Raw genomic sequence first — 56,725 nt, forward strand, 5'->3', positions numbered from 1 at the left:
ATCACGGCGGCGGCGTACTCGAAGGTCTGCAGCAGGCCGGGCACCGTCGAGGTCTGGTACTGCCTGGCAGACAACGCTTCCGCCTCGAAGTTGATGTAATTCGCGTACACCTCCGACACCGCGCCTTCGTAAGGTCGCGACATGCCGGGTTTCAACGCATCGGTGAGCAGACTGAGTGCTTCCTCGCGCATTTTGTCGTCGACCTGATACAGGTCGAGCATGGCGCCGAGAGTGCGACGTTGTGGGCGCGCCTGCGCCATTTCGATCCGGTACAGCGTGGTGACGTTGATTCCGGTTCGCGCGCTGACGTCTTCCTTGCTCAGCTGGGCACTTTCGCGCAACTCGCGCAACATGGCTGCGAGCCTGCGGAGCCGGACGGTCAGGGTCGTGCGCTTGCCTGCCATGAAACGCATTATTGCGCTGCAAGGCCGCTATGTCACGCGTTCGGCGAAGACGGAGGCATAGGGCATGCCATGGTGTTCGGCGAGTCCGCGAGGCACGCCGGAAGACCGTGCGGCGCTGCGCATGTGACTCCCGGTTCTGTCAGGGCGGCTTTACTGCAGGAGTGATAACGCAATCTTGCGTTTCGCCTTCTGAGCGAGCATGATCCAGTTAGCCTGGTTGCGAACAATCCAAACAGATGACCGGGATAACCGAATCGAGAGCCAATCATGTTGGTAGACAAATCTTGGGTGTCGGGTGAATTCGGGGCCGTGCGATGAGCGCGCCGGTGATGGGCATACTGCCCACCGCTCCGCAATTGTTGTGCGCATTTCAGGGGCGGCGATTTCAAGATCGCGAATTGTTGCGGTCAGCGCACGCACTCGCTGAACTGCACGAACGGCGGGGGCAGGTGCGTGATACGGCATTGATCGCCGAGATCGATTGCCGTCGAAGTGAACTCGTCGACGATATCAACGACTGGTGTGTCCAGGAGATCCCGTTGCATCGCAACGGCGCCTCGCTGCACACCGAAAGTCTCGGTGCGGTCGTCGACCGGATGGCGCGTAGCTGGGTGGATGCCAATCAGGCGATCGACATCGACGGCGCGCGAAGCGACAACACCCACAAGCACTGGTACCACCTCGCCGAGCTTGTGGATGGTTACACAGATCTGGTCACCGATGTGGCCGGCGGGCGGCGGCGGCTGCCCGAGCAGTAAGGGCTACGCCGGCTCCGGTGACAGTCTCGCCTCGAAGGCGATGCGGTCGCCACGGTAGAGCGAGCGCACCCGTTCGATGGGTGCGCCGTCGGCGTCGACACTGCGCCGGTGCAGCAGCAACATCGGTAGTGCGGTGGTGCATTCGAGTAGACCCGCCTCTCTCGGGGCGGCGAGTACGGTTTCGATGCGTTCGCGCGCACCGGCGAGTTCGACGCCGGTGGCGCGGATCGCGGCGTACAGCGAAGTGGTGGGGTCATAGCTGCCGCGCAGGGCGGCGAAGCGGTGCAGTGGCAGGTAGGTGCTCTCCAGCCCGACACGTTCACCGTCGGCGAGCAGTACCCGCTCGAGGTGCATCACCTCGGTGCCCGGCTCCACCTCGAGGTCGGTGGCCGTCGCCGCGTCCGCGGCGACGTCTTCCCAGGCCACCAGGATGCGGCCGGGGGTGCGGCCGAGGCTGATCGCGCCTTCGGTATAGGAGCGCAGCGACAGTGGCTGCGTGAGTTTGGGGCGGGAGATCACCGTGCCGCGGCCTTGACGGCGAATCCTGCCTTCCACCAGCAGTTCTCGCAGTGCCTGTCGCACGGTCTCGCGGGCGACGCCGAAGCGGGTGGCGAGGTCGCGTTCGGAGGGCACCGGGTCGCCCTCGGTGAGATCGGCCAGCAGCAGATCGATTTCGGTGCGAACCAGGAACACCTTCGGAACTCGGGTCGTCTGCGGCGAATCCATGCTGCCCACCCTACCCGGATTGGTCTATACCAAAAATTAACTTGCCGTTCTCGCGGCCCACACCTATCGGTCTAGACCATTTGCCACTATCGGTGGCATGCGATTGGTCATCATCGGTGGAGGGATCCTCGGCACCGCCCACGCCTGGGCGGCGACAGCCCGTGGACACGAGGTCGTGCACCTCGAACGCGAACGCGAAGCCCGCGGCGCGACGGTCCGCAACTTCGGCCTGGTGTGGGTCTCGGGCCGGTCGGCGAACGAGCTGGAACTGACGCTGCGTTCGCGCGAGCTGTGGGAGGAGATCGGCGGCCGGGTGGCTGGCGTCGGCTTCCGGCCCGCTGGTTCGATCACGCTGGTGCGTACCCCCGCCGAACTCGCTGTCGCCGAGGCCGCGGCTGCCGGCGACTCCGCCGATGCCCGCGGGTTCACCCTGCTCGACCCCGACCAGGTACGCGCGATCAACCCGGCGGTGCGCGGCAAATACCTTGCGGGCCTGCATTGCTCGACCGATGCCGCCGTGGAGTCGCGGCAAGCACTGCCCGCGCTGCGCGCCCACATGGCCGCCTCCGATCGCTACACCTTTCACGAGGGCACCGAGGCTCGTGCGGTCCTCGACACCGGTTCCGGCGCGGTGGTCGTCGACGATCACGGTCGCCGCCACGAGGCCGACCTCGTCATCCACTGCCCGGGCGCCGCCCACTCCGGGCTCACCCGTGAGCTGGCGGGCGAACTGCCGGTGCGCCGCGTGCGGCTGCAGATGATGCAGACCGCCCCGCTGGGCGAACCGCTCACCACCGCGATCGCCGACGGCGACAGCTTCCGGTACTACCCGGGTTTCGCGGGTCCGCAGGTGGATTCGCTGGCCGCCGAGCAATCGCAGACCGCGACCGCCGCCGAGCACAAGATGCAGCTGCTGTGCGTGCAGCGCCTGCACGGTGGCCTGACCATCGGCGACACCCACGAATACGTCGAGCCGTTCGCCTTCGACGTCGACGAAGCACCCTATGACCACCTCACCGAGGTGACCGAGGAATTGCTCGGCCGCAAGCTGCCGCCGATCGTGCGGCGCTGGGCGGGCGTCTACAGCCAGAGCGTCGACCCCGGAGTCGTCGTCACCCGGGTGCGGGCCGATACCAACGTTTGGGTCGTCACCGGCCCCGGCGGTCGCGGTATGACGCTCGGCCCCGCCATCGGCGAACAGACCGCCGACCAGATCGGACTGTGAGGAACAACTGTGTCGAACAACAAGATTCAGCTCGCCGCCCTCGACATGGCAGGCACCACCGTCGCCGACGGCGGACTGGTGTTGCGCGCCTTCGAGAGTGCCGCCACCACCGCCGGGATCGAGCCCGAGGGCCCGCGCCGGCAACAGGCTCGCCGCTACGTGGTCGACACCATGGGCCAGTCCAAGATCGAGGTGTTCCGCGCGCTGCTCGACGGCGACGAGGCCGCCGCCCACCACGCCAACAGCGCCTTCGAAACCGCCTACGAAGCACTGGTCGACGAGGCCGATATCGCGCCGATTCCCGGTGCGGTGGAAGCGATCACCGCACTGCGTGACGCCGGTGTCCGGGTCGCGCTGACCACCGGATTCAGCCGGAGCACGCAGGACAAACTCCTCGCCGCGCTGGGCTGGGCCGACCTGGTCGATCTCACCCTCGCGCCGTCCGACGCCGGACGCGGCCGCCCCTACCCCGACATGGTGCTGGCTGCCGCGCTGCGCCTCGGCGTCGACGCCGTCGACCGGATCGCCGTGCTCGGTGACACCACCAGCGATATCGCCACCGGCCTGGCCGCCGGCGCGGGCATCGTCGCGGGCACCCTGACCGGCGCGCACACCGCCGAGCAGCTGCGCGCCGCCGGCGCCACCCACGTCGTGGCGTCGGTCGCCGACTTCCCGGCGCTGGTGCTCGCGCACTGAGAGCTGGTGCGCTGCCGAACCTGCCGCCGCGGTATTCGCCGCGGCGTCGCCCTCCGATCCACCCGCCCCTGCGATTCCCCCGACATCTGAAACGAAAGTTGCTGTCATCGTGCGTACTTCCCTCACCGCGCGCCGCCTGTCCAAGGCCGCGCTGCTGCTGGCCGGCGTCACCGCCGTCGCGTTCACCGGCGCCTGCGGTGGCACCGGTACCGAATCCGCGGACGGCAAGACCGTCACCGTGTACTCCGCCGACGGTGTCGGTGGCTGGTACAAGAACCAATTCGAGGCGTTCACCAAGGAGACCGGCATCGCGGTCAACCTGGTCGAGGCGGGCTCCGGCGAGGTCGTGAACCGGGTCGACAAGGAGCAGTCCAACCCGCAGGCCGACGTCGTCGTCACGCTGCCGCCGTTCATCCAGAAGGCCAAGCAGTCAGGTCTGCTGCAGCCCAGCGGCATCGACACCGCCGCTGTTCCCGCCGCGGCCAAGGACGCCGACGGCAGCTATGTAACCCTCGCCAACAACTTCCTGTGCTTCATCGCCAACCCCGCGGTCGACGCCTCGGCGCTCACCTGGGAAGACCTACTGAAGCCGGAGTACAAGGGCAAGCTGCAGTACTCCACTCCCGGCCAGGCCGGTGACGGCACCGCGGTACTGGTGCTGCTGCAGCAGCTGCGTGGCAAGCAGGCCGCCCTCGACTACCTGGCCGCGTTGCAGGCCAACAACGTCGGCCCGTCGTCCTCGACCGGCAAGCTGCAAGCCAAGGTCGACAAGGGTGAGCTGCTCATCGCCAACGGCGACGTGCAGATGAACCTGACCACGGTGAAGGAGAAGGGCTCCAAGTTCAACGTCTTCTTCCCGGCCGCCGCAGGCAAGCGTTCCACCGTGGCCGTCCCGTACATGATGGGTCTGGCCAAGGGCGCGCCGCACAAGGACGACGCCACCAAGCTGATGAGCTTCCTGATGGCCCCGGCCGCGCAGGCGAAACTGGGCCCCGAGGCGTTCGCCGTGTCGCCCCGCACCGATGTGCCCGCCCCGGCCGACGGTGGTCCGGCCGCCGCCATGACGGGTGTCGAGGTGGTCCCGGTCGACTGGAACAAGGTGCTGACCGAGCTGGACGCCGATGTCGCGGCGTACCAGAAGGCAACCGGCAGCTGACTGCGGCTGTGACACAAGGGAGTTGACGATGTCCGACGGTGACCTCCAGATGAGATCCGCCATTTCCGTGGCGGCCACCACCGAACCCGCGATCGTGTTCGACCGGGTCGGGGTCAGCTACGGCCGCGGCCGCAAGGCCGCCGTCGCGCTGGCCGATTTCACCCTGCGCGTCGCCGTCGGTGAGACCGTCGCGCTCCTGGGCCCGAGTGGTTCGGGCAAGTCGACCGCGCTCAAGGCCCTGGCCGGTTTCGTCCGGCCCACCTCGGGCGCGGTCCGCCTGGCGGGCCGCGACGTCACCGATCTCTCGCCCGCCAAGCGGGGGATCGGTGTTGTCGTGCAGTCCTACGCATTGTTCCCGCACATGACCGTGCACAGCAATGTCGCGTTCGGCCTGAAATCGCATCGGGTGCCGCGGGCGGAGATCGCCGCACGGGTCGCCGAGGCGCTCGACATGGTCGGCATGGGCAGCTACGCGCAGCGGCTCCCGCGTGAGTTGTCCGGTGGCCAGCAGCAGCGGGTGGCGATCGCCCGTGCGCTGGCCATCAAGCCCAGCGTCCTGTTGCTGGACGAGCCGCTCGCCGCGCTCGACGCGCAATTGCGTCATTCGATGCTCGGCGAGTTGCAGGCGCTGCGAAAAGCGCTGCCCGACACCGCGATGCTGTACGTGACCCATGATCAGGCCGAGGCGCTGGCACTGGCGGATCGGATCGCGGTGATGCGCGATTCCCGCCTCGTCGACATCGACACGGCCGAAAACCTGTGGCAGCGCCCGCCCACCGACTTCACCGCGGGGTTCCTCGGCGGCGCGAACCTGGTGCCCTGCATCGTCAACCACGTCACCGGCACCGCGGCCCTGGTCACCGCGGGCACCAACACCTTGCGCGCCCAGGCGCCGCAACCCGGCGTGGGACTGGCGGAGTGGGCGCCCGACGACGACGCGCTGCTGTGTATCCGCCCGCACACGATCACCGTCGGCAAACCGGGCGAGCGGGACGCTCTGCGTGCCACCGTGTCGACCTCGGTATGGCGTGGTGCCACGACCAGGGTAGAGCTGTCGGTCGACGGGCTACCCGGCACGCTCGCGGCTGACGTGTCGGGGCACTTCACGACCGAGGCCGGTGCCGTTGTCGGGGTGAAGCTTCCGGACCCGGCGGGTGTGCTCATCCCTCGCGCGATCGGCGAGACATCCACTACGGCAGGAAGTTCCGTGTCCGCAGAGGGTCAGTCATGACAGCGATCGTGCGCGAACCGGGCATCAGCGAGGTGCTGTCGTGAGCGCTGTCGTTCTCGATCGGCCCGACGCGTCGCCGCCGTCGAAAGATCGCGCGCCTCGCCGGTCGTGGTTGCCGATCCTGTGGACCTTGCCGCCCGTGCTCGTGGTGCTCGGGATCGCGGGGTATCCGATTCTGCGGGTGCTCACCGAGTCCACCCAGACGCCGACCGGGCGCGGCACCGAGGTGTGGACGTCGGTACTCGGCTCCGAAGCATTTCGGGAAGCGTTGTGGCGCACCGTTTCCATCGCCGTGTGTGCCACGGCGGGGTGTCTGGTGCTCGGCACGTTTCTGGCGATCGTGCTGGCCTTCGTGCCGTTCCCCGGATCCGGTCTGGTCGGCAGGCTCATCGACACGATCCTGACGTTGCCCTCGTTCCTGATCACCCTCGCCTTCACCTTCCTCTACGGGACGGCGGGCGCGGTGAATGCCCTGATCGCCGAATTGACCGGCGCCACCACACCGGTCATCGACTTTCTGACGACCCCGCTCGGCGTGATCCTGGCCGAGATCACCTACTTCACCCCGTTCGTGGTGCGACCCGTGCTGGCCGCGTTCGCGCAGCTGCCCCGGGAACAGCTCGATGTGGCAGCGAGTCTCGGCGCTTCACCGTGGCGGGTGCTGCGGCAGGTGGTGCTGCCCGAGGCGTGGCCCGCGCTCGCGGCGGGCGGGTCGCTGGTGCTGCTGCTCACGCTCAACGAGTTCGGCATCGTGTTGTTCACCGGCGCCAAGGGCGTCATCACGCTGCCCGCGCTGATCTACACCCGGGGCATCGTCACCTTCGACCTGCCCGGTGCGGCGGTGCTGGCCTCGGTGCAGGTGCTGCTCTCGCTGGGCCTCTACCTCGTCTACCGGTTCGTGTTCGCCCGGTTCATCGCCCGCCCGAAGGAGCAATGATCGTGCTCGTCTGGACCCCTCGCGGAAAAGCGCTGGTACTCGGCGTGTTCGGGCTGGTGGTTACGGTGGTCTTCGTCGCCCCGATCGCCACCGTGGTCGCCGCCGCCCTGGCAGGCAGCTGGACCGGCCCACTGCCGTCGGACCTCGGCTTCACCAATATCGGCAACGCACTCAGCGGTGAGCAGGCGGCCAGCCTCTCGGTGAGCCTGCAAACCGCCCTGCTCGCCGGCGCGATCTCCCTCGTCCTCGGCACGTGGGCGGCCCTGGCCTCCCGCGAGGCGCCCACCTGGTTGCGCCGTCTCACCGACGCCGTCTTCCACCTCCCGGTCGCCGTCCCGTCGGTAGCGGTCGGTCTCGGCGTCCTCATCGCCTTCAACGAACGCCCGTTGCTCCTCGGCGGTACCAAGTGGATCGTCATCGTCGCCCATGCGGTCCTGGTTCTGGCCTACGCCTTCAGCGCGGTCTCCGCCGCGCTCGATCGGCTCGACCCCGCCTACCGGCAGGCCGCGCAATCCCTTGGCGCGGGTCCTGTTCGCGTCCTCTGCCAGATCACCCTGCCGCTGCTGTTACCGGCTCTCGGTGCGGCAGCGGGCCTGGCGGTCGCCCTCTCCATGGGCGAGCTCGGCGCCACCATCATGGTCTACCCCGCCACCTGGAAGACGTTGCCCGTCAGCATCTTCGCGCAGACCGACCGCGGCGAAGTCTTCGACGCCGCGGCCGGAACCACGGTCCTGGTCGTGGTCACGCTGGTGGTGCTGGTGGTGCTCGGCCGCATACGCGGACGCGCCGCGCTGCGCTGAGCCGGCCTACACCAGCGCCGATGCGCCGACCGCGGTCAGGCCGCCGTCGACGCGCAGGTCGTGGCCGTTGACGAAGGCGGCGTCGGCCGAGGCCAAGAAGGCGACGGCGGCGGCGACGTCTGTCGCGGTGCCGACGCGACCCGCGGGGGACAGGGCCGCGACCCCCTGCCGAGCGGCTTCGGAGAGCTCCGCGCGGAAGGCCGGGGTGTCGATGTAGCCGGGGCTGACCGCGTTCACCCGGATTCGCCGTGGCGCCAATTCCGCTGCGAGAGCGCGGGTCAGGTTGTGGACAGCGGCTTTGCTCGCGGAGTAGAGGGCAGAGCCCGGCACACCGAGGTGCAGGCCGAAGGAGGCATTGATGACGATCGAAGCGTGGTCGGGGAGTAGCGGCAGGATCTTCTGGATGGTGAAGAAGGCGCCCTTGAGGTTGCTGCCGATCACCTGATCGAAGAGCTCGCCGGTGACCTGCTCGATCGTCTGGAACGAGCCGATGCCCGCGTTGGCGAACAGCAGATCGAGGTGTCCGAAGCGGTCTGCCACCGCCGCGGCGAGGTTGTCGAGATCATCGAGATCGGTGGCATCACCGGCGATTCCGTGCGCCTGCCCACCGAGCTGGGCGACAGACGCGTCGAGCCGCTTCTTGTCCCGGCCGGTCACCACGACCCGAGCCCCCTCCGCGATCAGGCGATGCGCGGTAGCCAACCCCATCCCACTACTACCGCCCGTGATCAGCGCGGTCTTGCCATCGAATCGAGAACCGTTGTGCGTCATGAATTCAGCCTGGCGGGTGACAGCCCGAGCAGGCAGTGCGCGGTTATCAGGGGTGTGTCACCACCAGGATCGACGGTACCGCGGGACGGTCGGCAACTGTCGCGCCGATCCGGCTCCCCGCATGCGATGGGTCGCTACGCGGATTCGGAGAGACGCAGTCGGGGGAGGGCAGCCAGGCGGTCGGCGGTGTCGGTATTCGGTTTCGGGTTGTAGAGCACCAGTGACCAGTGGGGATGGTCGGCGACGGTGAGCGTGGTGGCGTCGAAGTAGAGATCCCCGGCTTCCGGGTGGTGCAGGGCGTTCACGGCTTGCAGCGGCGCGCCGACATCGTGTCGCTCCCAGAGTTCGGCGAACTCCGGCGCGGCAGCGGCGAGTTCGCCTGCTACGCGCTGGAATTCGTCGTCCTGTGGGACGAGGGCCGCGTCCGCGCGATAGGCGGCGACCACGCCCGGTGCGGCATCGGCCCACAGGTCGGGCAGCCCGCGATATCGCGGGCTCGTGAAGAAAGTGACCAGGCAATTGTGCGGCTCGCCGTCGTCACACCCGAACACCCGACCCGCAAGCACGTTGAACGCCAAGATGTTCCAGTACCGATCCCGCACCACCGCGGGTCCACGCACCCACCCATCGATGAGCGCCCGAATCTCCGCGGTCACCTCCACCGCGGACCCTCGCGCCACCGGCGGATTGAGCCCGGCCAGCACATACAGATGCGTTCGCTCCGGCGCACTCAACCGCAACACCCCCGCGACCGCGTCGAGCACCTCCCCGGACACCGTGATGTCACGCCCCTGCTCCAACCAGGTGTACCAAGACACCCCGACCCCGGCCAGCATCGCGACTTCTTCGCGCCGTAGGCCGGGGGTTCGCCGTCGCCCCGCTACCGGCAGACCCACCTCGCCCGGTCCGATCCGCTCCCGCCGCGATCGCAGGAAGTCACGGAGCTGTTCGTGTCGCCGGGTTGATGCCGCACTGACCATGAATCCACGGTAACAACGGGGCGAGTGGGGTGCTGCTCGATCGCGGTGCGTGGCCTACGCCTGAATGACCTCGATGCCCACCAGGGCGTTGAGCGAGTCGCAGCTGGCCCACGACTGGTTCTGTCCGTACTGCGCGGGGCCGTACTTCCAGTAGACGAACGGGACCGGCCACGCGACACAGGTGAGTTTCACCTGGTGCCAGGTCGGCAGTTCGCAATTGGCCATTCCGCCCGTGTTGAAGATGTTGTACACGTGACAGTTGGCCTGCCACACCGGAACGTCGGCCTGGGCCACACCGCCACCGACGATGACGGCGGAAGCGGTGGCGGCGGCAACGAGGGCGCCGGCGGCGAGTCTCTTCACAGAAAGCATTTCGAACCTCCTGAATTGATGTTGTCTGAGAAATCGCCAGGTGATCGAAAACGTTACTCGGATGATTTCCGTGCGGGCTGATCTTCCTGCGCTTCGACTTGTCGCGGTGAGTTGCTGATGATGAGCCGAGCCGCGGCTATTCGGCGGCGCGACTGGTGAAGTCGAAGGATCCGCCGTCGATGCCCCAGGAGATGATCCGTTCGGGGTGAATTCGGATGATCGCGCGTTCCTGGTGTTCGAACGGTGGCTGCTCGTCGTCGAGCGTTTCGGCGGTGCCGCGTACCTCGATGCCGCGAATCACGTACGGCTCCCAGGAAACCTGTTGGTCGATGACGAACGAGACCCGGCTGCCCGCTTCGATATTGCGGTATTTCCGGCTGCCGCGCATCCGCATGCCCCCGATGTCGATCGTGTGGTCGGGATTCACTCGATAAGCGGTCGGGTTGTTCTGCACAATACCGTCGGGCGAGACCGTGGCCAGCCGGCCGATCCCTGCCTCCGCGAGGAACTGCTGTTCATTGCTGGTGAAACTCATGACGGATTCTCCTCGGTGAATTCGAGATCAGAACAGGATCAGCGCGGCGCACAGTCCGGCGATGGCGACGAACTGGAGGGTGACGCGGTACTTCAGGATGCTGTCCCACTTGTCCTGCAGCGCACGGGCATCGGCCGGAATGACGCCGCTCTGGGCGGCGGCGGTCTGCCTGGCATTGATCGGCTTGGCGATGCGGACGTAGAGGGCGAGCCAGGTGAGCAGCGCGGCCACCGCGATCCCCGCCGCGACCGCGGCGCCGATCTGTCCGGCCAGCAGCGCGATGAGCAGGGTGAGTACTGCGGTGATCACGCCGCCCGCACCGACCACCGGCATGCGCCGGTCGCCGTAGTAGTGGCCCCACCCCGCGCTGATGGTGACGGTCGCGTCGTCGAGCTTGCGGTACACCGACCGCATGATCACGGCCGCGCAGACATCGGTGCCGTAGACGACGGCATTGGCGAGCACGGCGGCGGTGGCGATGATCTGGCCGGTGACGATGAGCATTTCGGGTTTCCTTCCTCAATATCTAGCATCGCTAGATGATGGAGCAAAGGTAACAGTTGCTCGCTAGCTTGTCTAGCGCTGCTAGATTTCGCCGCTGTACGTCCTTGCCGCGCGGTGTCGGCAGGCGGGCTTAGGCTGAGCGGGTGTCGGTGCTCCCTCTGATCTTCACCGCGGGCTGGGCCAGCGGTATCAACGCGTACGCGGTGGTGTTTCTGCTGGGGCTGTTCGGTCGGATCGGGTGGGCGGGCGATGTGCCGCCGGGGCTGCAACGCACCGATGTGCTCGTCGCCGCCGGGGTGCTGTTCCTGATCGAGGCGGTCGCGGACAAGATCCCGTACCTCGACTCGTTCTGGGACGCGGTGCACACGGTGGTGCGGCCCGCGTCGGGCGCGGTCGTCTCGGCGCTGATCGCGGGGCAGGACGATTCGCTGCCCACGATGTTCGCCGCGGCGGTGGGTGGGACAACCGCCCTGCTCAGCCATATCGTCAAAGCAGGTACCCGGATGGCGATCAACACCTCGCCGGAACCGGTCACCAATATCGCGGTGAGCACTGCCGAGGACCTCACGGTCGGTGGCGTCCTCACCCTCGCGGTGTTCTTCCCGGTGCTGGCCGCCGTGATCGCCGCGGCCCTGTTGGCCATCGGTTTGTGGGTGGTCTACCTGTGTGCCAGCCGAATCAGCCGTTACCGCCGACGAAGGCGGGAACGCCGGGCCGCCCGGACCACCGGCGTCGACCCAGCGCTCGAATAGGCCCTTCTCACCGCACCTGCGGGGCCACCTTCGTGCCCAGCAGTTCGATGCTGTGCAGCACCTGCTCGGGCGGCAACGTCCCCACGCTGGTGTGCAGCATGAAGCGGTCGAGGCCGAGGGTGTCGCGGACCTCGGCGATCTTGCCGACCACGTAGTCGGGGGTGCCGACGAACAGGGAACCGCTCTGCGAGCGCAGCGCGTCGAACTGTTCGCGCGTCATCGGTCCCCAGCCACGCTCTCGGCCGATGACCGACATCGCCCCGGCGTAGGGCTCGTAGAAATCGGCGACGGCGCGTGCGTCGGTGTCGGCCACATAGCCGTGCGCGTGCACTGCCACCGGTTGCTTCTCGTGACCGCCTTCGGCGAGCGCCCGGTGATACAGCTCCACCAGCGGCTTGAACCGCGCGGGCTGACCGCCGATGATCGCGAGGGCGAGCGGCAGGCCGAGCAGCCCGGCGCGGATCACCGATTCGGGACTGCCGCCGACCGCGATCCACACCGGCAGCGGTCGATCATCGGTGCGCGGATACACGGTGGCGTCGTGCAGCGGCGCCCGGAATCGGCCCGTCCACGTGACCGGTCCTTCCTCGCGCACCCGCAGCAGCAGTGCCAGCTTCTCTTCGAACAGCGCGTCGTAATCGGACAGGTCGTAGCCGAACAGCGGGAACGACTCCGTGAACGACCCGCGCCCCGCCATCAACTCCGCGCGCCCGTTCGACAGCCCGTCGAGTGTCGCGAAGTCTTGGTATACGCGCACCGGGTCGTCGGAGCTGAGCACCGTTACCGCGCTGGTCAACTGGATGCGCTCGGTTCGCGCGGCCGCGGCGGCCAGGACGACGGCGGGGGAGGATGCGGCGAAATCCCGGCGATGATGTTCACCCACGCCGTACACATCGAGCCCGGCGGCCTCGGTCGCGACGGCCTCGTCGACCACCTGGCGCAGCCGCTCGGCGGCGGTCGGCGCGGGACGGTCGCCGGTCGGGTACAGCTCGGCGAAGGTGGTGAGCCCCAGTTCCATGTGAACCTCTCTTCGGGATGTGGTCCTCGTCTAAACGGACCGCAGTCCGATAACATTCCCAACTTATGGAAGTATGCAGATTATCTATGACAAAACTATAGTGAGCGGTATGACCGCCCTGGCGACGACGCGCACCGAACCCGACCTGTCCTTCCTGCTCGACCGCACCAGTCATGTCCTGCGCACGCAGATGGCGGCGGCGCTGGCCGACATCGGGCTGACGGCTCGCATGCACTGCGTGCTGGTCCACGCGCTGGAGGCCGAGCGCACCCAGGCTCAGCTCGCCGAGCTCGGCGACATGGACAAGACGACCATGGTCGTCACCGTCGACGCGCTGGAGAAGGCGGGGCTGGCCGAACGGAAGCCGTCGAGCACCGACCGTCGCGCTCGCATCATCTCGGTGACTCCGGCCGGTGCGGAGATCGCCGCGCGCAGTACCGAGATCGTCGATGGTGTCCATCAGAGGGCGCTCGGTTCACTGCCGAAGGCGGAGCGCGAATCCCTGCTGAGCGCACTGAATCATCTGGTGGAAGGGCATCTGTCGACTGTGGTGGAAGCCGCGCCCGCGCGTCGCGCGAGGCAATAGTCCGTTATAGATTGTCTATTACAAAACTATCTAGTACGGTCACTCTTGTTCGCTTCCAGCAGGAGATGACCCATGACCAAGTCCCAGCGCACCGCCCTCGCGGTGCTGTCGGCCGCGATGCTGATGACCATCCTCGACGGCAGTATCGTGACCGTCGCCATGCCGGCGATCCAGGAGGACCTCGGCTTCTCGCCGGCCGGTCTGAGCTGGACCGTGAACGCCTACCTGATCGCTTTCGGCGGTCTCCTCCTGCTGGCGGGACGCCTCGGCGACCTGATCGGCCGCAAGACGATGTTCGTCACCGGCACCGTCGTCTTCACCGTGGCCTCGGTGCTGGCGGGTGTGGCATCCACCCCCGCCGTGCTGGTCGGGGCCCGATTCCTGCAGGGCGTCGGTAGCGCGATCGCCGCCTCGGTGGTCCTCGGCATCCTGGTGACGATCTTCACCGAGCCCCGCCAACGGGCTACGGCCATCGGAGTTTTCAGTTTCACGGGCGCCGCGGGCGCCTCGATCGGACAGGTCCTCGGCGGCGTCCTCACCGACGCGCTGAACTGGCACTGGATCTTCCTGATCAACGTGCCGATCGGCGCGCTGACCGTGCTGGTGGCGATGCGGGCGCTGCCCGCCGACCGCGGCCTCGGCTGGTCCGCCGGCGCCGACGTGCTGGGTGCGGCCCTGGTCACCGTCGGTCTGATGCTCGGCATCTACACCGTCGTCGAAGTCGAACGCTACGGATGGGTCTCGGCGCACACTCTCGGCCTCGGCACGCTCGCCGCCGCACTGCTCGCAGCCTTCGTCCTCCGTCAGGCCACCGCCGCGAACCCGCTGCTGCCGTTGCGAATCTTTCGCTCCCGCACGGTCTCCGGCGCCAATGTGGTCCAGATGCTCACTCTCGCGGCCATGTTCGCCTTCCAGATCATCGTCGCGCTCTACCTGCAGAAGGTGCTGGGCTACAACGCCTTGCAGACCGGCCTGGCCATGCTGCCCGCCGCCGTCGCCATCGGCGGAGTGTCGCTGTTCGCCTCGGCCCGCCTGATCACCCGCTTCGGTGAGCGGGCCGTGCTCATCGCCGGTCTGTCCCTGTTGCTGGCCGGGATGTCGTGGCTGACGCGGCTTCCGGTCGACGCCGGCTATCTCACCGACGTGCTGCCGGTGATGGTGGCCGTCTCCGGTGGCGGGCTGGTGCTGCCCGCGCTCACCGCGCTGGGCATGTCGGGCGCCGACGCCGACGACGCCGGCCTGGCCTCGGGGCTGTTCAACACCACCCAGCAGGTCGGCATGGCGATCGGCGTCGCGGTGTTGTCCACCCTCGCCGCCGCACGGACCGGCACCGAACTGGCGGCCGGAGCGTCCGACGCTGCCGCGCTGACCAGCGGTTACCGGCTGGCGTTCACGGTCGCGGCCGGCCTGCTCGCCGCGGCCATGATCGTCAGCGTTCTGGTGCTGCGCAAGCGGCACACGTCCGAGGAGGCAACGGCCGCGCAAGCGGTCCCGGCCTTCTGACGCGGCGAATCGCGGTAACCACCCCCGCGATTCACCCCCCGGGTGGATGTCCGCCCGGGGGGTTCGGTGGTGTCCTCGAAGGATGCTGACCGATCGCACGACGTTGACCCAATTCCTCATCGAAGAGCGCAGGCGCCATCCCGGTTCCAGCGGTGAGCTCAATTCCCTGATCCTCGACGTCGCGCTGGCCTGCAAGGCGATCTCCAAGCGCATCGCTTCCGGTGCGCTCACCGGCGTCCTCGGCGGCGCCGGCGTGGTGAATGTGCAGGGTGAGCAGCAGCAGAAGCTCGACGTGGTCGCCAACGACCTGTTCCTGCGCGCCAACGAATGGGGCGGCCAGCTGGCGGGAATGGTGTCGGAGGAGCTCGACGACCCGTATACGATCCCGCCCGATTATCCGCGCGGCAAATACCTGCTGGCGTTCGATCCGCTCGACGGCTCGTCCAATATCGACGTGAATGTCGCTGTGGGCAGTATCTTTTCGATTCTGCGCGCCCCGAATCCCGGCATCGACGCGACGACGGCGGACTTCTTGCAGCCCGGCACCGAGCAGGTCGCCGCGGGCTACGCGATCTACGGCCCCGCGACCCAGCTCGTGCTCACCGTCGGCACCGGCGTGCACGCCTTCACCCTCGATCCCGAGCTGGGCGAGTTCTTCCTGACCGGGCAGAACCTGCGGCTGTCGGAGTCCACCTCGGAGTACGCGGTGAACAGTTCCAACCGCCGATTCTGGGAACCGGCCGTGCGCCGCTACATCGACGAATGCCTGGCGGGCGCGACGGGTCCGCGCGAGAAGGACTTCAACATGCGCTGGGTGGCGTCGCTGGTGGTCGAAACCCACCGCATCCTGACCCGGGGCGGGGTGTTCCTGTATCCGCGCGACTCGAAGGACCCGGCCAAGGAGGGCAGGCTGCGGCTGCTCTACGAGGCCAACCCCATCGCCTTCTTGATCGAACAGGCCGGCGGCCTCGCCTCGACCGGTCGCGAGCGCATCCTCGACGTCGCCCCCACCGAACTGCACCAGCGGATCGCGTTCATTTTCGGTTCCCGCGACGAGGTAGCGCGCATCGTGAGGTACCACGCCGACGCGGCCGAGGAGCCCGACGGCCAGTGGAGTCCGCTGTTCGGTCTCCGCGGTCTCTACCGTTCCACCACCTGAGGAGGAGATTCATGTCCGCCAAGCACCCTGTCGTCGCCATCACCGGGTCATCCGGTGCCGGAACAACGTCGGTGATGCGCACGTTCGATTCGATCTTCCGCAGGGAAGGCATCGACGCCGCGTACGTCGAGGGCGACAGCTTCCACAAGTACGACCGGGCCGGCATGAAGCAGGAGCTGGCGCGAGCGCTGTCGGACGGTGACCACACCTTCAGCCATTTCGGTGCCGAGGCCAACCTGTTCGAAGACCTCGAGAAGCTGTTCCGTGGCTACGGCGAGACCGGTACGGGCCGGGTGCGAAAGTACCTGCACGACAAGGAGGAAGCCGCGCCCTACGACCAGGAACCCGGCACCTTCACACCGTGGGAGGACCTGCGCCCCGGCACCGACCTGCTGTTCTACGAGGGTCTGCACGGGGCGGTCGCCAACGAACAGGTCGACGTGGCACAGTACGCGGACCTGCTCATCGGGGTGGTACCGGTGATCAACCTCGAGTGGACCCAGAAGCTGCACCGCGACAAGGACAAGCGCGGCTACTCCACCGAGGCGGTGACCGAGACGATCCTGCGCCGCATGCACGACTACGTGAATTTCATGTGCCCGCAGTTCTCCCGCACCCATGTGAACTTCCAGCGGGTTCCGGTGGTCGATACGTCGAATCCCTTTGTCGCCCGCACTATTCCGACACCGGATGAGTCGATGCTGGTGATCCGGTTCGCCGACCCGCACGGCATCGACTTCCCGTATCTGCTGTCGATGCTGCACGACTCGTTCATGTCCCGCCCGAACACGATCGTGTGTCCGGGAGGGAAGATGGACCTGGCGATGCAGCTGATCTTCACGCCGATGCTGTTGCGGCTCATGGAACGTCGCGGCCGCACGCGCTGAGCTCGATTCGACGACCACCTCACCCGAGGTGGTCGTCGAACCATGTCACCAGCTCCGGGTCGTCGAGCCCGTCGGCGACCAGCACTGCCGCCGAGAGGTCGTCGGTGCGCGTGTAGGCGTTCTGGGCGGCCACGCACCGCAGTCCCGCGGCCACCGCCGATCGCACGCCGTTGGACGAGTCCTCCACGGCCACCGCTTGATCGGGGGACAATCCGGTCTGGATCAGGACATCCAGATACACCGCGGGGCTCGGCTTCAGGACGGGCACTTCGGTTCCGGTGGTCACGGTGTCGAACGGCTCACCGAAAGCGTGCTTCAGCAAGGGTTCGACCCACGCGCGGGTACCGGTGGTCGCCACGTGCAACCGGACGCCGTGCGAGCGGAGCCGTTCGATCAGTTCCCGCGCGCCCGGTCGGGCACGGATGTGCCCGTCGGCTGCCATCTGCCGCATGATGCGGGTCTTGGTGCGGTGCACCCGATGCGCGAGCGCCCGCGCCTGCTCGACGGGCCTGCCCTGCTGTTCGAACCAGAACGCCAGCCGTTGCGCGCCCCCGGCCACCTTCAGCAGCTTCCCGTATTCCTCGACCTCCCAGCGATCAGGAAGACCCGTCTCGGCGAAGGCCGCGTTGAAAGCCACCCGGTGGCCGTCGCGCTCGCTGTCGACCAGGGTGCCGTCGACGTCGAAGATCACTGCCCGCAGTCGAGTCACGGCGCACCGTCGAGGTATTCGCGAATCCGGTCGAGTACGGCGCGCACGGTGAATCCGTGACGGGCCATGACCTCGTCGCCGGGGCCGCTGTGCCCGAACTCGTCGATACCGATCGCCAGGTCGACCAGCCCGGTCCAGCCCGCCGTACTTCCCGCCTCGATGCTGATGGTGTGCGCCGCGGCGCCGGGGGTGAAGCGCGTCCGATCCATCACCGACACCACCCGCACAGCGAACCCTTCCGCCCGTAGCTGCTCGGCGGCAGCGACCGCCAGTGCGACCTCCGAACCGGTAGCGACGATGTCGATGCTGGGATTCGCTGCTGTGGATGACCTGTCGGCCACCGCGTCGGCTGTCGAGGGCGCACAATCGGCACCCGGAATGCATGGCCGGGCAACGCTCTCCGCGGGTTCCAGCTGGGGCAGTGACTGGCGGGACAGGATCAGCGCGGTCGGTCCGTCGACCCGGCTCAGCGCGAGTTCCCAAGCCAGGGCGGTCTCCGCGTCGTCGGCCGGTCGCAACACCTGCAGCCCCGGAATCAGCCGGAGCGACTCGACATGCTCGACGGGTTGATGTGTCGGCCCGTCCTCGCCGACCGCGATGGAATCGTGGGTGAGCACGTAGATCACCGGCTGCCCCATCAACGCCGACAGCCGCAGGGCGGGACGCAGATAGTCGGCGAACACCAGGAACGTACTGCCGAAGACCCGGAACCCGCCGTGCAAGCTCATCCCGTTCAGGATCGCCGCCATGCCGAACTCGCGAATGCCGAAAGCGACTGCGCCGGAACTGAAGTCGTCGCGATGCACCACTTCGCCACACACCGTGCCGGTCGACCCGGACAGATCGGCCGACCCGCCCACCAATTCCGGCATCACCGACAGCGCGGCGTGTAGACACGCCTGCGAGGACTGGCGGGTGGCGCGCGGTGCCTGCGCGGCGACGGCCTCCAGCGCGTCCGGCAAACTCGCGGGCAGCAGTCGCGCACGGGCGCGCCGGAACTCGGCGGCGCGCACCGGGTCGACGGCGTCGAACGCCGCGAACTCCTCGAGCCAGGTCGCATGCTCCGCACCACCGAGCGCGGCCAGCACCGCGCATGTCGCCTCGACCTGCTCGGGCACGGTGAACGGTGGAAGAGCCCATCCCACCAGCTCTTTGGCCTGTGCGAGTCGTTGGGCACCCAGCGGCGACCCGTGCGCCTTCGGCGTTCCGGCCACGTCGGGCGCACCGTGACCGATCACCGTGCGTACCGCGAGAAAGCTCGGCCGGGGATCACCCTTCGCCCGGGTCAGCGCGGCGTCGATCGCCTCGATATCGGTCCCGTCCGGCACTACTTCGGTATGCCACCCATAGGCCGCGAACCGCGCCACCTGATCGTCACCGCACGAGCGCCCGACCGCGCCGTCGATGGTGATCTCGTTGTCGTCCCAGAGCACGATCAACCCGCCGAGCCCCAAATGCCCTGCGAACGAGGACACTTCGTGACTGACACCTTCCATCAGACAGCCGTCGCCGACGATCGCGTAGGTGCGATGACCGGTGATCTCCGGATACCGGGCGGCGGTCATCCGCTCGGCGAGGGCCATTCCCACCGCCATCGCCAGCCCCTGACCCAACGGGCCGGTGGTGCACTCCACGCCGGGCGTCTCCCCGAACTCGGGATGCCCCGGCGTCCGCGACCCGAGTTGCCGGAAGCGCCGCAGTTCCTCGACGGGCAGGTCGTAGCCGAACAGGTGCAACAGCCCGTACAGCAGGGCCGACCCGTGCCCGGCCGAGAGCACGAACCGGTCCCGATCGGCCCACTCGGGATCGGCCGGGTCATGGCGCAGGTGCCGACTCCACAGCGTCCACGCCATCGGCGCCGCCCCCATCGGCATGCCGGGGTGACCCGACTGCGCGGCCTCCACCATGTCGGCCGCGAGCAAGCGCAGGGTGTCGACGGCGAGCTGGTCGGTCTCCACCGACGGCGCGAATGTCGTCGGCGCGATATCGGTCATCAGGCTGCCTCTCCCGCAACGGTGGCGGCATCGCGAAGCCGCTTGACCGCGGCCGCTTTGCCTTCGGGACAGCCGTACATCCACGATCCCGAGATGAACACGTCGGCGCCGGCCGCGGCCGCCCCGCCGATCGTGTCGCCGGTGATCCCGTCGTCCACTTCGAGCTCGACGGAGTGCCCGGACTCGTCGATCATCCGGCGCAACCGCGCGATCTTCGATTCGACGGCCGGAATGTAGGCCTGCCCACCGAAACCCGGATTCACGGTCATGGCCAGGACCAGATCGGTCTCGGCCAGCACGTGCGCGACGACCTCGGCGGGCGTGTGTGGATTCAGCGCGACACCGCTGCGCGCGCCCAGTTCGCGGATCCTGGCGAGCGTTCGATGCAGATGCGTACAGGCTTCGGCGTGCACGATGATCAGCTCACAACCCGCGTCGACGTACGTGCCGAGCAGTCCATCGGGATTCACCACCATGAGGTGCGCCTCGAACCCCACGGTGCTGTGCGAACGCGCCGACGCGATGACATCGGGACCGAAGGTGAGGTTGGGGACGAACACGCCGTCCATCACGTCCCATTGGATCCGGTCGACGCCCGCCGCGCACAGATCGCGCACTTCTTCACCGAGGCAGGCGAAATCGGCGGGCAAGACCGACGGCACTATGAGCGGCCGACGAATTGAGGACTCCGGCATGGCGCGGCCTTTCTGATCGGGTCCGTTCATCGGACCGCACCGGCGTATCCGCCGCACTCCCCCTCGGGGGTGGCGGCCCGGGTGAGATCTCGTCAATGCCCGTAGCCGCGCTGCCGCTCGCCGTAGGGTGGAGTCATGCCGGAGTTACCTCCGACCCCGTTGAAGCTGGTGCTCGTCGACGATCACGAAATGGTGCTGCACGGGCTCGACGCCATGCTCGGACACTTCCCCGACGACGTGGTGATCGTCGGCCAGTCCACCACCGACACCGCCGCGCTGCGGATGGTCGCCGAACATCGGCCCGATATCGTCCTGTGCGATGTTCGCATCGGCAAGGCCAGTGGCTTGGATCTGTGCCGTCAGATCACCCTGCAATATCCCGAGACCAAGGTCGTGTTGCTGACCGTCTACGACGACGAGCACTACCTGTACCAGGCGCTGCGCGTCGGGGCGTCGGGCTACATTCTCAAGCGGGTCGACGGGCGCGAACTCGTCGCCCAGCTGTGCCGCGTCCGCGAAGGCGAGACGGTGGTCGACGCGGCACTGGCCGGTCGGGTGGCGCTGGCCGCGGCGCGGCTCAGCGCGGGCCAGTTCTGGTCCGGCGCGCACCTCGGACTGACCCAGCGTGAGTCGGAAGTGCTGGGGCTGTTGGTCTCCGGCCACTCCAATCGCGCGGTCGCGAGCAAGCTGGTGGTCAGCGAGGACACCGTGAAGACCCATATTCGCGGGCTGTATCGCAAGCTGGGGGTGTCCGATCGCAGCGGGGCGATCGCGGTCGCGTTGCGGGAGGGGCTGTTCCGGTGAGCTTCGCGAGCGGCGCGGTGCCGACAGCGGCGGAGCTGGCGCCACTGCTCGGCGCCGAAGGCGTGCTGCTCTACGCCGTCGACGGCCAGGATCTGAGCATCGTCGATCTGTGGCCTTCGCATCCCTCGGCGGGTTCGTTGCGGTTGCAGGTCGGATTCGGGGTGACCGGGCTGGTGGCCCGCACTCGTACGCCGGTGCTGCTCGACAACGACTCGCCACGTAATGCCCTGCACCGCAGGCTCTTACGACTGGAGCCGCAGCAGACGGTCGCGCGGATGTGTCTGCCGCTGCCGGGGCTGGAAGGCGATGTGGTCGGCGTGCTCGCCGTGCATCGCCGCGCCCGTGATCCGTTCGGGCAGCACGACCTCGACCTCGCACAGCAGTACGCGGGCGTGCTCGGCCTGTGGTTGCACGCGCAGCGGCTGTTCCGCACCGTCAACCGGCAGCGCACCGAGCGCGACCGCCTGGTCGAACAGGCGATCACCGCCCAGGAGGCCGAACGCAGGCGCATCGCCTTCGATCTCCACGACGGCGTCACCACCGCCCTGGCCTCGATGTCGTTCCACCTGTCCGCCGCCGACCTCACCGTCTCCGAACTCGCCGCCCACGTCGACGTCACCGACGAGGCCAGCTTGCGTGACCTCGCCAGGGCCCGCGCCGAACTCGTTAGCGCCCGCGAGCTGGCCGATTTCGCCTACAACGCGACCAGGGCGGCGATCTCGGGCCTGCACAGCCTCGTCCTCGACGACCTCGGCCTGGTCGCCGCGATCGAATCGCTGGTGCGCACGGTGAGCGGCGAAGGGCCGCCGACGATCGAATTCCTCGTCGATCACGCCGCCGCCATCGACGACATCCCCGACCATGCCGCCGCCACCCTGTACCGGATCGCCCAGGAGGCGCTGGCGAACGCGGTGAAACACGCTGATGCGCAACGGATCGTGCTCTCCCTGCGCCGGGTCGGTGACTCGGCCATCTTCGGATGTTCCGACGACGGTGCGGGTTTCGACCCGGCGGCGCAGCGTGCCCATCGCGCCGCCGACGCCGACGGCGAACAACATTTCGGCCTGAGCTCGATCGCGGAACGCTGTGCCCTGATCGAAGCCTCGCTGCGCGTGGAATCGATGCGGGGACGCGGAACCACCGTGCTGGTGGAACTACCGCTGAAATAGCGGCGGGCACCGGCCAACGAACGCAGCAGCGGTGCCCGAGGGGTAGCGCCGCTGCTGCGTGTTGCCGCCGCGCTCAGGACGGCTGCCGAGCGGACCCGCCTACGCGGCGCGCTCGGCGGCAGCAGAGGCGTTGCGGCAGTTCTGGAGCAGAACACGGTGTGCTGCGGGAACTTCGGAGTTCGTTCCACCCCAAGTGTGCAGGGCCGCGCTCACGAGCGCGCGCCCGAAGGAGAATGTCACAGGCCACGGCCGCTCGTCGACGGCGGCGAGTTCGCTCAGAAAGGCGCACGCCCGCGAGGTGGGATGCCCACCGGACAGGAACGCGATGCCCGCCACCTCGGCGGGCACCAGCTCACGCAGCACGGCGAAGGTCGCGGCCGCGACGTCGGCGGGCGGGACAGCCGCGGCGTCCAGACCGGGGGTGACGAAGTTGGGCTTGAGCACGATGCCGGTGAGATCCACCGCGGCGTCGACGAGTTCGGTGAACACCGCGCTCAGAGCCAGGCGTGTCGCCCTCGCCGAGGCCGCGAGGTCATGGTCGCCGGTGCACAGCACCTCGGGCTCGACGATGGGGACGATGCCGTGCTGCTGACACAGCGCGGCGTAGCGGGCCAGCGCGTGCCCGTTGGCGCCGGCGGAGTAGGGGGTGATGGTGTGCACGTCGAACACCGCCCGCCACTTGGCGAACGCGGCCCCTCGATCGGCATAGGAGGCCAGCCGTGCGCCGAGCCCGTCGAGCCCCTCGGTGATCAGCGCACCGCCCTGGCCGGGGAGCGCGGTGGTGCCGGTGTCGACCTTGATTCCGGGCAGGACGCCGAGTTCGCGCGCCGCGATCGGGAACGGGCGCCCGTCGGCGAGATCCTGGCCGAAGGTCTCGTCGCAGAGAATGATTCCGCTGATCCATTCCGGCAGACCGTCGGCGGTGAGCAGCAGTTCGCGGTAGTCGCGCCGGGCCGTCGCGCTCGCGGGAACCCCTTCCTGTTCCAGGCGCGATGACATGGTCTTGATCGACTCGTCGGCGGCGAGAATGCCGCGGCCGCCGCTGGTGAGCTGCTGGGCGATGTCGGCGAGGGCGGTGGCGGGGAGTGTCGTCATGACGACCAGCATGCGAGCATCCCGTCGCCGCCGTCCTCACCCCTTCGGGCGAACCCGGGTGTGAAATGCGGCCGCGCCCACCTGTTCCGGATCGCACAGGTGCGCCACGAACATTCGGGTCGCCGCGGTCGGTTCCTGGGTCGCGCAGACGTGCCACGGCCGGTCGAGAGGTGTTCCCGGCACGCTGTAGGAGACCAGTTCCCCCGAGGCGAGTTGCTCGCGCGCGGCCTCCTCGTGCACGAGCGTGACGCCGAGCCCTTCGCGTGCGGCGGCTACGGCGGCGCCCGAGGTACCGAGGGTGAGCAGTGGTGGCGCGGCCTGCAACCGGCTCAGCAACGACAGCGTGGTGTCGCGGGTGCCGGAGCCGATCCCGGTGAGCAGCCAGGGCGTGGTGAGCGGATCGTCGACCAGTCCGGGCCGCCCGACCAGCAGCAGCCGGTTGGCCCGCTGGGCGGCGGTGACCAGCCCGGAGCCCCGCGGCGGTCGACCGGCCAGGGCGATATCGAAGACGTGATCGGCGGCGCGGGCGAACAGCTCGCCACGGGTCAGCACCGACAGCGACAGTTCCACGTGCGGATGGGCTCGAGCGAAGGTGGCCATCAGCGCCGGAAGCACGTACTCGCTGGCCGTCGCGACCGCGCCGATGCGCACCCGTCCGCGATCGGCGTCGTGCACCGCCCCGGCCGCCTCCGCGAGCAGTCCCAGCAGCTTGCGCACGTAGCCGGCGAAGATCTCACCCGATTCGGTCGCCACGATGCCCCGGCCGGACTTGCCGAAAAGTGTTGTGCCCAGTGCGTCTTCGAGCGCGGCGATCGCGGCTGACACCGCGGGCGGCGTCACATGCAACGTCTGCGCGGCGGCGCGCACACTCCCGGTGTCGTACACGGCGAGAAAGGTGCGCAGCCGACCCCAGGTAGCGGCCGCGGGCAGGTCGGGGCTGGCGAACATCGTTCAATGATGCCTTAACAGTGCACAGGAAACATTCCATTGTCGCTGAACTGTCGCGCCCACACACTGAAAGTGCTTCATAGGCGTGACCCGAAAGGAACGGCGATGACGACGATCGACAACGACGGCGCGGCGACCAAAGAGCGTTGGGATCCGGGTGTACAGAGCTATGCCGGAATGGGTTACTGGAACCCCGATTACATCCCCAAGGATACCGACGTGCTCGCCGTCTTCCGGGTCACTCCCCAGGACGGCGTCGACCCGATCGAGGCCGCGGCCGCCGTCGCGGGCGAATCGTCCACCGCCACCTGGACTGTCGTGTGGACCGACCGGCTCACCGCCAACAGCCACTACCAAGCCAAGGCGTACCAGGTCGACGAGGTTCCGGGCAGGCCAGGCGAGTACTTCGCCTACATCGCCTACGACATCGATCTCTTCGAGGAAGGTTCCATCGCGAACCTGACCTCCTCGATCATCGGCAACGTCTTCGGTTTCAAGCCGCTCAAGGCGCTGCGCCTGGAGGACATGCGCATCCCCGTCGCCTACACCAAGACGTTCCAGGGCCCCGCCCACGGCATCGTCATGGAACGGGAGATGCTCAACAAGTACGGCCGCCCGCTGCTCGGCGCCACCATCAAGCCCAAGCTCGGCCTGTCGGCCCGCAACTACGGGCGCGTGGTCTACGAGGCCTGTCGCGGCGGCCTCGACTTCACCAAGGACGACGAGAACATCAACTCCCAGCCCTTCATGCGCTGGCGCGACCGCTTCCTCTACGCGATGGAGGGGGTGAACCGGGCGATGGCCGAAACCGGCGAGATCAAGGGCCATTACCTCAATGTCACCGCGGGCACGATGGAGGAGATGTACCGGCGGGCGAACTTCGCCAAGGAGCTCGGCAGCGTGGTGGTGATGATCGACCTCACCATCGGCTACACCGCTATCCAGTCGATGGCGCACTGGGCCCGCGAGAACGGACTGCTGCTGCATCTGCACCGGGCCGGGCATTCCACCTACACGCGGCAGAAGACGCACGGCGTGAGCTTCCGGGTGATCGCGAAGTGGTCGCGGCTGATGGGTGTCGACCACGTGCATGCGGGCACCGTCGTCGGCAAGCTCGAGGGTGACCCGGCCACCACCCGTGGCTTCTACGACACGTTGCGCGACAACAATGTTCCCCGCAATCTCGGCAACGGCATCTTCTTCGATCAGGACTGGATCTCGATGCCCGGCGTCATGCCGGTGGCCTCCGGTGGCATCCACGCCGGCCAGATGCACCAGCTCCTAGACCTTTTCGGCGACGACGTGATCCTGCAGTTCGGCGGCGGCACCATCGGCCACCCGTACGGCATCGCCGCGGGCGCCGAGGCCAACCGGGTGGCGCTCGAGGCAATGGTCAAGGCGCGCAACGAAGGTCGCGATCTGCTGTTCGAAGGACCCGACGTGCTGCGCAGGGCGGCCAAGCTCTGCACCCCGCTGCAGGCGGCTCTGGACACCTGGGGCGACATCACCTTCGACTACACCAGCACCGACGCCCCCGATGTGGTGGCGACTCCGGTGCCCTCGATCTGACCAGGAGCACCCGATGAAACTGCGTTACGGAACCTTCTCCTACCTGCCCGACCTCACCGATGACGAGATCGCGGCCCAGGTGAAGTTCGCCCTCGATCACGGCTGGCCGGTCTCGCTGGAGTACACCGACGACCCGCACCCACGCAACGTCTACTGGGAGATGTGGGGGCTGCCGATGTTCGACCTGGCCGAACCCGACGGCGTGCTCGCCCAGCTCGCGGATTGCCGGGCCACCTTCCCACAGCACTACATCCGGCTGCTGGCCTACGACGCGGCGCTGGGCAGGCAGTCCACCGCGATGTCGTTCCTCGTCCAGCGACCCGCGCACGAGCCCGGCTTCCTGCTCGAACGCGTCGAGGGTCCCGACCGTACCCAGCGGTACTCGGTGAAGTCCTACGCCACCGCCCGTCCGACCGGCGATCGGTACGCGGGCGAGTGAACTGATGGACACACCAAAGGGATTCGGGTTCCACCGCCCGTCGGCAGGCGGCACGGCGCAGACCACGGCAGTCGAGGAGCAGACGCCCGAGCCCGCGATTCTGGGTGACGACGAGGTGCTCGATCTCTCGGCCGACGAGGCCGCGGCCAGGGTGAGCGACACCCTGGCCGCGCTCGACGCCGAGCTGGTCGGCTTGGCCTCGGTCAAGCGCCGGGTCCGCGAGATCGCCTCGCTGCTCCAGGTCGACCGGGCGCGGCGCCGGTTCGGGCTCACCACCACGCGACCCACGTTGCACATGAGCTTCACCGGCGGTCCCGGCACCGGCAAGACCACGGTCGCGCTGCGGATGGCGGCGATCCTGCACGCGCTCGACTACATCAGGGCCCCGCGCGTGCACACCGTCACCCGCGACGACCTGGTCGGCCAGTTCATCGGCCACACCGCGCCCAAGACCAAGGAGGCGATCGCCCGCGCGGCCGGGGGAGTGCTGTTCATCGACGAGGCCTACTACCTGTTCCGGCCGGAGAACGAGCGGGACTACGGGCAGGAGGTGATCGAGATCCTGCTCACCGAGATGGAGAACGAGCGCGGTGATCTGGTGGTGATCTTCGCCGGCTACCCCGACCGGATGGCGACCTTCTTCGCCGCCAATCCGGGCCTGAGTTCCCGGGTGCCGCACCACCTCACGTTCGCCGACTACGACCATGCGGAACTGACCCAGATCGCGGGACTGATGGTGGAGTCGGAAGGATTCGCCTTCGACGACGACGCGCACAAGGCGTTCGCCGAGTACCTGACGCTGCGCATGGAGCAGCCCAGGTTCTCCAACGCGCGCAGCGTGCGCAACGCGATCGAACGCTGCCGGCTGCGGCAGGCCCGCAGGCTGGTCGCGCTCGACCGGCCACTGGGCAAGTCCGACCTCATCACGCTCACCGCCGAGGACGTCTACGGCAGCAGCGTCTTCGAGCCGGCCCAGGACTGAGTCACACGCGCGGCGGAAAGCCCGATAACCGGCACCTATCAGGTGATCGGGCTTTCCGCTTTGACAAGGGTGGACAATGTGAGAAGCCTTTTGTCAGATATGCCGACCGCGCGGTGCCGCAGAACTGAAGAGAAGCTGACACATGACCTCGATCGAGGACCCGCAAGATGATCTGAGCGTGACCGCGCCCAAGACCTGGGCGGTCGGCGTTCCCGCGGTGGCGCACGCGATCGAGTACTCGCTCTCGCAGAACTCCCCGGCCCGCACCGCGCTCACCTTGCTCAACATCAATCAGACCAAGGGCTTCGACTGCCCCGGCTGCGCATGGCCCGAGCCCACGCGCCGCCACCTCAACGAGTACTGCGAAAACGGCGCCAAGCACATCAACGACGAGGCCACCACCCGCCGCGTCACCCGGCAGTTCTTCGCCGAGCATCCGGTCGCCGAGCTCGACACCATGTCGGATTACTGGCTCAACCAGCAGGGCAGGCTCACCGAGCCGATGGTGAAGCGGCCCGGCGCCACGCACTACGAGCCCATCGGCTGGGACGACGCCTTCGACCTGATGGCACGCGAGCTGCGCGGCCTCCCCACCCCCGACGAGGCCCTGTTCTACACCTCGGGGCGGCTCAACAACGAGGCCGCGTTCCTGCTGCAACTGTTCGCCCGCGCCTACGGCACCAACAACCTGCCCGACTGCTCGAACCTGTGCCACGAGTCGAGCGGTTCCGCGTTGGCGCAGACCATCGGCGTCGGCAAGGGCAGTGTGTCCCTCGACGACATCTACGAAGCCGATCTGGTCTTCGTCGTCGGCCAGAACTCCGGCACGAACCATCCGCGCATGCTGTCGGCGCTCGAGGAGACCAAACGCAACGGCGGCAAGATCGTGGCGGTGAACCCGCTGCCCGAGGCCGGGCTGATCCGGTTCAAGAACCCGCAGAAGGCACGCGGCGTGATCGGGCGCGGCACCGAGATCGCCGATATCTTCCTCAAGATCCGCCCCGGCGGCGACCTGGCCCTGTTCCAGATGCTGAACAAGCTGCTCCTCGACGCCGAGGACGCGGCGCCCGGCACGGTGCTCGACCACGCGTTCATCGCCGCGCACACCAGCGGTTTCGATGCCTTCGCCGAGCACGCCAGGACGGTGAGCTGGGAGCACGCGCTCACCGCCACCGGGCTGACGCGCGCGGAGATCGAGGCCGTGCACCAGCAGGTGCTGGCCAGCAGGAAGGTCATCGTGTGCTGGGCGATGGGTTTGACCCAGCACAAGCACGGCGTGCCCACGATCCGTGAGATCGTCGACTTCCTGCTGCTGCGCGGCAACCTCGGCCGCCCCGGCGCCGGGGTGTGCCCGGTGCGCGGGCACAGCAACGTCCAGGGCGACCGCACCATGGGCATCTGGGAGCGGATGCCGCAGTCGTTCCTGGACGCTCTCGGCACCGAGTTCGGTTTCACCCCGCCCGCGGCCCATGGGCTGGACGCGGTCGGTTCCATCCGTGCCATGCGCGACGGCAAGGCGAAGGTATTCGTCGGTGTCGCAGGCAATTTCGTGCGGGCCACGCCCGACAGCGAGGTCACCGAGGCCGCCCTGCGGCAGTGTTCGCTGACCGTGCAGATCTCCACCAAACTCAACCGCTCCCACACGGTCTGCGGCGAGACGGCACTGATCCTGCCCACGCTGGGCCGCAGCGATCGCGATATCCAGGCCACCGGCGAGCAGTTCTACACGGTCGAGGATTCGATGAGCCAGGTCCGCACATCGCGGGGGCGCCTCGACCCGGCCTCGCCCGAGCTGCTCAGCGAGATCGCGATCATCTCCCGGCTGGCGCGCAGCACGCTGGGGGCGGAGTCCACGATTCCGTGGGAGGAATTCGTCGCCGACTACAGCACCGTGCGCGACCGGATCTCCCGGGTCGTGCCCGGCTTCGAGAACTTCAACGAACGGGTCACCGCGCCGGGCGGGATGCTGCTGGTGAATCCGGTCAACAAGGGCATCTACCGCACCGCGAGCGGGAAGGCCGAGTTCACCCGCAACGACTTCGACATGATCGACGCGCCGCCGGGCTACCTTGTGCTGCAATCTCTGCGGTCCCACGATCAGTGGAACACCATTCCCTACGCGAGCAACGACCGCTACCGCGGCATCCACCACGCCCGCCGGGTGGTGATGGTCAACCCCGACGACCTGGCCGAGCGGGGCATCGCCGACGGGGATGTGGTCGACATCGTCAGCATCTGGCACGACGGCACCGAGCGGCGGGCGGAGAAGTTCGTCGCCGTCGGGTACCCGGCCAGCCGTGGTTCGGCCGCCGCGTACTACCCGGAGACCAACGTGCTGGTTCCGCTCGACAGCGTCGCCGACATCAGCAACACGCCGACCTCGAAAGGCATCATCGTCCGTTTGGAGCCGGTGGTCCGACGGGCTGGGACCGACGGCGACGTGCGCGCATAGATACACTGCTCTCATGTCCGTGCGCACCCGTCAGCCACTAGTTCCCGGTACCCAGTCGCCGATCCGGGAAGTTCCCCGCTCCATCGAGCGGCCCGAATACGTGTGGAAGAAGACCGCGAACGAGGGCAACGAGCCCTGGGTACAGACCACCGAGACCATCGAGAAGATGCGGATCGCGGGCAGGATCGCGGCGCGGGCGCTCGAAGAGGCGGGGAAGGCCGTGGTTCCCGGTGTCACCACCGACGAGCTCGACCGGATCGCCCACGAGTACATGTGCGACCACGGCGCCTACCCGTCGACGTTGGGCTACAAGGGTTTTCCCAAGTCGTGCTGCACCTCGCTCAACGAGGTCATCTGCCACGGCATCCCCGACTCGACGGTGGTCGAAGACGGTGACATCGTCAACATCGACGTCACCGCCTTCATCCACGGCGTGCACGGCGACACCAACAAGACCTTCCTCGCCGGCGATGTCGACGAGGAGGTGCGTCTGCTCGTCGAGCGCACCGAAGAGGCCACCAACCGGGCCATCAAGGCGGTCAAGCCTGGTCGCGCCCTGAACGTGGTCGGCCGTGTCATCGAGGCCTACGCCAACCGCTTCGGCTACGGCGTGGTGCGCGACTTCACCGGCCACGGCGTCGGCCCCACGTTCCACAGCGGCCTGGTGGTGCTGCACTACGACCAGCCCAGCATCGAGTCGGTGATCGAGCCCGGCATGACCTTCACGATCGAGCCGATGATCAACCTCGGCGGTATCGACTACGACATCTGGGACGACGGCTGGACCGTGGTCACCCAGGATCGCAAGTGGACCGCGCAGTTCGAGCACACACTGGTCGTCACCGACACGGGTGCGGAAGTTCTGACCTTGCCGTGAATCGGCGCAGGTCGAGGCTCGCGCCTTTGGGTCGTCACCGACACGGGCGCGGAAATTCTCACGCTGCCGTGAGCGCGCCCCTGCGCGGCGCGCTGTTGATCGCGGGTACCACCTCCGACGCCGGGAAGAGTGTCGTGGTGGCGGGTATCTGCCGGATGCTGGCGCGGCGCGGGGTGCGGGTGGCGCCGTTCAAGGCGCAGAACATGTCGAACAACTCGGTCGTCACTCTCGACGGCGGGGAGATCGGGCGTGCCCAGGCGCTGCAAGCTCGAGCCTGTGGGCTGGAGCCGAGCGTGCGGTTCAACCCGGTGCTGTTGAAGCCGGGCAGCGATCGCCGCTCACAGCTGGTCGTTCGAGGCACAGCGGTCGGAACTGTGGGCGCGCGTGACTATTTCACTCGGCGGCAGGAGCTGCGCGAGGTCGTCGCGGCCGAATTGGCCTCGTTACGTGACGAATTCGACGTCGTGATCTGTGAGGGGGCGGGCTCGCCGGCCGAAATCAACCTCAGGGCAACCGATCTCGCGAACATGGGTTTGGCCCGCGCCGCCGACATTCCGGTCCTGGTGGTGGGCGACATCGACCGCGGCGGCGTCCTCGCCCACCTGTTCGGCACCGTCGCCGTGCTGGAACCCGAAGATCAGCAGCTCATCGCGGGCTTCCTCGTCAACAAGTTCCGCGGTGACGTGTCCCTGCTGCAACCCGGCCTCGACCAGCTGGTCGCGCTGACCGGCCGACCCACCCTCGGCGTTCTTCCCTTCGCCGAAGAGCTCTGGCTCGATGCCGAAGACTCCCTCGGCACCATCTCCGGCGCCCCCGTGGGTCGCCCCGGCCCGCCGCACGGCGCCGACTGGCTCACCGTGGCCGCCGTCCGCCTCCCGCGAATCTCCAACTCCACCGATATCGAGGCTCTCGCCTGCGAACCCGGCGTCTCGGTCCGCTGGGCCGACAGCCCCCACCAGCTGGCCACCGCCGACCTCGTGATCGTCCCCGGCAGCAAGGCGACCATCTCCGACCTGAACTGGTTGCGCGCCAACGGAATCGCCGATGCTCTGCGAACCCGCGCCGCCGCTGGGCGCCCTGTTCTCGGCATCTGTGGCGGCTACCAGATGCTCGGCGCCCGCATCGTCGACGGCGTCGAGCACACAGCGGCGGTGGGTCGAGCCGATGCCCCCGAATCGGTGACCGCGCGGCCCTGCGTGGTGGAGGGCCTCGGTCTATTCGATCTCGATATCGAATTCGCGAACCCGAAGATCGCCCGGCAAGTATCCGGCATCGCGGGCCCGGATCCCCTGCACGGCTACGAGATCCACCACGGCAGGGTCACCCGCACCGGCGACCCCTCCTGGCTGACAGTCGAGGGCAACCCGGAAGGCAGTGCGCGAGAAGCGGTCTGGGGCACCCACGTCCACGGACTGCTCGAATCCGACGAGTTCCGCCGCACCTGGCTCACCGAAGTAGCCGCCAGAGCCGGGCGCACCGGCTTCACCGTCGCCCCCGACACTTCGGTCGCGGCCGTCCGATCCGCGCAACTCGACCTTCTCGCCGACCTCGTCGAGCAACACGTCGACCTCGCGGCGCTGGAACACCTGATCCGCGAGGGCGCCCCGGCCGATAGCCCCGTCATCCGAACCTCCCGGTGATCCTGGCGCCGGCAGCTGCGGACGCGGTGGTGTACGGCCCGTCCGGCCGCACCGTCCACGCGGCGCCGTTGTGGCGAGTCCGCCGATCCGGCACCACTGTTTTGTAACCTGTTCTACTATTGGCGGCACCGATTGCTGGAGTCCAGGCCGAGCTCATCAAGGCCTGATTGCGTCAGTGTCGACCGGGAAGTAGAACGTGTTCACGGCGGTGTGTAGTCGATGCCGGTGGTCTACGAGGAGTGATTGTGCAGTTCAATCTGGCGGACGTCTTCGAATCGGTGGCTGCGGCCGTTCCCGACCGTGTCGCGCTGACCTATGAGGGTGAGAACGTCACCTACGCCCAGCTCGACAGCGAGGCGAACAAGGTGGCGGCGATGCTGTCGCAGGCGGGCATCGGGGAGGGTGACCATGTCTCGTTGTTCCTCAAGAACAGCGTCGAACACGTCCATGCCCTCCTCGGCCTGATCAAGATCCGCGCGGTGCCGATCAACGTCAACTACCGCTACACGCCCGCCGAACTCGAGTACATCTTCACGAATTCGGACTCGGTCGCCGTCATCGTCGAACTGCCGGAGCACCAGCGAACGCTGGCGGAGCTCCTCTCGGCGTGCCCGCTGGTCCGCACGGTGATCGTGATCGGTGCGCTCGACGACGAGCTGCGCACCGCCGCGGCCGCTCGATCGGTCGCCGTGGTTTCCTTCGCCGAGTCCGAAACACACTCTGCTGCAGTGGAGTTCGCACCTCGTACCGGAGACGAGCTGTACGTGCTCTACACCGGTGGCACCACCGGATACCCGAAGGGTGTGATGTGGCGCCACGACGACTTCTTCCGCAAGCCGCTCTCGGGCGGAAATCCCTACGGTACCGACCCACGCGCCGACCTCGCCGAGATCGCCGCCGCCGCAAAGGAATTTCCGGAGCTGTCCTTCTTGATCGCGGCGCCGCTCATGCACGGCGCGGCCCTGTATTCGCTGTTCACGTTCTTCACTCTCGGCGCCCGTGTGGTGCTCATGCGCGACTTCGACTCGCAACGCGTTGTCGAGGCGATCGAGCGGGAGCGGATCCAAGTGATCCTCATCGTCGGCGATGGCATGGGGCTACCTCTGGTCGACGAGCTGGAACGCCGTCAGGGCCAGATCGACCTGAGCTCACTGTTCTCGATCACCTCCGGTGGCGCGATCTGGTCGGTCGGAGTGCGCGAACGGATGCTGGCGGTCAAGCCGGATCTGCTGCTGCGGGACAACTTCGGGGCCTCCGAGTCCGGCAACGACGGCGCCTTCACCGTCGACGAGCAGGGCAATCTGCGCATGCCGTCGTCATCGACGATGCTGCTCGTCGACGAGGAGCTCGCCGACATTGCGCCGGGCAGCGACCAGATCGGGTACATCGCCCGCGTCGGCAATGTTCCGCTCGGCTACTACAAGGACGAGGACAAGTCCGCCCGCACCTTCCGCACCCGCGTCGACGGCACGCGGATGTCGATCCTGGGTGACATGGGGCGCGTCGAAGCCGACGGCACCATCGTGTTCCTCGGGCGTGGTTCGCAGTGCATCAATACCGGCGGCGAGAAGGTGTTCGCCGAAGAGGTCGAGGCCGTGCTGCACGCCCACCCGTCGATCGCTGACGCGCTCGTCGTCCCGGTACCCGACGAGCGCATGGGGCAGAAGGTGGCCGCTGTCATCGCCACCTACCCGGACGCGCCGGCACTGACGCTCGACGAAGTCCAGCAGCACTGCCGAACGTCGTTGGCGGGATACAAAGTACCGCGTTCGATGAGTACCGTCGTCGAGATCAAGCGAACCCCTGCCGGCAAAGCCGACTATCGGTGGGCGACCGAGGTCGCGCGCGGTTAGCGCACATCGGAGTGAGGCGTTCGAGCCGTGTGGGAGTCGTGACCCGTGCTTCAGTGGATCACCCGCTGTGCGGCCGGTCTCCTCACAGCGGTGGGGTCGGCGTTGTGACAGGTTTGGCAATTTCGGCATCGCAGGCAGTGAATGCCCAGTACACGGGGGTGTGGAGATCGGCAGGGCGCGCCGGAACAGGCCGCGTTGTTCAGGCTGGACGTGTACCGTAACCCGGCATGAAATCTCGGCAGATCACGGTCGGTGACCAGGCCTGGACGGTGCGGGTCGACGGACCTTCTTCGCGGCACAATGTGCTGCTGCTTCCCGATGCGGACGACCCTGCCGACGTGTTCGACAAGGTGTGCACACGGCTGCACGAGTCCGACTTACAGACCATCGTCGTGGAGTCTGTCGAGGGACTCGATCCGGCGGGCGTGCGCGCGATTCTCGACGAACTCGAACTGCCTTACGTCAACGTCGCGGGGCGTGGGTCGGGCGCAGAGCTGGCGTGGCGGGTGTGCGCGGGCCGGTTCGGCCGGTTCATGAGCCTGGTCGTCGCCGACCACGGGCACCCGGCGGTTCCCGACGCCGACGGCCGAGTCCCCGACGCGACCTGTCCGCCGCTGGAACTGCCCGTCACGATGCTGGTCACCAAGGGCCTGCCCCGCGCCACCGCCGATGCCTCCGGCCGCTATGTCTACGGCGAATTCCGTGTCGTCCCACTGGAAGTCGACAACATCGCCACCGAGGCGGGCCACGAATTCGCCACCGAGATCGTCCTGCGCACCAGCCTCTGGTAGACGCGGCCGAGCTCACCAGGCACTGACGCGGATCGCTGTTCGCGCAAGTTCGCGGCAGAGCCTGGTGAGCGGTGTCCGGATCAGGACTTGCGGTAGGTCGCCAACCAGTCGAGCCAGTTGTCGGTTTCCTGGAACGCGTTGGCGCGCACGGCTTCCGAGGACAGGAACACGTCGTGGCGGGCGCCGTCGATCGGGACGATCGAGGTGCGCTCGCCCAGGCAGCCCGCCCAGCGCTGGATCTGCTTCACATCGAGCACGGCATCGGCCACGTCGACGGCGGGGGAGTGCTCACGGGCGAACTTGGTGAGCCGCGAGCGCAGGATCAGCGCGGGCACGCCGATGGTCAGGCCCTGGTGCAGGCGCGCGTGTCCCTGGCGGATGGCGCGCAGCCAGCCCAGCCGCACCGGTTCACCGCTGAGCGGCTTCCAGTCCAGGTTGTAGTCCCACTCACCCGAGCGGCTGGTGTGCAGGCTGTCGCCGTAGGCGGTGCTGACGCCGCCGGGCAACTGGGCGAAGGCGCGGAACCGGCCCACCGCGTTGATCACGGGGGTGCCGACGGTGCGGTAGAAGGACGGTCCCTGCAGGTCGAACCAGGGACTGTTGAGGACGACCCCGGCCACGCCCGCCGCCGCGCTGCCACCGGCCGCCTCGAGCCGGTCCAACCACAGCGGCACGATCAGGCCGCCGGTCGAATGCGCGACGATCAGCACATCGTTGCCGGTCTCCTCGCGCGCGATCCGCAGCGCCTCGGTCAGCTCGTCGTCGTAGAGCGCCAGGTCGCTCACGTAGTGCGCGCTCTGTCCTTCTCGCCGCGACCGCCCGCATTTGCGCAGGTCGAGCGCGTAGAACCGGTGCCCGCGCGCCGCGAAATGCTCGGCCAGGTGCTCCTGGAAGAAGTAGTCGGTGAACCCGTGCACGTAGAGCACGGTCGGCTCGATCGCCGGCGCCGTGGCATCGGGCAGATAGCGCACGAGCGTGGCCACCACCTCGCCCTCACCGTCGGGGTCGATACCGAGCGGGAGGGTCCGCTGTTGATAGGCGGTGCCGAGAACATCGGGTTGCCACTGCTCGTCGGTTCGATCAGCGAGGGTTTCTTTCGTCACACTGCTCAATCTATCGCGCGGTCATGGTGACGTGCAGGCTTGCTTTTCATCACATTCGGGAGGTCCGTTGCAGAACTGTGCTCAGCTGAGGTGCACAATTGGCATCAGGTGAACGACGGGTAACCTACCTCCCGGCGATTCACCGCGAGTCGCATGAACACCGCCAAAGCGCCCGCGCCAAGCGAACTCACCCGCCGGTGGGTAGCTGAGAAGGACAAGGAAGTCGATCTACCCGTGCCGAACGCTGCGAAGAGTGAAAAGACCGATGTAGTTCTCATCGGCGCTGGCATCATGAGTGCCACGCTGGGCGCGCTGCTGCGGCAGCTGCAGCCGGATTGGACGATCTCGGTGTTCGAGCGGCTCGACGCCGCCGCCGCGGAGAGCAGCGACCCGTGGAACAACGCGGGTACCGGCCACTCGGCGCTGTGTGAGCTCAACTACAGCCCGCAGAACGCCGACGGCTCGGTCGACGTGAGCAAGGCCGTCGACATCAACGAGCGCTTCCAGGTCTCGCGCCAGTTCTGGGCCTCCGCCGTCGACACCGGCGTGCTGGACGACCCCGCCGGCTTCATCAACCCCATCCCGCATGTGAGCTTCGTGCACGGCGCCGACAACGTCGACTACCTGCGCAAGCGCTACGAGGCGCTGTCGCCGCACCCGCTGTTCCGCGGCATGGAGTACATCGACACCCCCGACGAGTTCGCCGCGCGCCTGCCCCTGATGGCCAAGGGCCGTGACTTCAGCGACCCGATCGCGCTGAACTGGTCCGACGGCGGCACCGATATCGACTTCGGCGCGCTCACCAAGCAGCTGCTCGCCTACATCGGCTACTCCGGCGGCGAGATCGCCTTCGGCACCGAGGTCCGCGACCTCGACAAGCAGTCCGACGGGTCGTGGAACGTCACCGTCCGCAACCTGCGCACCTACCAGTCGCGCACCATCAACGCGAAGTTCGTGTTCGTCGGCGCCGGTGGTGGCGCGCTGCCGCTGTTGCAGAAGGCAGGCATCAAGGAAGCCAAGGGCTTCGGCGGCTTCCCGATCAGCGGCCAGTTCCTGCGCTCCACCAACCCGGAGCTGATCGCCGCGCACGAGGCCAAGGTCTACGGCAAGGCCGCCGTCGGCGCGCCGCCCATGTCGGTGCCGCACCTCGACACCCGCGTCATCAACGGCCAGAAGGGCCTGCTGTTCGGCCCCTACGCCGGCTGGACCCCCAAGTTCCTCAAGGACGGCTCCAACGCCGACCTGTTCAAGTCGATCAAGCCCAACAACATCGGCTCGCTCGTCGGCGTCGGCCTCACCGAGCTCGGCCTGACCAAGTACCTGGTCGAAGAGCTGCTCAAGTCGCAGAACGGCAAGGTGGGCGTGCTCGGGGAGTTCCTGCCGCGCGCGCAGGGCCGCGACTGGGAGCTCATCACCGCCGGTCAGCGTGTGCAGGTCATCCGCCGCAAGGGTGTGGGTGGGGTGCTCGAGTTCGGCACCGCGGTCATCTCCGCGCAGGACGGCTCCATCGCCGGTCTGCTCGGTGCGTCGCCGGGTGCGTCGACCTGCGTCACCGCCATGCTCGACGTGATGCAGCGGTGCTTCCCGGAGCAGTACACCGGCTGGACGCCGCAGCTGCAGCAGATGATCCCCTCCCTCGGCCAGAAGCTGTCGGAGAACCAGGCCCTGTTCCAGGAAGTGTGGGACTGGACCAGCAAGTCGCTGAAGCTGGACGCCGCCACCGCGCCTGCGAACGAGCAGGTCCCCAGCTACGCGCAGGTGTGAGCGTCGAACTGAGACGGGCGTGGGCGGCGGATCTGGACGCCGCCACCCTCTACCGGCTGTTGTGCCTGCGCGTCGAGGTGTTCGTCGTCGAGCAGGAATGCGCCTATCCCGAGCTGGACGGGCGCGACCTGCTGGCGACGACGCGGCACCTGTGGCTCGACGACGGTTCCGTGCTCGCCACGTTGCGCCTGCTCGACGAGTCCGCCGACGGGGTCACCAGCTATCGCATCGGCCGGGTCTGCGTCGCGCAGTCCGCTCGCAAACACGGGTACACCACCCAGCTGATGCAGGCGGCGCTGGCCGAAACCGGTTCGGCCACTGTTCGATTGGATGCCCAGTCGCACCTGGTCGGCATGTACGCGAAGTTCGGTTTCGCCGTCGACGGACCCGAGTACGACGACGACGGGATCATGCACGTGCCGATGCGGCGCGGCTGACGCGGTACACCGGGAAGCCTCGGGCTTCGCCGACGTGACGGGCGCGGGTTCGAGCAGCTCGACGGTGGCGTCAGACTTCGGTTGCCGGCCTGTCGATGCCCGGGGGGCTGCCGGGATCGGGCCGCGCATAGAGTTGGGGCGTGCCTGGTTTTGCTGATGTCGCCGCTGGTCCGCACACCGCCGCACGTGCGGCGGGTGAGGCGGGGTTCCCGTTCTCCGCTGTGGTGGGGCAGGAGCGGCTGCAGCTGGCGTTGATCTTGTCGGCCGTGCATCCCGGGATCGGCGGGGTGCTGGTGCGTGGCGAGAAGGGCACGGCGAAGTCGACCGTGGTGCGCGCGCTCGCGCAGTTGCTGCCGCCCGTGGTCGACGAGACCGGAGCGCGGCCCGCTCGGCTGGTGGAGTTGCCGGTCGGCGCCACCGAGGACCGCGTTGTCGGCTCGCTCGATCTCGAGCGGGTACTGCGCGACGGGGAACAGGCGTTCCGTCCCGGGCTGCTGGCCGCGGCCCACCACGGCGTGCTCTACGTGGACGAAGTGAACCTGCTGCACGACCACCTGGTGGACGTGCTGCTCGACGCGGCGGCGATGGGGCGCGTGCACGTCGAGCGCGACGGTGTCTCGCACTCGCATCCGGCGCGGTTCGTGCTGGTCGGCACGATGAACCCCGAGGAAGGCGAGTTGCGCCCGCAGCTGCTCGACCGGTTCGGGCTCACTGTCGACGTGGCGGCCTCGCGCGAGGTCGATGTCCGGATGGCGGTGGTGCGCCGTCGTCTCGACTACGAGGCCGACCCGGCCGCGTTCGCCGCCCGCTACGTCGACGCCGATCAGGTGGTGGCCGAACGCATTCTGACCGCACGCGACCGGTTGCCCGAGGTCGCGCTGGACAATGCGGAGCTGCGCCGGATCGCGGCGCTGTGCGCGTCGTTCGATGTCGACGGGATGCGCGCCGACCTCGTCGTCGCCCGGACCGCGACCGCGCATGCCGCGTGGCGTGGACGGGATCGGGTCACCGAGGACGACGTGCGGATCGCGGCGGAACTCGCGCTGCCGCACCGTCGTCGACGGGATCCGTTCGACGAGCCGGGGATCAGCGAGCAGCAGCTCGACGAAGCGATGGATGCCGCGGCCGCTGAGGTCGACAAGGCTTCGGGGGATGAGGAATTCGACGGTTCGCGCGCACCGGGTGACGAGGGGAACGGCCACCGGGACGAGCTCGACGCCGAGGGCGGTGACTCCGCGCGCCCGGATGATGTCGACCCCGGTGGCCGCGCGGACGAGCGGTCGCGGGGCAGCGGTCGCGAAAGCGGTCCGGACGGCCTGGGTCCCGACGATGGTCCCGATGATGACGGGGGCCCCGATGGCGGCGGCCCGGACGATCGAGGACCTGACGATGGCGGACCGGGCGGCGGCGGTTCCGGTGGCGACCGCTCGGACAGCTCCAACCAGGACAACGCGGGCAACGGTTCGCGACCCGGTCCCGAAAAACTGTCGGGCACACCGACTTCGGCGGGCAAGCCCGCCCCGCGATGGGAGGTCCCCGGTATCGGCGAAGGCGCCCCCGGTCGCCGTTCGCGCGCCCGGACCAGGACCGGCCGCACGGTCCGCCCCGACGCCGACCCGTCGACCGGCCTGCACCTGCTCGGCACAGTCTTCGCGGCCGCGCCGAAGCAATTCGAGCGTGGCAGGATCAGCGGTCCACTCGCCCTGGAGACCGAAGACCTGCGCGGGGCGTATCGCGAAGGCCGAGAAGGCAATCTGGTCGTTTTCGTGGTCGACGCGTCCGGCTCGATGGCCGCGCGCGACCGGCTCACGGCCGTGACCGGCGCGATTGTCACGCTGCTGCGCGATGCCTATCAGCGCCGCGACAAGGTGGCCGTGATCAGCGTTCGCGGCAGTGCGGCCGAACTCGTTCTGCCGCCCACCTCCTCGGTCGACATCGCGGTCCGCCGCCTGGCCGGGATGCGCACCGGCGGCAAAACGCCACTCGCCGCGGGCTTGCAGAAGGCTCGCGAGGTGATCGCCCGCGAACACGTCCGCGACCCCCGCCGCCGCCCGATGCTGGTCCTACTCACCGACGGCCGTGCTACCGGCGGCACCGACCCGTTGCCACGAGCGCGCACCGCCGCCAGGTTGCTGGCCGCGCAAGGGCACACCGCCATGGTCATCGACTGCGAGCGCGGCATGATCCGTCTCGGCCTCGCCGCCGAACTCGCTCGCGACCTGCGCGCCCGCTACCTGCGCTTGACCGAACTCACCGGCGAGACAGTCGCCGACGTGGTCCGGGCCACAGGTCTGCCCGCTCGAGCGGCATAAAGATTGCAGCCCGTCCGGCGTAGGGGTCGAGCCCTGTGAGCGCGCCGGGCGCCCCCTGATAGAAAGGGTGACGAACCGGCACGCGCGGCCGGCCCGAGAGGTACGGGTCGCGGGGCGGGCTTCGACATTCGAGCGCGCCGGCGTGCGACAGATATCGGCCGCGAGGTCGTGCAGAACGCGCACCTCGCGTGCGTCGAGAAGAGGAGTTTCCGTGCCCAAAGGTGTTCCGGAGACCGTCCCCGAGGACGGTCTGACCACCCGGCAGCGGCGCAATCAGCCGGTGCTCGCCGTGCACACCGGGCCGGGCAAGGGCAAGTCCACCGCGGCGTTCGGGATGGCGTTGCGGGCCTGGAACCAGGGCTTCGACGTGGCGGTCTTCCAGTTCGTGAAGAGCGCGAAGTGGAAGGTCGGCGAGGAAGCCGCCTTCCGGACCCTCGGCACCCTGCACGAGGAGACCGGCGCGGGTGGCGCGGTCGAGTGGCACAAGATGGGCGAAGGCTGGTCCTGGACCCGCAAGCACGGCACCGAGGAAGACCACGCGGCCGCCGCCCTGTCCGGCTGGCAGGAGATCGCCCGCCGCCTCGCCGCCGAACAGCACCGCTTCTACGTCCTCGACGAGTTCACCTACCCGCTCAAATGGGGCTGGGTCGACATCGACGAGGTCGTCGACACCCTCACCCACCGCCCCGGCAACCAGCACGTCGTCATTACCGGCCGTGACGCGCCCCCGGCCCTGATCGAGGCCGCCGATCTCGTCACCGAGATGACCAAAGTCAAGCACCCCATGGACGCGGGCCGAAAGGGACAGCGCGGTATCGAATGGTGACGGTGCCGACCGCCCGGACCGGGGGCGGTCTGTGATGAGCGCACCCGCGGTGGTGATCGCCGCCCCGGCGTCGGGTAGTGGAAAGACCACGCTGGCCACCGGGCTGATCGGTGCGTTGCGGCGTGCCGGTCAGCGGGTGGCGCCGTTCAAGGTGGGGCCCGATTACATCGACCCCGGCTATCACGGACTTGCCGCGGGACGGCCGGGGCGCAATCTGGATCCCGTTCTGGTGGGCGAGGATCGGGTGGTGCCGCTGTATCGGCACGGCGCGCAGGGCTGCGACATCGCCGTCGTCGAAGGCGTGATGGGCCTGTTCGACGGCCGGATCGACGAAAACCGCAGCGACGCGATCGCCGAGGGTTCCACCGCGCAGGTGGCCGGGCTGCTCGGGGCGCCGGTGGTCCTGGTGGTCGACGCCCGCGGTCATTCCCAGAGTCTCGCGGCGCTCCTGCACGGTTTCGCCACCTACGACTCCTCGGTCCGCCTCGGCGGTGTGATCCTCAATCGCGTCGGCAGCGAGCGCCACGAACAGGTTCTGCGCGCGGCCTGCGACCGCGTCGGCCTGCCCGTTCTCGGCGCGCTGCCCCGCATGGCCGAACTGGAAGTCCCCTCCCGCCATCTCGGCCTCATCCCCGCCGTCGAACACGGCTCCGCCGCTACCGCCGCTGTCGACGCCATGACCGAACTCGTCGCGGCACACGTGGACCTGCGTGCGATCGTGGCCCTGGCAGGCGGGTCGGTGCTGGGCGCCGCGTGGGATCCACACGTCGAGTTGATCTCAGCTGCTGAACACGGCACGGGCGGAACAATTTCCGATGGCGACGGAACGGACGCGGCGATGGTCCGCCGGCAGCCGACCTCGGTCGATCCCACCTCGGAATCCGCGTCCTCGGCCGCGGGGTCCGGCGTCGTCTCGGGCAGAGATCCGTTGATCGCGATGGCGGGCGGTCCGGCCTTCACGTTCGGCTATGCCGAGCATCGGGAACTACTGGTCGCCGCCGGTGCCCGGGTGGAGGTGTTCGATCCGCTGTCCGATGTACTCCCGGTCGGCACAGCGGGATTGGTCCTTCCCGGTGGCTTTCCGGAGGAGCACGCCGGTCAGCTGTCGGCCAACGAGCGCCTGCGCACCGCAGTGGCCGACGGTGCCGCGCGGGGCCTGCCGATCCACGCCGAGTGCGCGGGCCTGCTCTACCTCACACGCTCCCTCGACGGCCATCGGATGGCAGGCGTCATCGACGCCGACGCCGAATTCGGTCCGCGCCTGACCCTCGGCTACCGCGATGCCGTCGCGCTGCACGACTCGGCGCTGTGGCGAGCGGGGTCGCGGGTGCGAGGCCACGAGTTCCACCGCACCCGTCTGGTCCGCACCGGCGCGGAGAACCCCGCCTGGGGTTGGCGCGCGACGGGTTCCGTCGCCGAAGGCGCTGTGGTCCGTCAGGTCCACGCCTCCTACCTGCACACCCATCCGGCGGGGAATCCCGATGCGATCGCCCGATTCGTCACCGCCGCAAGACGATTCGACCACTGATGGCGCGCAGCGGCACACGGCGACGATGACGACTTCCGACGGTGAGCAGCAACCGGCGACCGGTGGTACGCCATCGGGTCCGGCGCTGGCCGTCGGCATCGGCATACGGCCGGGCACCGATGCGGGGCGGATCGTTCGCGCGATGCGGGCGGTAGTCGGCGATACCACCATCAGCTGCTTGGCGACCCTCGATCGGCGTGCGACCGAACCCGGTGTCCTGACCGCCGCGGCGACCCTCGGTGTGTCCGTGGTGGCATTCACCGCCGAACAGCTGGCCGAAGTCGACGTACGGCACCGTTCGGGCCACGCCTCGGCGACGGTCGGCACCCCCAGCGTCGCGGAAGCCGCGGCATTGCTCGCGGGCAGTGGCGAACTCATCTGCGACAGAACAATTGTCGACGGAATCGTGGTCGCCGCCGCGTCGACTTCGCAGCGATCGTCCATGCCCGGAGATTAATTCGCTGGGCAAGATCGTTGGTGCGCAGTAAATTCGTGTCAGCAGTTGCGAGGCGGACCGGATCTGATCGGTTACCACTCGGATTGGGGATGTCGCAGGTTCGAATCCTGCCCGCCACCGCAAGGTGGTGGTAGCTCAGCTGGTAGAGCACCTATACCGGTCGGGACACACACGTCCGCCGAGCAACTGTCCATCGTGAACGAGCAGGACGGGCCGGATTCGGTCGGTTATCTGGTACGACCTCAGGGTCCAGCGGGTTCGAATCCCGCGGCGGAAAGCGATTTCCGTCTTTCGGCCGTCACCACACGTCCGTCCGCTCACCACGTCACCACATGCCCCGGTCGGGTCCCGGGTCCGAAACATCAACGCCGGTACACGTATCGGAGGGGGAACAATGAATATCTTGTCGCGCTTTTCTCGTCGCGCCACGCCGCAGACTGTGCCCGCCCATCACCGGCAGGTCGTGAACAATGCGGACGGCTACGTTTTCGAGATCACCCCGCAGGCGCGGGTGCGTCGCTTCCTCACGCTCGGCACGGAATCCGGAACTTTCTATGTCAACGCGAAGGCTTTGACAGCGGACAACGCTGAATTCATCGTCGAATACGCCGCCGAGCACACCGCCGATCTGGTTCGCGAGATCGTCGAGATCTCCGCCTCCGGGCGCGCGCCGCGTCAGAACCCGGCCCTGTTCGCGCTGGCCGCCGCCGCGTCGCTCGGTGACGTCGACGGCCGCCGGGCCGCCTTCGCCGCGCTGCCGCTCGTCGCGCGCACCGGTACGCACCTGTTCCTGTTCGCCGGCTACGCCGAGCAGTTCCGTGGCTGGGGTCGTGGTCTGCGGCGCGCCGTCGCGAACTGGTACCTGGACAAGCCGATCGACGACCTGGCGTTCCAGGTGGTCAAGTACCGGCAGCGGGAGGGCTGGTCGAACCGCGACCTGCTGCGACTGTCGCATCCCGCAACCACCGACGACGATCGGCGCAGGCTGTTCGACTGGATCTGTGGTCGCGCACCGGAACTCGACGGTTTGGCACTGCTCGACGGATTCCAGCGAGCACAGGACGCACCGGTGGCGCGGGTGCCGGAGTTGGTGCGTGAGTACCGGCTCAGCTGGGAGATGCTGCCCGACGCCGCACTGAACACCGCGCCGGTGTGGGAAGCGTTGCTGGACAACGGCATTCCGCAGACGGCGCTGCTGCGACAGCTGCCGCGCCTGACCCGTCTCGGCCTGCTCGATCCACCCGGACCGCGCACCGCAGCGATCTGCGCGCAGCTCGCCGACCCGGCGAGGCTGCGCAAGGCTCGGGTGCACCCGGTGTCGGTGCTGATCGCGTTGCGCACCTACGCTTCCGGGCGGTCGGCGCGTGGCGCCGGCACCTGGACGCCGTCGGCTCCGGTCGTCGACGCCCTCGACACCGCGTTCTACGCGGCCTTCGAGTCCGTGCGGCCGACCGGCCTGCGTCACCTGCTGGCGCTGGACGTCTCGGGCTCGATGACCAGTGCGATCGGGGGACTGCCGATCTCGGCGCGCGAGGCCTCGGCCGCGCTCGCCCTGGTCACCGCACGCACCGAGCCGCGGCACGAGATCGTCGGCTTCACCTCCAGCGGTCAGGGGTGGCAGGGGGCGCGCGGCCTGTCCCCGCTGTCGATCTCGCCGAGGCAGCGTCTCGACGACGCGGTGCGGGCGGTATCGGGTTTGCCGTTCGGCGGCACCGACTGCTCGCTGCCCATCCTGCACGCGCTGGACAAGGGCATCGAAGTCGATGTGTTCTCGATCTACACCGACAACGAGACATGGGCGGGTTCGGTGCACCCGCACCAGGCGCTGGCCCGCTACCGCCGCGAGGTGAACCCGCGGGCCAAGCTCGTGGTGGTCGGCATGACGGCGACGAACTTCAGCATCGCCGATCCAGGCGACGCGGGCATGCTCGACGTCGCGGGCTTCGACGCCGCCGTGCCGTCACTCCTGGCCGACTTCGCCACGGCCGCATAAGAACACGACCCCACAAGAAATCGGAGCCGCCGCGACCTCGTTGTCGCGGCGGCGCCTTTTCTTCTCGCGCGAAAGCTCCGTCAAGGGGCGACGGAGGACCAATCGGCGAAACCTGTGGGGTCGTGGCGGCCCATGGAGGCGTGTTCGAACAGGCCCCAGCCTTCGAGATCACCGCAGCGGGCGTAGCCGATGTGGTCGATCACGCCGTAGGGGGTACGACCCTTGATCGCGGGGTCGGTGAGGTCGTAGGCGCTCGACAGCGACCAGTTCTCGCCCATCCAGCGGCCGTGGGTCCAGTCGGGGTCGGCGCCGTAACCGCAGCCGACGTGCAAGGCGATTCCCGGGCGTGACTCGATCTCGACCTCGAGCGGCTTCCCGTCGGGGGTGGTCATGTCCAGACGCACCGACTTCGGGTGCCGGGTGCCGGACTCGTAGGTCCAGTGCATGCGCGGCCAGCCCAGTTGTTCCTTGCGGCCGTCGTTCCAGATCCGCACCGCGTTGTTGAGGGTGCGGGTGCCGTCGGGCTCCTCCTGCACGATCACCACGATCGAGAAATCCTGGAACCGCAGCGGCGCGTACAGCCACCAGAAACCGTCCACGCCGGTCGGCCTGCCCGCGGGTTCGGGCTCACCGGAGGGCCGGATGCCCCAGGACCGGTCGCGGCTGCCGGTCCACACCGCCGGGTCGACCGTGTAGTCGATGCCGTCGACCGCGAGAGTGCCCTCCCACGAACCCGATTGGGCGAAGCGCGAGGCCTCGATGATCGGCTTGGTGCCGGACAGGATCAGGTGCGGCTGCTCCTGCACGGCGGGCTGCGCACCGGTCCAGGTCAGATCGAAACCGAGATCGTCGTGCTCGCAGACCAATCGCAACCTCTGGAGCGGCTCGATGACCTCGATCCGGTAGCCGCCGACGGCGGTGGTCAGATCGCGGGAGGTGAGCGCGTCGGAGAAGCGCACGCTGCGCTGGGCGTCACCGTGGCGCACCGTCGCGAACGCGTCGACCACACCGAGATTCGGGTACACGCCGAACCCGGTGATCAGCATCGCGTCGCCGGCCGGGTCGAAGGCGTTGAAGTAATAGCGGTCGTAGAAGTTCCGGTCGCTGGTGGCCACCCTGGCCAGCGACAGCGGGGTCTGATGGACCGGGTATTCGTCCAGGGGGACGGGCATGATCGCGCGCACAGTCAGTCCCATTCGTAGGTGCCGTCGAGCAACGCCTCGAGGGTGAGACGGTGCATCACGTAGTCGTCGAGTTCGGCGGGCACGGTGTCCTCGCCGAAATGGATCATCCGGCACTTGATCCTGGCCATCACGATCGCGTGCCGCAGCGCGGCGTAGACGATGTAGAAGTCCAGATTCCGGACCGAATGTCCGGTCAGCTCTTCGTATTTCGCCACCACCGCGTCGCGACGCAGGAAGTCCGCGAGACCGGGCTGGTCGAAGCGGGTGGCGATGTCCTGGAAGAACCGGTGGATGAAGATGGTCCAGCCCAGGTCGAGCTCACGCGGCGCGAACGTCGCCATCTCCCAGTCCAGAACGGCCGCCGGGGTGAATCCCTCGAACAGGATGTTGCCCGGGCGGGCGTCGCCCCAGTTCAGCACCTCGGGGCCGGGATCGGCGGGCCAGTGGGCCTCCAGCCAATCGAACGTCCGCTCGATGAGCGGTACTTCGACACCGTGGTCGGTCAGCGCCCACTTGTACCAGGCACGCTGGGCCTCGAAATGCCTGCGCAGCGCGGTGCCCGCACCATCGAGCAGCGGGAAGCGCTCGGCCACCTTGTCGATGGCGTGCACCTGGGCGATCACCTCGACCGTCGCGTCCGCGACCAGCTCGCGCTCGGCGGCCGTCGCGTCGAACAGCCAGCCGAAGAACACGTACGGCGGATTGTCCGACGGCGCCCTGCCCTCGACCCGCTCCATCACGATGAAGGGGGAGCCGAACACCGAATCGTCGAGTTCGAGCCAGCGCAGCGTCGGCACGGCGATCTCGGAGGCCGCGGCGACGCCGGCCATCACCTGGTACTGCATCGCCAGGTCGTAGGACTCGAACACCGGGAACGAGCTGTCCTCCGGCGCCATCCGGATGACGAAGGACCCCTGTTCGGCGCCCCCGTCCGCCGCCCATTCGGCGTCGAACAGGATGGTGGTGCTCGACATGCCGCCGCTGGACGGTTTGTTCAGATTGCTGACCGTCACGTCGGCGCCGACCCTGTCGGTCAGCCAGCTCGCCAGCTTCCCGGCGAGCTCGTCCAGATCACGCTCGCTGACGGTGAGCGACATCTGAGCGGCCGGATCCTGATCTTCGGACATCTACGGGGTACCCCTGTCGGCAAAACTGTAACGTGTGTCACTTCTGAGTACCGGACAGCCGACCGGAATGTAAGAGCGGCATCGCTGAGTGAGACTCAGGGTTGACAGCCAAAAGATCGGGGTTTTCCCCGACGCGCTCCACCGTATCCTCCGATTAGCTTCGGTAACAACCGAACTCGATGAGGAGGCGTGGGTGACCACAGGGACCACGGAGCGTGCGCGCGACGATATCGCGAGCCCGCCGTCACCGCCACCGACGTGGCATCCGATCACCCGGCTCGCCTTCCGGTTCAGTGTGGCCTACCTGGGACTTTTCTGTGTGTGGATGGCTCAGATCACCTTCGTCTTCCTGGGCGTGCTCGCGCTGCGGTTGCCCGAGGAGGCCATGCTCTGGCAGATCATGGCCCTCGATCCGGTGAGTAGCTGGATCGGTGAGCACGTGTTCGGGGTGGAGGCCGAGCTGGCGATGAACGGCAGCGGCGACCAGGCCGCGATCTGGATCCAGTGCGGCCTGCTGCTGGTGGTCGCGGTGCTGATCACCCTGGTGTGGTCGGTGCTGGACCGGCGCAGGCCCGCGTATCCACGACTGCTGAGCTGGTTTCTCACCGCGCTGCGGCTGTGTGTGGGCGGACAGATGCTGTTCTACGGGTTCGCCAAGCTCATCCCGACGCAGATGCCAGAGCCCGCGCTGGTCACCCTGCTGACCCGGGTCGGTGATCTGACGCCGATGGCGATGCTCTGGACTCAGGTCGGCTCATCTCCCGCCTACGAGATCGCTTTGGGGACAGCCGAAGTGCTCGCCGGTCTGCTGCTGTTCTGGCCGCGCACCGCCACGCTGGGCGCGATGCTGGCGGTGATCAGCATGGCGCAGGTGTTCCTGCTCAATCTGACTTTCGACGTGCCGGTGAAGATGCTGGCGGGGCACCTGCTGCTGATGGGGCTGGTGCTGCTCGCCCCGCAGGCGCGCAGGCTGGCGAATTTCCTCGTGCTGGAGCGTGATTCGGGCCCGGCTGTGCAGCCACCGCTGTTCTCCTCGTCGCGGGCGAACCGATGGGCGGCGGTGGCGCAGGTCGTGGTCGGACTGTGGATCACGGCGGGCATGATCGACGCGGGAATGCAGAGCTGGCGCGAATACGGCGGCGGTGCACCGAAACCCGAGCTGTACGGCATCTGGGAGGTCCGCGAGTTCAGCGTCGAAGCGACCCCGATCCCGCCGGTGGCCACCGATCCGGTGCGCTGGCAACGCCTCGTGATCGACGTGGGCTCGGCGGGATACCAGCGGATGGACGATTCGGTGGTGCCGGTGTCGGCCACGACCGACCTGGCGGCCGCCACGATGACGCTCGTCGCCGCGCCCACCGGCGCGGACGGAACCCCGGTGCCCTACGCCACCTTCACCGTCGAGCACCCCTCGGCCGACACGCTGACGTTGCGTGGCGAACTGGACGGTCGGCCCGCCACGGTCACTCTCGACCGCCTCGACCTCGAGCGGTTCCCGTTGCGCGGCACAGACTTCCGCTGGGTGCAGAACCAGCCGTACTTCGAATGACCTGACGCCCGGTGCGTTATCCGATAGTGATGGCATCCAGCCGGATACGGAGGAAATCGGCTGACACCACCGGCGGTCCCTGCGCCACCCTGCCGATCGGCGGTGCCAGCGGAGTCACCACCGCGTCGTGGTCGAGTTCGTAGAAGTAGATGAGCGAGACCAGGTCCTCCTCGGGTGCATCGGGCTGGGGTGGCAGTACCCGATGCCGACCCGACGGCCAGCGCTCGCCGCTCCAATAGGCCAGCAGGTCACCGATGTTCACCGTCAGCGCGGCCGGATCGTAGGGAGCGTCGGCCCACCCGTCGGCCTCGGTGTACACCTGCAACCCGCCCGCACCGGGTTCTCGGTCGAGCACCGTCACCGTGCCGAAGTCGGTATGCGGGCCGATGCGGAACTGGCCGGGCTCCGGCTCGCCGACGTCGGTCATCGGCGGATAGTGGTTGATATTGCAGGTCCAGGTCGGCCGTGCGGCCAGGTCGGCGAACGGGTTGACCGGCAGTGCGAGGGCCGCGGCGAACAGGGCGAGCAGTTCGTCGGACAGCGTGCGCACGGCGGCGGTGTACTCGGTCAGCAGCGCGCGCAGCTCCACGACCTCGGCGGGCCACACATTCGGCAGGAACCACATCTGGTCGATCGCCGGATCACCCGTCGCCGTGTCGGCGCCCACGGCGAAGGTCTCCTTCAGGTCCGGCGGGGTTTCGGTGCCCTCGGCATAGCCGTTGGCCTCGCGGCCGGGACCGATCCAGCCACGACCGCCCACGGCCACCGCGTACCGCTGCTTCACGTCTTCCGGCAGGGCGAAGAACCGGCGTGCGGCGGCCCGGACCGCGGCGGGCAACGCGGGGTCGATGCCGTGGCCGTGCACGAGGAGGAAGCCGGCCCGGCGCAGCCCTTCGTCGACCTCGCGTTCCACGGTGCGCGCCGCCTCGCCGCCGGTGCGCCAGCGGGCCAGATCGACCGAGGCGATGCTGCTCATGCGGGTGTCTCCTTCGTCGGCGCGACGCCGATGTCCTCGAACCACAGGTCGGGGCGCTCGGCGATGAAGTCGGTCATCAGCGACACGCAGCGCGGATCGTCGAGCACGATCACCTTCACCCCGTGTTCGGCCAGCCAGTCGTGGCCGCCGTGGAAGGTCCGAGCCTCGCCGATGATCACGGTGCCGATCCCGAACTGGCGGACCAGGCCGCTGCAGTACCAGCACGGGGACAGCGTGGTGACCATGATCGTCGGCCCGTAGTCGCGGCGGCGGCCCGCGGCGCGGAAGGCGTCGGTTTCGGCGTGCACGCTCGGATCGTCGTTCTGTACGCGGCGGTTGTGACCGCGCCCTAGCAGGGTGCCGTCCGCGTCGAACAGGGCCGCACCGATGGGGACACCCCCTTCGGCCAGCCCGCGCAGGGCTTCGTCGTAGGCCACGTCCAGGAGTGCGTCCGGCTGGGTCATGGACTCCACTGTCCTGCCTGCCGACCCGGTCGGCAACGTACATTTCGTCCATACCCGTGCGGTCGATCGATGACAGGATGACCGCATGTTGCCCACCGTCCGACAACTGCTCGCCGACCAGTTCCTGGCGGCCGACCCGCTGGTGCTGTCGGGGCGCTCGTCGCTGGACCGGGCCGTGCGGTGGGTGCACTCGAGCGAGATCTTCGAGATCAGCCCCCTGCTCTCGGGCGGTGAGCTGCTGCTGACGACGGGGCTGGGGTTGGCCGGCGTCGATGCCGGAACCCGGCGTCACTACCTGCGTGAGATCGCCGATCGCGAGGTGGCCGGGGTGGCGGTCGAGCTGGGCCGCACGTTCGACACCGTCCCGCCGGACATGGTGGCGGAGGCCTCGCGGGCCGGGCTGCCGCTGATCGCCCTGCGCCGCGTGGTGCCGTTCATCGATCTGTGCCGGGCGGCCAATACGGTGATCGTCTCGCGTGAGGTGGGGATGCTGCGGGTGGTCGACGGGTTGACCCGCGAGCTGCTCGTCGAGCTCGGTGCAGGCCACGGCCCGGCGCGGTTGCTGTCGAAGGTCGGCGCGGTGACCGGGTGCCCGGTGGTGCTCACCGCGGGTAGTGGGGCGTTGGTCGCGGCGCACGGTGTGGACGATGATCGATCGGCCTGGGCCGCCGTGGAATCCGCCGGAGCTACCGCGAAGATCACGGTGCGCGAAAGTTTCTGGGGCACCCTCACCGCCGGTCCCGGTTCACCGCTGGATCCGACGACGCTGGGCGAAGTCCTCGACCGTGCCGCCGCCGTGCTGGGACCGGCGCTCGCGCGGTCCGCCGACCCCACCGGCCGACCGCGCCGGGTGGCCACCCGGTTGCTTGCGGATCTGCTGGCGGACAAGCAGATCCGCCCCGCCGATCTCCGTGCGCGGCTGGCCGCGGCCGGTGCCGGTGCGACGGCCGGGCTACGTCTGGTCCCGGTGGCGGTCGACGCGCCGGACACGCGGATCGCCGCCAGGCTGCTCGACAGTGCGGTCAAGGAACTCGGGCGCCCCGGGGTGATCGGTGAGGTGCACGCGACGGTGTACGGGGTGCTCGCGCCCGACCCCGGGGCGACCGATCCCGTCGCCGAGATCGCGGACCTGATGCGAAAAGCGTGTGCCACCAACAGCATCGACGGCGTCACCCTGGTGGTCGGGGACCCGGCCGAGTCGACGGCGGCGAGTCTGTCCGCCGCACTCGTCGCGACGGGACCGGCACTGCGACTGGCCGTCCGTCAGCGCCGCGACCGCGCCGGGCAGAACGGCCCCGTCACCACCCGGCGCGCACTGGCCGGTGATCTACTCGTCGACACGCTGCCCGCCGCCGACCGCGCTCGCCTCGTCGAGACGACCCTGGCCCCGCTGATCGCGTGGGACACAGCCCATCACAGCGCTCTCACTCACACGCTCGAAGCGTTCCTGCGTCACGGTGGCAGCGCCACCCGATGCGCGGCCGCCCTCCACATCGGCAGGCAATCGCTCTACCAACGTCTGGACCGGATCAAGGCGCTCCTCGGCTTCGACCCCGCCGCACCGGAACTCACCCCCACCGTGCTGCTGGCGCTCAGCGCGCACCGGGTCTCGAACTGACGCGTCCCCGGGTGAGGAACAGGTACAACCCACCCGCCAGCGCGAATCCGACGAAAACGGTGATGTCGCCCAGGCTCGGGAACTCGCGCACCAGGTATCCGGTGAACTTCGCCTGGTTGGAGAACAGCAGCACCGACACCACCAGACCGGTCGCGAAGGCCACGACTCCACCCCAGTTGGTGTAGGCGCGGTCGTAGAGCAGTGGGCGGATGTCGGTGCCGCGCCGCAGGTACTGGTCGGCGAACACGACACCGAGCCACGGCCCGATCCAGTAGGCCACGATCAACAAGAACGCCTCATAGCCGGCCGCCGCGTCGGGCAGCGCCCACCACGCCACCAGGAAGCCGACCACGCCGAACACCGCCGAGACGAGCGCCCGCTGGGTGCGCACCGGCAGCTTCACCCCGATCGTCACGAACGCCATCGCACCCGAGTACACATTGAGCGCGTTCGCCGCGATCGCGCCGAGGGTGATGGCCAGCAGCGTCAGATTCGCCAGCGCGCCGGGCAGATTCGCGGTGAACACGTCCGTGGGGCTCCCGGTCGCCGCGCTCACGATGGTCGCCGACGCGGCACCGAGCGCCGACAGCCACAGGCAGGAGACGAACAGCCCGGTCGCCGCATATCCGCCGGTCGCGACCTTCGACACCGCGGTCGGCAGGTAGCGGGAATAGTCCGCCGCGTACGGGTTCCAGCCGCCCGCGTAGCCGAAGGCGGTGCCGACGGTGAGCAGGAATCCGGCGATCCCACCCACACCGCCCTCGGGCGCGGCGCCGGTCAGCTCGGCCTTGCTGACGATCACGACGGTCACCAGCACGAAAACCACCGCCAGCAACGGGAAGACGAACCGCTCGAAGGCGTGCACCAGGTTGTGCCCGAAGACCGCGAAACCGGTTTGCAACGCCACGATCAGCACCAGCGACGGAACCTTCGGCAGACCGGTCAGCGTGTTCAACGCGAACGCACCCGACACGCTGTTGGTGGCGAACCAGCCGACACCGCACATGATCGCCATGAACGTGGCGGGCAGCGCATTTCCGCGATACCCGAAAGCCGTGCGGCCCAGCACCATCTGCGGCACGCCGTACACCGGACCACGCGCGGACAACACGTAGTGCGCCGCGGCACCGAGACCGATACCGACCGCCAGCCCGAGCGCCGCCTGCCAGAAACTCATGCCGAAGACGGTCACCGACAGCACCCCGATGAAGATCGTGGCGAACTCGAGGTTGGGCGAGGTCCACGTCCACAGCAGCCCGCGCGGACTGCCGTGCCGGGCGGACTCGGGGATGGTTTCGTTGCCGCCGGGCTCCACCGCGATCACGCGATCGGTGTAGTCCGCGGCGGGCGCGTTGTCTTCGGTCGTAGCCATTCTTGAACATTCGTCGGGTCCTGTGTCGTGGACAACCGACGGATCGTCCGTCAAGACGGGTCCGCCGACGGACAGATCGTCGATCGGCGCCGAGTCTGTCGGCGGGTGCGTTCGGGCCGCACCGAGCCAGGAACTAGGCTGGGACACTGTGCCGAACACCGCTGACACCGCATCGACCCCGCCCGCAGGCGACCCGAACTACCTGGTCGGGCTCGATCTGCGTGGACGCAGAGTAGTGGTGGTCGGCGGCGGAACCGTTGCCCAGCGCCGACTGGGCCTGCTCGTGGCCTCGGGTGCGGATGTGCACGTGATCAGCCGGGCCGTCACCCCGGCGGTGGAGGGCATGGCTACGGCGGGGCAACTCACCGTCGAACTGCGCGCTTACGCCGACGGCGATCTCGACGGCGCCTGGTACGCGATGGCCTGCACCGACGAACCGGAGACCAACGCCGCGGTGGTCGCCGAGGCCACCGCCAAGCGCATCTTCTGCGTCCGCGCCGACATCGCGCGCGACGGCACCGCGGTCACGCCCGCGACCGCCCGCTACGACGGACTCTCCCTCGGCGTGCTCGCCGGTGGCGCGCACCGCCGCTCGGCGGCTGTGCGCAACGGTCTCCTCGAAGCGCTGCAATCGGGTGTGGTGACCGATGATTCGGAACCGGTGACCCCCGGCGTCGCGCTCGTCGGCGGCGGTCCCGGCGATCCAGACCTGATCACCGTGCGTGGTCGCCGGCTCCTCGCGCGCGCCGATCTGGTCGTCGCCGACCGGCTCGCCCCGCCGGAACTGCTCGCCGAACTGGGCCCGCACGTCGAGGTGATCGACGCCGCGAAGATCCCGTACGGCCGGTCGATGGCCCAGGAGGCGATCAACCTCGCGCTCGTCGAAGGCTTCAAAGCGGGCAAGTTCGTGGTCCGGCTCAAGGGCGGCGATCCGTACGTGTTCGGTCGCGGCTACGAGGAGCTCGAGGCGTGCACCGAGGCAGGCATCCCGGTGACGGTGGTGCCCGGTGTCACGAGCCCGATCTCGGTGCCGGGCGCTGCGGGCATCCCGGTGACCCATCGCGGGGTCACCCACGAGTTCGTGGTCGTGAGCGGACACGTGGCCCCCGATCATCCCGATTCGCTCGTCGACTGGTCGGCACTGGCCAAGCTGCGCGGCACCATCGTGCTGATGATGGCGGTCGAGCGGATCGACAAGTTCGCCGCGGCCCTGCTCGCCGGTGGCCGCCCGAGCGATACCCCGGCCGCGGTCATCCAGGAAGGCACCCTGCGCACGCAGCGGGTGGTGCGCGCCGACCTCGCCACGGTCGCCGACCGGGTCAAGGAAGAGGGCATCCGCCCGCCCGCGATCATCGTCATCGGCCCCACGGCGGGCTTCGGCCTCGACTAGCTTCACCGACGGCGCGCCCACTCGTTGCCGGTGCGCCAATTACACTGCCTCACTGTGCTCGATAAACCCGCTGCGACGATGCAGTATCCGGTGAAGCAGCGGGCGTTCGGCCTGGCCATCCTCGTGCTGAGCGGTCTGCAGTTCATGGTGGTGCTCGACGGCACCGTCGTGATCTTCGCCCTGCCGCGCCTGCAGCAGGACATGGGGCTGTCCAGTTCCGGTAGCGCGTGGACGGTGACCGCCTACGGCCTCACCTTCGCGGGACTGATGCTGCTCGGTGGCAGGCTCGGCGACGCGTTCGGCCGCAAACGCATGCTGATCTACGGTGTCGGCCTGTTCACCGCCGCCTCGCTGGCGTGTGGTCTGGCCACCGGTGAGGCGATGCTGCTGATCTCGCGCGCCTTCCAGGGCGCGGGCGCCGCCATCGCGGCACCGACGGCGTTCGCACTGGTCGCGACGACTTTCGCACCCGGGCCGGCCAGGAACCAGGCGATCGCGATCGTCGGCTCGATGGCGGGCATCGGATCGGTCGGTGGTCTCATCGTCGGCGGTGCGCTGACCGAGGTCGGGTGGCGCTGGATCTTCCTGATCAATGTCCCGATCGGCGCGCTCATCGTGCTCGGCGCGGTCTACAAGCTCACCGACACCGAACACCACCGCACTCCGCTCGACATCAAGGGCGCGATCCTGGGCACCCTGGCCTGCGCGACGATCGTGTTCGGCGCCACCGAGGGTCCGGCCATGGGCTGGACGAGCCCGCTGATCCTCGGTTCGCTGATCGGCGGTTTCGTCCTGCTGGTGATCTTCGTCTTCGCCGAGCGACGCGAATCCGATCCGCTGCTGCCCTGGTCGCTGTTCGACAGCCGCGACCGGGTCGCCACCTTCGTTCTGATCTTCCTGGCCGGTGCGGTGCTCGGCGCGATGACGTTCTTCGTCGCCCAGCTGCTGCAGAACGTGCTCGGCTACAGCCCGCTGCTGGCCGGTGTCGCCTCGATCCCGTTCACCATCGGCATCGGTGTCGGCGGTGCCGTGGCCTCCAAGGCCGCGCTGGTGATCGCGCCGCGCTGGTTGCTCGCCACCGCGGGTGTGGTGCTCGCCGTCGGCCTGTTCTTCGGGTCGACACTGGACCGGCACGTGCAGTACCTGCCGACGCTGCTGGCCCTGCTGCTGGTGATCGGCTTCGGCGTCGGGATGGCGATCGTGCTCGCTCCGCTGTGCGTGCTGGTCGGGGTTCCGCCGTCGAACATCGGCCCGCTCTCGGCGGTCGGCCAGATGTTCATGAGCTTGGCGACACCGATCGCCATCGGTCTGCTCAGCCCGATCGCGGCGTCGCGCACGCTGTCGCTCGGCGGCAGCGATACCCCCGGCGCGAACACGACGCCCGCCGAGATCGACGCGCTCAACAGCGGCTACACCCTGGTGCTGTTCATCTGCGCGATCATCGCCGCCGTCGCCGCGCTCGTCGCGCTGACCGTGCGCTACACCCCGCAACAGCTCGTGCAGGCACAGCACGCGCAGGAAGAGGCCCAGCGGAGCTGACTCCGCCGGGCCCGCTGGTCAGAAGCGTCCGGCGACCTTGGTGGGGGTGACGCGGATGACGACGCGTTC

53 protein-coding genes and 1 tRNA gene (2 of these 54 running past the window's edge) are annotated in these 56,725 nt (G+C 68.4%); 34 read left to right on the forward strand and 20 right to left on the reverse strand.

The window, feature by feature from the left end; genetic code table 11:
• Positions 1-404, reverse strand: the 5' portion of a protein-coding gene (locus ACFTS5_RS00800; RefSeq protein ID WP_378626413.1) for a helix-turn-helix domain-containing protein. It extends 475 nt beyond the left edge of the window; the window shows 404 of its 879 coding nt (coding positions 1-404); its start codon is at positions 402-404; its stop codon lies off the left edge, out of view.
• Positions 405-802: 398 nt separating this feature from the next.
• On the opposite strand from ACFTS5_RS00800, the gene ACFTS5_RS00805 reads away from it, so the two are divergent.
• Positions 803-1,162: a DUF4254 domain-containing protein gene (locus tag ACFTS5_RS00805; RefSeq protein ID WP_101468584.1), complete on the forward strand. Its 360-nt coding sequence runs from the start codon at positions 803-805 to the stop codon at positions 1,160-1,162.
• 3 nt (positions 1,163-1,165) lie between these two features.
• Here the strand turns inward: ACFTS5_RS00805 and ACFTS5_RS00810 are convergent, their stop codons facing one another.
• Positions 1,166-1,888 carry a GntR family transcriptional regulator gene (locus ACFTS5_RS00810; RefSeq protein ID WP_378626415.1) on the reverse strand — a complete coding sequence of 241 codons (723 nt, stop codon included), beginning with the start codon at positions 1,886-1,888 and terminating at the stop codon, positions 1,166-1,168.
• A 97-nt stretch (positions 1,889-1,985) separates the two neighbouring features.
• On the opposite strand from ACFTS5_RS00810, the gene ACFTS5_RS00815 reads away from it, so the two are divergent.
• The 6 genes from ACFTS5_RS00815 to ACFTS5_RS00840 all read left to right on the forward strand — a co-directional run bounded on the left by ACFTS5_RS00815 (position 1,986) and on the right by ACFTS5_RS00840 (position 7,933).
• Complete coding sequence (locus ACFTS5_RS00815) at positions 1,986-3,113, forward strand: TIGR03364 family FAD-dependent oxidoreductase (protein ID WP_378626416.1); 1,128 nt, start codon at positions 1,986-1,988, stop codon at positions 3,111-3,113.
• A 9-nt stretch (positions 3,114-3,122) separates the two neighbouring features.
• A complete protein-coding gene (locus ACFTS5_RS00820; protein WP_378626418.1) occupies positions 3,123-3,809 on the forward strand; it encodes a phosphonatase-like hydrolase in 687 nt (228 codons plus the stop codon).
• 109 nt (positions 3,810-3,918) lie between these two features.
• A complete protein-coding gene (locus ACFTS5_RS00825) occupies positions 3,919-4,965 on the forward strand; it encodes a 2-aminoethylphosphonate ABC transporter substrate-binding protein (RefSeq protein WP_378626419.1) in 1,047 nt (348 codons plus the stop codon).
• A 28-nt stretch (positions 4,966-4,993) separates the two neighbouring features.
• Complete coding sequence (locus tag ACFTS5_RS00830) at positions 4,994-6,196, forward strand: ABC transporter ATP-binding protein (RefSeq protein ID WP_378626420.1); 1,203 nt, start codon at positions 4,994-4,996, stop codon at positions 6,194-6,196.
• Between the two features lie 40 nt (positions 6,197-6,236).
• Complete coding sequence (locus ACFTS5_RS00835; RefSeq protein ID WP_378626421.1) at positions 6,237-7,133, forward strand: 2-aminoethylphosphonate ABC transporter permease subunit; 897 nt, start codon at positions 6,237-6,239, stop codon at positions 7,131-7,133.
• A 2-nt stretch (positions 7,134-7,135) separates the two neighbouring features.
• On the forward strand, positions 7,136-7,933 hold the full coding sequence (locus ACFTS5_RS00840; protein ID WP_378628250.1) for an ABC transporter permease: 798 nt from the start codon (positions 7,136-7,138) through the stop codon (positions 7,931-7,933).
• A 6-nt stretch (positions 7,934-7,939) separates the two neighbouring features.
• Here ACFTS5_RS00840 and ACFTS5_RS00845 read toward each other — a convergent pair whose 3' ends face one another.
• The 5 genes from ACFTS5_RS00845 to ACFTS5_RS00865 form a co-directional block, all read right to left on the reverse strand.
• Complete coding sequence (locus ACFTS5_RS00845) at positions 7,940-8,704, reverse strand: glucose 1-dehydrogenase (protein WP_378626422.1); 765 nt, start codon at positions 8,702-8,704, stop codon at positions 7,940-7,942.
• A 134-nt stretch (positions 8,705-8,838) separates the two neighbouring features.
• Complete coding sequence (locus ACFTS5_RS00850) at positions 8,839-9,684, reverse strand: helix-turn-helix transcriptional regulator (RefSeq protein WP_378626424.1); 846 nt, start codon at positions 9,682-9,684, stop codon at positions 8,839-8,841.
• A gap of 54 nt (positions 9,685-9,738) precedes the next feature.
• Positions 9,739-10,056, reverse strand: coding sequence for a hypothetical protein (locus ACFTS5_RS00855; protein ID WP_378626426.1), 318 nt, complete (start codon positions 10,054-10,056; stop codon positions 9,739-9,741).
• 136 nt (positions 10,057-10,192) lie between these two features.
• Positions 10,193-10,591 carry a PPOX class F420-dependent oxidoreductase gene (locus ACFTS5_RS00860; RefSeq protein WP_378626428.1) on the reverse strand — a complete coding sequence of 133 codons (399 nt, stop codon included), beginning with the start codon at positions 10,589-10,591 and terminating at the stop codon, positions 10,193-10,195.
• Between the two features lie 27 nt (positions 10,592-10,618).
• Positions 10,619-11,095 (reverse strand): DUF1772 domain-containing protein, encoded by a 477-nt coding sequence (locus ACFTS5_RS00865; RefSeq protein WP_378626429.1) that lies wholly within the window; start codon positions 11,093-11,095, stop codon positions 10,619-10,621.
• A gap of 143 nt (positions 11,096-11,238) precedes the next feature.
• On the opposite strand from ACFTS5_RS00865, the gene ACFTS5_RS00870 reads away from it, so the two are divergent.
• On the forward strand, positions 11,239-11,847 hold the full coding sequence (locus ACFTS5_RS00870; protein WP_378626430.1) for a DUF4126 domain-containing protein: 609 nt from the start codon (positions 11,239-11,241) through the stop codon (positions 11,845-11,847).
• A 7-nt stretch (positions 11,848-11,854) separates the two neighbouring features.
• Here the strand turns inward: ACFTS5_RS00870 and ACFTS5_RS00875 are convergent, their stop codons facing one another.
• Positions 11,855-12,865, reverse strand: coding sequence for an LLM class flavin-dependent oxidoreductase (locus tag ACFTS5_RS00875; RefSeq protein ID WP_378626431.1), 1,011 nt, complete (start codon positions 12,863-12,865; stop codon positions 11,855-11,857).
• Positions 12,866-12,974: 109 nt separating this feature from the next.
• On the opposite strand from ACFTS5_RS00875, the gene ACFTS5_RS00880 reads away from it, so the two are divergent.
• The 4 genes from ACFTS5_RS00880 to ACFTS5_RS00895 all read left to right on the forward strand — a co-directional run bounded on the left by ACFTS5_RS00880 (position 12,975) and on the right by ACFTS5_RS00895 (position 17,000).
• The gene (locus ACFTS5_RS00880) at positions 12,975-13,451 is read left to right on the forward strand and encodes a MarR family winged helix-turn-helix transcriptional regulator (protein ID WP_378626433.1); all 477 of its coding nucleotides are present in this window, start codon (positions 12,975-12,977) and stop codon (positions 13,449-13,451) included.
• Positions 13,452-13,523: 72 nt separating this feature from the next.
• The gene (locus ACFTS5_RS00885) at positions 13,524-14,954 is read left to right on the forward strand and encodes a DHA2 family efflux MFS transporter permease subunit (protein ID WP_378626435.1); all 1,431 of its coding nucleotides are present in this window, start codon (positions 13,524-13,526) and stop codon (positions 14,952-14,954) included.
• Positions 14,955-15,036: 82 nt separating this feature from the next.
• Positions 15,037-16,113 carry a class 1 fructose-bisphosphatase gene (locus ACFTS5_RS00890; RefSeq protein WP_378626436.1) on the forward strand — a complete coding sequence of 359 codons (1,077 nt, stop codon included), beginning with the start codon at positions 15,037-15,039 and terminating at the stop codon, positions 16,111-16,113.
• Between the two features lie 11 nt (positions 16,114-16,124).
• Positions 16,125-17,000, forward strand: coding sequence for a phosphoribulokinase (locus tag ACFTS5_RS00895; RefSeq protein WP_378626438.1), 876 nt, complete (start codon positions 16,125-16,127; stop codon positions 16,998-17,000).
• Between the two features lie 19 nt (positions 17,001-17,019).
• Here the strand turns inward: ACFTS5_RS00895 and ACFTS5_RS00900 are convergent, their stop codons facing one another.
• From ACFTS5_RS00900 to rpe, 3 genes are read right to left on the reverse strand one after another with little or no spacing between them, the layout of a single operon-like run.
• Entirely contained in the window at positions 17,020-17,709 is a 690-nt protein-coding gene (locus ACFTS5_RS00900) for an HAD family hydrolase (RefSeq protein WP_378626440.1), read from the reverse strand.
• Positions 17,706-19,703, reverse strand: coding sequence for a transketolase (gene tkt / locus ACFTS5_RS00905; protein WP_378626442.1), 1,998 nt, complete (start codon positions 19,701-19,703; stop codon positions 17,706-17,708). Before tkt ends, ACFTS5_RS00900 begins: the two co-directional genes overlap by 4 nt.
• The gene (gene rpe, locus ACFTS5_RS00910) at positions 19,703-20,398 is read right to left on the reverse strand and encodes a ribulose-phosphate 3-epimerase (protein ID WP_378626444.1); all 696 of its coding nucleotides are present in this window, start codon (positions 20,396-20,398) and stop codon (positions 19,703-19,705) included. The genes tkt and rpe overlap by 1 nt, the downstream gene beginning before the upstream one ends.
• 135 nt (positions 20,399-20,533) lie before the next feature.
• On the opposite strand from rpe, the gene ACFTS5_RS00915 reads away from it, so the two are divergent.
• The gene (locus ACFTS5_RS00915) at positions 20,534-21,202 is read left to right on the forward strand and encodes a response regulator (protein WP_378626446.1); all 669 of its coding nucleotides are present in this window, start codon (positions 20,534-20,536) and stop codon (positions 21,200-21,202) included.
• Positions 21,199-22,371: a GAF domain-containing sensor histidine kinase gene (locus ACFTS5_RS00920; RefSeq protein WP_378626448.1), complete on the forward strand. Its 1,173-nt coding sequence runs from the start codon at positions 21,199-21,201 to the stop codon at positions 22,369-22,371. Before ACFTS5_RS00915 ends, ACFTS5_RS00920 begins: the two co-directional genes overlap by 4 nt.
• Positions 22,372-22,470: 99 nt before the next feature.
• Here ACFTS5_RS00920 and ACFTS5_RS00925 read toward each other — a convergent pair whose 3' ends face one another.
• On the reverse strand, positions 22,471-23,466 hold the full coding sequence (locus ACFTS5_RS00925) for a class I fructose-bisphosphate aldolase (protein ID WP_378626450.1): 996 nt from the start codon (positions 23,464-23,466) through the stop codon (positions 22,471-22,473).
• Positions 23,467-23,502: 36 nt separating this feature from the next.
• Complete coding sequence (locus tag ACFTS5_RS00930; protein WP_378626452.1) at positions 23,503-24,414, reverse strand: LysR family transcriptional regulator; 912 nt, start codon at positions 24,412-24,414, stop codon at positions 23,503-23,505.
• Positions 24,415-24,519: 105 nt separating this feature from the next.
• On the opposite strand from ACFTS5_RS00930, the gene ACFTS5_RS00935 reads away from it, so the two are divergent.
• The 8 genes from ACFTS5_RS00935 to ACFTS5_RS00970 all read left to right on the forward strand — a co-directional run bounded on the left by ACFTS5_RS00935 (position 24,520) and on the right by ACFTS5_RS00970 (position 35,017).
• On the forward strand, positions 24,520-25,983 hold the full coding sequence (locus tag ACFTS5_RS00935) for a form I ribulose bisphosphate carboxylase large subunit (protein WP_378626454.1): 1,464 nt from the start codon (positions 24,520-24,522) through the stop codon (positions 25,981-25,983).
• 13 nt (positions 25,984-25,996) lie between these two features.
• Positions 25,997-26,422 (forward strand): ribulose bisphosphate carboxylase small subunit, encoded by a 426-nt coding sequence (locus ACFTS5_RS00940; RefSeq protein WP_378626456.1) that lies wholly within the window; start codon positions 25,997-25,999, stop codon positions 26,420-26,422.
• 4 nt (positions 26,423-26,426) lie between these two features.
• Entirely contained in the window at positions 26,427-27,404 is a 978-nt protein-coding gene (locus ACFTS5_RS00945) for an AAA family ATPase (RefSeq protein ID WP_378626458.1), read from the forward strand.
• A gap of 142 nt (positions 27,405-27,546) precedes the next feature.
• Positions 27,547-29,856: an FdhF/YdeP family oxidoreductase gene (locus ACFTS5_RS00950; protein ID WP_378626460.1), complete on the forward strand. Its 2,310-nt coding sequence runs from the start codon at positions 27,547-27,549 to the stop codon at positions 29,854-29,856.
• Positions 29,857-29,869: 13 nt separating this feature from the next.
• Positions 29,870-30,733 carry a type I methionyl aminopeptidase gene (gene map / locus ACFTS5_RS00955; RefSeq protein ID WP_378626462.1) on the forward strand — a complete coding sequence of 288 codons (864 nt, stop codon included), beginning with the start codon at positions 29,870-29,872 and terminating at the stop codon, positions 30,731-30,733.
• Positions 30,734-30,801: 68 nt separating this feature from the next.
• Positions 30,802-32,373, forward strand: a complete 1,572-nt coding sequence (locus ACFTS5_RS00960) for a cobyric acid synthase (RefSeq protein WP_378626464.1) — start codon at positions 30,802-30,804, stop codon at positions 32,371-32,373.
• A gap of 245 nt (positions 32,374-32,618) precedes the next feature.
• Positions 32,619-34,226, forward strand: a complete 1,608-nt coding sequence (locus tag ACFTS5_RS00965) for an AMP-binding protein (RefSeq protein WP_378626466.1) — start codon at positions 32,619-32,621, stop codon at positions 34,224-34,226.
• Between the two features lie 227 nt (positions 34,227-34,453).
• Positions 34,454-35,017: an alpha/beta hydrolase gene (locus ACFTS5_RS00970; protein ID WP_378626468.1), complete on the forward strand. Its 564-nt coding sequence runs from the start codon at positions 34,454-34,456 to the stop codon at positions 35,015-35,017.
• 80 nt (positions 35,018-35,097) lie between these two features.
• On the opposite strand, the gene ACFTS5_RS00975 is transcribed toward ACFTS5_RS00970, so the two are convergent.
• Entirely contained in the window at positions 35,098-36,120 is a 1,023-nt protein-coding gene (locus ACFTS5_RS00975) for an alpha/beta hydrolase (protein WP_378626469.1), read from the reverse strand.
• A 153-nt stretch (positions 36,121-36,273) separates the two neighbouring features.
• On the opposite strand from ACFTS5_RS00975, the gene mqo reads away from it, so the two are divergent.
• The 8 genes from mqo to ACFTS5_RS01015 all read left to right on the forward strand — a co-directional run bounded on the left by mqo (position 36,274) and on the right by ACFTS5_RS01015 (position 45,437).
• Positions 36,274-37,884: a malate dehydrogenase (quinone) gene (mqo, locus tag ACFTS5_RS00980; protein WP_378626471.1), complete on the forward strand. Its 1,611-nt coding sequence runs from the start codon at positions 36,274-36,276 to the stop codon at positions 37,882-37,884.
• Positions 37,881-38,321, forward strand: a complete 441-nt coding sequence (locus ACFTS5_RS00985) for a GNAT family N-acetyltransferase (RefSeq protein ID WP_378626472.1) — start codon at positions 37,881-37,883, stop codon at positions 38,319-38,321. Before mqo ends, ACFTS5_RS00985 begins: the two co-directional genes overlap by 4 nt.
• 140 nt (positions 38,322-38,461) lie before the next feature.
• On the forward strand, positions 38,462-40,633 hold the full coding sequence (locus tag ACFTS5_RS00990) for a magnesium chelatase subunit D family protein (RefSeq protein ID WP_378626474.1): 2,172 nt from the start codon (positions 38,462-38,464) through the stop codon (positions 40,631-40,633).
• 211 nt (positions 40,634-40,844) lie between these two features.
• Positions 40,845-41,459: a cob(I)yrinic acid a,c-diamide adenosyltransferase gene (gene cobO, locus ACFTS5_RS00995; protein ID WP_378626475.1), complete on the forward strand. Its 615-nt coding sequence runs from the start codon at positions 40,845-40,847 to the stop codon at positions 41,457-41,459.
• A gap of 34 nt (positions 41,460-41,493) precedes the next feature.
• Positions 41,494-42,987: a cobyrinate a,c-diamide synthase gene (locus tag ACFTS5_RS01000; protein ID WP_378626476.1), complete on the forward strand. Its 1,494-nt coding sequence runs from the start codon at positions 41,494-41,496 to the stop codon at positions 42,985-42,987.
• 25 nt (positions 42,988-43,012) lie between these two features.
• Positions 43,013-43,444, forward strand: a complete 432-nt coding sequence (locus tag ACFTS5_RS01005) for a cobalamin biosynthesis protein (RefSeq protein WP_378626477.1) — start codon at positions 43,013-43,015, stop codon at positions 43,442-43,444.
• 51 nt (positions 43,445-43,495) lie between these two features.
• Positions 43,496-43,561 (forward strand) — tRNA-Pro (locus ACFTS5_RS01010).
• A gap of 277 nt (positions 43,562-43,838) precedes the next feature.
• On the forward strand, positions 43,839-45,437 hold the full coding sequence (locus tag ACFTS5_RS01015) for a TROVE domain-containing protein (protein ID WP_378626478.1): 1,599 nt from the start codon (positions 43,839-43,841) through the stop codon (positions 45,435-45,437).
• A gap of 80 nt (positions 45,438-45,517) precedes the next feature.
• On the opposite strand, the gene ACFTS5_RS01020 is transcribed toward ACFTS5_RS01015, so the two are convergent.
• Complete coding sequence (locus ACFTS5_RS01020; protein WP_378626479.1) at positions 45,518-46,633, reverse strand: hypothetical protein; 1,116 nt, start codon at positions 46,631-46,633, stop codon at positions 45,518-45,520.
• Positions 46,624-47,748 (reverse strand): phosphotransferase family protein, encoded by a 1,125-nt coding sequence (locus ACFTS5_RS01025; protein WP_378626480.1) that lies wholly within the window; start codon positions 47,746-47,748, stop codon positions 46,624-46,626. Before ACFTS5_RS01025 ends, ACFTS5_RS01020 begins: the two co-directional genes overlap by 10 nt.
• 193 nt (positions 47,749-47,941) lie before the next feature.
• Here ACFTS5_RS01025 and ACFTS5_RS01030 point away from each other — a divergent pair, with 193 nt between their 5' ends.
• Positions 47,942-49,297, forward strand: coding sequence for a DoxX family protein (locus tag ACFTS5_RS01030; RefSeq protein WP_378626481.1), 1,356 nt, complete (start codon positions 47,942-47,944; stop codon positions 49,295-49,297).
• Positions 49,298-49,313: 16 nt separating this feature from the next.
• On the opposite strand, the gene ACFTS5_RS01035 is transcribed toward ACFTS5_RS01030, so the two are convergent.
• Positions 49,314-50,273: an isopenicillin N synthase family dioxygenase gene (locus ACFTS5_RS01035; protein WP_378626482.1), complete on the reverse strand. Its 960-nt coding sequence runs from the start codon at positions 50,271-50,273 to the stop codon at positions 49,314-49,316.
• Positions 50,270-50,737 (reverse strand): nucleoside deaminase, encoded by a 468-nt coding sequence (locus ACFTS5_RS01040; RefSeq protein ID WP_378626483.1) that lies wholly within the window; start codon positions 50,735-50,737, stop codon positions 50,270-50,272. Before ACFTS5_RS01040 ends, ACFTS5_RS01035 begins: the two co-directional genes overlap by 4 nt.
• Before the next feature lie 85 nt (positions 50,738-50,822).
• On the opposite strand from ACFTS5_RS01040, the gene ACFTS5_RS01045 reads away from it, so the two are divergent.
• Entirely contained in the window at positions 50,823-52,355 is a 1,533-nt protein-coding gene (locus ACFTS5_RS01045) for a PucR family transcriptional regulator (RefSeq protein ID WP_378626484.1), read from the forward strand.
• On the opposite strand, the gene ACFTS5_RS01050 is transcribed toward ACFTS5_RS01045, so the two are convergent.
• Entirely contained in the window at positions 52,330-53,727 is a 1,398-nt protein-coding gene (locus ACFTS5_RS01050; protein ID WP_378626485.1) for a purine-cytosine permease family protein, read from the reverse strand. The genes ACFTS5_RS01045 and ACFTS5_RS01050 overlap by 26 nt on opposite strands.
• Positions 53,728-53,875: 148 nt before the next feature.
• On the opposite strand from ACFTS5_RS01050, the gene cobA reads away from it, so the two are divergent.
• Together cobA and ACFTS5_RS01060 are read left to right on the forward strand one after the other, a co-directional pair.
• The gene (gene cobA, locus ACFTS5_RS01055; protein WP_378626486.1) at positions 53,876-55,117 is read left to right on the forward strand and encodes a uroporphyrinogen-III C-methyltransferase; all 1,242 of its coding nucleotides are present in this window, start codon (positions 53,876-53,878) and stop codon (positions 55,115-55,117) included.
• A 78-nt stretch (positions 55,118-55,195) separates the two neighbouring features.
• Positions 55,196-56,656: an MFS transporter gene (locus ACFTS5_RS01060; RefSeq protein ID WP_378628251.1), complete on the forward strand. Its 1,461-nt coding sequence runs from the start codon at positions 55,196-55,198 to the stop codon at positions 56,654-56,656.
• Between the two features lie 18 nt (positions 56,657-56,674).
• Here ACFTS5_RS01060 and ACFTS5_RS01065 read toward each other — a convergent pair whose 3' ends face one another.
• Positions 56,675-56,725, reverse strand: partial view of a PPOX class F420-dependent oxidoreductase gene (locus ACFTS5_RS01065; protein WP_378626487.1) — the end only. 525 nt of this gene lie beyond the right edge of the window; 51 of the gene's 576 nt are visible here — the last part of the coding sequence; its start codon lies off the right edge, out of view — the gene reads right to left on this strand; it ends in the stop codon at positions 56,675-56,677.

Source organism: Nocardia sp. NPDC056952, from assembly GCF_042674185.1.
Lineage (GTDB): Bacteria > Actinomycetota > Actinomycetes > Mycobacteriales > Mycobacteriaceae > Nocardia.

Excerpts from the sequence above, each read along its gene's own strand:
- ACFTS5_RS00810 (WP_378626415.1), bottom strand. The coding sequence starts at position 1,888 with ATGGATTCGCCGCAGACGACCCGAGTTCCGAAGGTGTTCCTGGTTCGC.
- ACFTS5_RS00815 (WP_378626416.1), top strand. The coding sequence starts at position 1,986 with ATGCGATTGGTCATCATCGGTGGAGGGATCCTCGGCACCGCCCACGCC.
- ACFTS5_RS00830 (WP_378626420.1), top strand. The coding sequence starts at position 4,994 with ATGTCCGACGGTGACCTCCAGATGAGATCCGCCATTTCCGTGGCGGCC.
- ACFTS5_RS00845 (WP_378626422.1), bottom strand. The coding sequence starts at position 8,704 with ATGACGCACAACGGTTCTCGATTCGATGGCAAGACCGCGCTGATCACG.
- ACFTS5_RS00850 (WP_378626424.1), bottom strand. The coding sequence starts at position 9,684 with ATGGTCAGTGCGGCATCAACCCGGCGACACGAACAGCTCCGTGACTTC.
- ACFTS5_RS00855 (WP_378626426.1), bottom strand. The coding sequence starts at position 10,056 with ATGCTTTCTGTGAAGAGACTCGCCGCCGGCGCCCTCGTTGCCGCCGCC.
- ACFTS5_RS00860 (WP_378626428.1), bottom strand. The coding sequence starts at position 10,591 with ATGAGTTTCACCAGCAATGAACAGCAGTTCCTCGCGGAGGCAGGGATC.
- ACFTS5_RS00865 (WP_378626429.1), bottom strand. The coding sequence starts at position 11,095 with ATGCTCATCGTCACCGGCCAGATCATCGCCACCGCCGCCGTGCTCGCC.
- ACFTS5_RS00875 (WP_378626431.1), bottom strand. The coding sequence starts at position 12,865 with ATGGAACTGGGGCTCACCACCTTCGCCGAGCTGTACCCGACCGGCGAC.
- ACFTS5_RS00880 (WP_378626433.1), top strand. The coding sequence starts at position 12,975 with ATGACCGCCCTGGCGACGACGCGCACCGAACCCGACCTGTCCTTCCTG.
- ACFTS5_RS00885 (WP_378626435.1), top strand. The coding sequence starts at position 13,524 with ATGACCAAGTCCCAGCGCACCGCCCTCGCGGTGCTGTCGGCCGCGATG.
- ACFTS5_RS00890 (WP_378626436.1), top strand. The coding sequence starts at position 15,037 with ATGCTGACCGATCGCACGACGTTGACCCAATTCCTCATCGAAGAGCGC.
- ACFTS5_RS00895 (WP_378626438.1), top strand. The coding sequence starts at position 16,125 with ATGTCCGCCAAGCACCCTGTCGTCGCCATCACCGGGTCATCCGGTGCC.
- tkt (WP_378626442.1), bottom strand. The coding sequence starts at position 19,703 with ATGACCGATATCGCGCCGACGACATTCGCGCCGTCGGTGGAGACCGAC.
- rpe (WP_378626444.1), bottom strand. The coding sequence starts at position 20,398 with ATGCCGGAGTCCTCAATTCGTCGGCCGCTCATAGTGCCGTCGGTCTTG.
- ACFTS5_RS00915 (WP_378626446.1), top strand. The coding sequence starts at position 20,534 with ATGCCGGAGTTACCTCCGACCCCGTTGAAGCTGGTGCTCGTCGACGAT.
- ACFTS5_RS00925 (WP_378626450.1), bottom strand. The coding sequence starts at position 23,466 with ATGACGACACTCCCCGCCACCGCCCTCGCCGACATCGCCCAGCAGCTC.
- ACFTS5_RS00930 (WP_378626452.1), bottom strand. The coding sequence starts at position 24,414 with ATGTTCGCCAGCCCCGACCTGCCCGCGGCCGCTACCTGGGGTCGGCTG.
- ACFTS5_RS00935 (WP_378626454.1), top strand. The coding sequence starts at position 24,520 with ATGACGACGATCGACAACGACGGCGCGGCGACCAAAGAGCGTTGGGAT.
- ACFTS5_RS00940 (WP_378626456.1), top strand. The coding sequence starts at position 25,997 with ATGAAACTGCGTTACGGAACCTTCTCCTACCTGCCCGACCTCACCGAT.
- ACFTS5_RS00945 (WP_378626458.1), top strand. The coding sequence starts at position 26,427 with ATGGACACACCAAAGGGATTCGGGTTCCACCGCCCGTCGGCAGGCGGC.
- ACFTS5_RS00950 (WP_378626460.1), top strand. The coding sequence starts at position 27,547 with ATGACCTCGATCGAGGACCCGCAAGATGATCTGAGCGTGACCGCGCCC.
- map (WP_378626462.1), top strand. The coding sequence starts at position 29,870 with ATGTCCGTGCGCACCCGTCAGCCACTAGTTCCCGGTACCCAGTCGCCG.
- ACFTS5_RS00970 (WP_378626468.1), top strand. The coding sequence starts at position 34,454 with ATGAAATCTCGGCAGATCACGGTCGGTGACCAGGCCTGGACGGTGCGG.
- mqo (WP_378626471.1), top strand. The coding sequence starts at position 36,274 with ATGAACACCGCCAAAGCGCCCGCGCCAAGCGAACTCACCCGCCGGTGG.
- ACFTS5_RS01000 (WP_378626476.1), top strand. The coding sequence starts at position 41,494 with ATGAGCGCACCCGCGGTGGTGATCGCCGCCCCGGCGTCGGGTAGTGGA.
- ACFTS5_RS01005 (WP_378626477.1), top strand. The coding sequence starts at position 43,013 with ATGACGACTTCCGACGGTGAGCAGCAACCGGCGACCGGTGGTACGCCA.
- ACFTS5_RS01015 (WP_378626478.1), top strand. The coding sequence starts at position 43,839 with ATGAATATCTTGTCGCGCTTTTCTCGTCGCGCCACGCCGCAGACTGTG.
- ACFTS5_RS01020 (WP_378626479.1), bottom strand. The coding sequence starts at position 46,633 with ATGGGACTGACTGTGCGCGCGATCATGCCCGTCCCCCTGGACGAATAC.
- ACFTS5_RS01025 (WP_378626480.1), bottom strand. The coding sequence starts at position 47,748 with ATGTCCGAAGATCAGGATCCGGCCGCTCAGATGTCGCTCACCGTCAGC.
- ACFTS5_RS01035 (WP_378626482.1), bottom strand. The coding sequence starts at position 50,273 with ATGAGCAGCATCGCCTCGGTCGATCTGGCCCGCTGGCGCACCGGCGGC.
- ACFTS5_RS01040 (WP_378626483.1), bottom strand. The coding sequence starts at position 50,737 with ATGACCCAGCCGGACGCACTCCTGGACGTGGCCTACGACGAAGCCCTG.
- ACFTS5_RS01045 (WP_378626484.1), top strand. The coding sequence starts at position 50,823 with ATGTTGCCCACCGTCCGACAACTGCTCGCCGACCAGTTCCTGGCGGCC.
- ACFTS5_RS01050 (WP_378626485.1), bottom strand. The coding sequence starts at position 53,727 with ATGGCTACGACCGAAGACAACGCGCCCGCCGCGGACTACACCGATCGC.
- ACFTS5_RS01060 (WP_378628251.1), top strand. The coding sequence starts at position 55,196 with ATGCAGTATCCGGTGAAGCAGCGGGCGTTCGGCCTGGCCATCCTCGTG.